This window comes from Microcoleus sp. Pol12B5 (assembly GCF_036701335.1).
In the GTDB taxonomy this organism is placed as follows: domain Bacteria; phylum Cyanobacteriota; class Cyanobacteriia; order Cyanobacteriales; family Microcoleaceae; genus Microcoleus.
The window spans coordinates 1-57671 of record NZ_JAUBQQ010000016.1 but is presented as its reverse complement, the minus strand read 5'-3'; the positions used below and the strand labels follow the sequence as shown (position 1 = coordinate 57671).

47 protein-coding genes, 1 tRNA gene and 1 pseudogene (1 of these 49 running past the window's edge) are annotated in these 57671 nt (G+C 45.2%); 29 read left to right on the top strand and 20 right to left on the bottom strand.

Annotated elements, in window-relative coordinates:
* The 5 genes from QUA24_RS10785 to QUA24_RS10765 all read left to right on the top strand — a co-directional run.
* Positions 1-370, top strand: the 3' portion of a protein-coding gene (locus QUA24_RS10785) for a class I SAM-dependent methyltransferase (RefSeq protein WP_333229503.1). 329 nt of this gene lie to the left of the window's left edge; 370 of the gene's 699 nt are visible here — the last part of the coding sequence; the start codon falls outside the window, past its left edge; its stop codon occupies positions 368-370.
* Positions 371-594: 224 nt separating this feature from the next.
* Entirely contained in the window at positions 595-1221 is a 627-nt protein-coding gene (locus QUA24_RS10780; protein ID WP_333229501.1) for a 7-carboxy-7-deazaguanine synthase QueE, read from the top strand.
* Between the two features lie 122 nt (positions 1222-1343).
* Positions 1344-1787 (top strand): retroviral-like aspartic protease family protein, encoded by a 444-nt coding sequence (locus QUA24_RS10775; RefSeq protein WP_333229499.1) that lies wholly within the window; start codon positions 1344-1346, stop codon positions 1785-1787.
* A 73-nt stretch (positions 1788-1860) separates the two neighbouring features.
* Positions 1861-4821, top strand: coding sequence for an excinuclease ABC subunit UvrA (uvrA, locus tag QUA24_RS10770; RefSeq protein ID WP_333229497.1), 2961 nt, complete (start codon positions 1861-1863; stop codon positions 4819-4821).
* Positions 4822-5003: 182 nt separating this feature from the next.
* Complete coding sequence (locus QUA24_RS10765) at positions 5004-5822, top strand: hypothetical protein (RefSeq protein WP_333229495.1); 819 nt, start codon at positions 5004-5006, stop codon at positions 5820-5822.
* Between the two features lie 282 nt (positions 5823-6104).
* Here QUA24_RS10765 and QUA24_RS10760 read toward each other — a convergent pair whose 3' ends face one another.
* Positions 6105-6599, bottom strand: a complete 495-nt coding sequence (locus QUA24_RS10760) for a GAF domain-containing protein (RefSeq protein ID WP_333162999.1) — start codon at positions 6597-6599, stop codon at positions 6105-6107.
* Positions 6600-6977: 378 nt separating this feature from the next.
* Here QUA24_RS10760 and QUA24_RS10755 point away from each other — a divergent pair, with 378 nt between their 5' ends.
* On the top strand, positions 6978-7850 hold the full coding sequence (locus QUA24_RS10755) for an alpha/beta hydrolase (RefSeq protein WP_333229493.1): 873 nt from the start codon (positions 6978-6980) through the stop codon (positions 7848-7850).
* Positions 7851-7945: 95 nt separating this feature from the next.
* Here the strand turns inward: QUA24_RS10755 and QUA24_RS10750 are convergent, their stop codons facing one another.
* A complete protein-coding gene (locus tag QUA24_RS10750) occupies positions 7946-8152 on the bottom strand; it encodes a hypothetical protein (RefSeq protein ID WP_445242601.1) in 207 nt (68 codons plus the stop codon).
* Between the two features lie 859 nt (positions 8153-9011).
* Here QUA24_RS10750 and QUA24_RS10745 point away from each other — a divergent pair.
* The 4 genes from QUA24_RS10745 to QUA24_RS10730 all read left to right on the top strand — a co-directional run bounded on the left by QUA24_RS10745 (position 9012) and on the right by QUA24_RS10730 (position 17774).
* Positions 9012-10241, top strand: coding sequence for an acyltransferase family protein (locus QUA24_RS10745; RefSeq protein WP_333229491.1), 1230 nt, complete (start codon positions 9012-9014; stop codon positions 10239-10241).
* 24 nt (positions 10242-10265) lie between these two features.
* Positions 10266-11708, top strand: a complete 1443-nt coding sequence (locus tag QUA24_RS10740; protein WP_333229489.1) for a hypothetical protein — start codon at positions 10266-10268, stop codon at positions 11706-11708.
* A 319-nt stretch (positions 11709-12027) separates the two neighbouring features.
* Positions 12028-12282 carry a hypothetical protein gene (locus QUA24_RS10735; RefSeq protein WP_333229487.1) on the top strand — a complete coding sequence of 85 codons (255 nt, stop codon included), beginning with the start codon at positions 12028-12030 and terminating at the stop codon, positions 12280-12282.
* Complete coding sequence (locus QUA24_RS10730) at positions 12282-17774, top strand: response regulator (RefSeq protein WP_333229484.1); 5493 nt, start codon at positions 12282-12284, stop codon at positions 17772-17774. Before QUA24_RS10735 ends, QUA24_RS10730 begins: the two co-directional genes overlap by 1 nt.
* A 193-nt stretch (positions 17775-17967) precedes the next feature.
* On the opposite strand, the gene QUA24_RS10725 is transcribed toward QUA24_RS10730, so the two are convergent.
* The 6 genes from QUA24_RS10725 to QUA24_RS10700 all read right to left on the bottom strand — a co-directional run bounded on the left by QUA24_RS10725 (position 17968) and on the right by QUA24_RS10700 (position 23702).
* Positions 17968-18675, bottom strand: coding sequence for an ABC transporter ATP-binding protein (locus QUA24_RS10725; RefSeq protein ID WP_333229482.1), 708 nt, complete (start codon positions 18673-18675; stop codon positions 17968-17970).
* Positions 18676-18736: 61 nt separating this feature from the next.
* A complete protein-coding gene (locus QUA24_RS10720) occupies positions 18737-19516 on the bottom strand; it encodes an ABC transporter ATP-binding protein (protein ID WP_333229479.1) in 780 nt (259 codons plus the stop codon).
* 96 nt (positions 19517-19612) lie between these two features.
* Complete coding sequence (locus tag QUA24_RS10715; RefSeq protein ID WP_333229477.1) at positions 19613-20173, bottom strand: hypothetical protein; 561 nt, start codon at positions 20171-20173, stop codon at positions 19613-19615.
* A gap of 11 nt (positions 20174-20184) precedes the next feature.
* Entirely contained in the window at positions 20185-20952 is a 768-nt protein-coding gene (locus QUA24_RS10710; RefSeq protein ID WP_333229475.1) for a hypothetical protein, read from the bottom strand.
* A gap of 205 nt (positions 20953-21157) precedes the next feature.
* Entirely contained in the window at positions 21158-22066 is a 909-nt protein-coding gene (locus tag QUA24_RS10705; protein ID WP_333229473.1) for a class I SAM-dependent methyltransferase, read from the bottom strand.
* Positions 22067-22139: 73 nt separating this feature from the next.
* Positions 22140-23702, bottom strand: a complete 1563-nt coding sequence (locus QUA24_RS10700; protein WP_333229471.1) for an ABC transporter permease subunit — start codon at positions 23700-23702, stop codon at positions 22140-22142.
* Positions 23703-23973: 271 nt separating this feature from the next.
* On the opposite strand from QUA24_RS10700, the gene QUA24_RS10695 reads away from it, so the two are divergent.
* Positions 23974-24546 (top strand): Uma2 family endonuclease, encoded by a 573-nt coding sequence (locus QUA24_RS10695; RefSeq protein WP_333210680.1) that lies wholly within the window; start codon positions 23974-23976, stop codon positions 24544-24546.
* 133 nt (positions 24547-24679) lie between these two features.
* Here the strand turns inward: QUA24_RS10695 and QUA24_RS10690 are convergent, their stop codons facing one another.
* The 3 genes from QUA24_RS10690 to QUA24_RS10680 form a co-directional block, all read right to left on the bottom strand.
* A complete protein-coding gene (locus tag QUA24_RS10690) occupies positions 24680-25783 on the bottom strand; it encodes a branched-chain amino acid ABC transporter permease (RefSeq protein WP_333229468.1) in 1104 nt (367 codons plus the stop codon).
* A gap of 190 nt (positions 25784-25973) precedes the next feature.
* Entirely contained in the window at positions 25974-27368 is a 1395-nt protein-coding gene (locus QUA24_RS10685; RefSeq protein WP_333229466.1) for a branched-chain amino acid ABC transporter substrate-binding protein, read from the bottom strand.
* A 505-nt stretch (positions 27369-27873) separates the two neighbouring features.
* On the bottom strand, positions 27874-28128 hold the full coding sequence (locus tag QUA24_RS10680; protein ID WP_333229464.1) for a hypothetical protein: 255 nt from the start codon (positions 28126-28128) through the stop codon (positions 27874-27876).
* A 165-nt stretch (positions 28129-28293) separates the two neighbouring features.
* On the opposite strand from QUA24_RS10680, the gene QUA24_RS10675 reads away from it, so the two are divergent.
* The 5 genes and pseudogenes from QUA24_RS10675 (at position 28294) to QUA24_RS10655 (ending at position 31270) form a co-directional block, all read left to right on the top strand.
* Positions 28294-28470: a nucleotidyltransferase domain-containing protein gene (locus tag QUA24_RS10675; protein ID WP_333229462.1), complete on the top strand. Its 177-nt coding sequence runs from the start codon at positions 28294-28296 to the stop codon at positions 28468-28470.
* Positions 28471-28506: 36 nt separating this feature from the next.
* Entirely contained in the window at positions 28507-28641 is a 135-nt protein-coding gene (locus tag QUA24_RS10670; RefSeq protein ID WP_333229460.1) for a hypothetical protein, read from the top strand.
* A complete protein-coding gene (locus QUA24_RS10665; RefSeq protein ID WP_333229458.1) occupies positions 28619-28975 on the top strand; it encodes a HepT-like ribonuclease domain-containing protein in 357 nt (118 codons plus the stop codon). The genes QUA24_RS10670 and QUA24_RS10665 overlap by 23 nt, the downstream gene beginning before the upstream one ends.
* 159 nt (positions 28976-29134) lie before the next feature.
* Positions 29135-30501: pseudogene (locus QUA24_RS10660) on the top strand (IS4 family transposase).
* Positions 30502-30823: 322 nt separating this feature from the next.
* The gene (locus tag QUA24_RS10655; RefSeq protein ID WP_333229456.1) at positions 30824-31270 is read left to right on the top strand and encodes a hypothetical protein; all 447 of its coding nucleotides are present in this window, start codon (positions 30824-30826) and stop codon (positions 31268-31270) included.
* Between the two features lie 228 nt (positions 31271-31498).
* Here the strand turns inward: QUA24_RS10655 and QUA24_RS10650 are convergent, their stop codons facing one another.
* Both QUA24_RS10650 and QUA24_RS10645 read right to left on the bottom strand, forming a co-directional pair.
* Positions 31499-32053 (bottom strand): cyclic nucleotide-binding domain-containing protein, encoded by a 555-nt coding sequence (locus tag QUA24_RS10650; protein ID WP_333229454.1) that lies wholly within the window; start codon positions 32051-32053, stop codon positions 31499-31501.
* Positions 32054-32386: 333 nt separating this feature from the next.
* Positions 32387-33370, bottom strand: a complete 984-nt coding sequence (locus QUA24_RS10645; protein ID WP_333229451.1) for a DUF1517 domain-containing protein — start codon at positions 33368-33370, stop codon at positions 32387-32389.
* A gap of 300 nt (positions 33371-33670) precedes the next feature.
* On the opposite strand from QUA24_RS10645, the gene hemB reads away from it, so the two are divergent.
* Together hemB and QUA24_RS10635 are read left to right on the top strand one after the other, a co-directional pair.
* On the top strand, positions 33671-34654 hold the full coding sequence (gene hemB, locus QUA24_RS10640) for a porphobilinogen synthase (protein ID WP_333068624.1): 984 nt from the start codon (positions 33671-33673) through the stop codon (positions 34652-34654).
* 513 nt (positions 34655-35167) lie between these two features.
* Positions 35168-35656 (top strand): GNAT family N-acetyltransferase, encoded by a 489-nt coding sequence (locus QUA24_RS10635; RefSeq protein WP_333229449.1) that lies wholly within the window; start codon positions 35168-35170, stop codon positions 35654-35656.
* Positions 35657-35848: 192 nt separating this feature from the next.
* Here the strand turns inward: QUA24_RS10635 and QUA24_RS10630 are convergent, their stop codons facing one another.
* The 6 genes from QUA24_RS10630 to QUA24_RS10605 form a co-directional block, all read right to left on the bottom strand.
* A complete protein-coding gene (locus tag QUA24_RS10630; protein WP_333229447.1) occupies positions 35849-36784 on the bottom strand; it encodes a HAMP domain-containing sensor histidine kinase in 936 nt (311 codons plus the stop codon).
* A gap of 25 nt (positions 36785-36809) precedes the next feature.
* Positions 36810-37403: an L-threonylcarbamoyladenylate synthase gene (locus QUA24_RS10625; protein WP_333229445.1), complete on the bottom strand. Its 594-nt coding sequence runs from the start codon at positions 37401-37403 to the stop codon at positions 36810-36812.
* A 53-nt stretch (positions 37404-37456) separates the two neighbouring features.
* Complete coding sequence (gene prmC / locus QUA24_RS10620) at positions 37457-38344, bottom strand: peptide chain release factor N(5)-glutamine methyltransferase (protein ID WP_333163033.1); 888 nt, start codon at positions 38342-38344, stop codon at positions 37457-37459.
* Between the two features lie 140 nt (positions 38345-38484).
* Complete coding sequence (locus QUA24_RS10615; protein ID WP_333163035.1) at positions 38485-39318, bottom strand: Tic22 family protein; 834 nt, start codon at positions 39316-39318, stop codon at positions 38485-38487.
* 152 nt (positions 39319-39470) lie between these two features.
* Positions 39471-39544: transfer RNA gene (locus QUA24_RS10610), tRNA-Pro, on the bottom strand.
* A gap of 326 nt (positions 39545-39870) precedes the next feature.
* Positions 39871-40422, bottom strand: a complete 552-nt coding sequence (locus QUA24_RS10605) for a GNAT family N-acetyltransferase (RefSeq protein WP_172187348.1) — start codon at positions 40420-40422, stop codon at positions 39871-39873.
* 508 nt (positions 40423-40930) lie between these two features.
* Between QUA24_RS10605 and QUA24_RS10600 the strand changes: the two genes are divergently transcribed.
* The 9 genes from QUA24_RS10600 to QUA24_RS10560 all read left to right on the top strand — a co-directional run bounded on the left by QUA24_RS10600 (position 40931) and on the right by QUA24_RS10560 (position 55019).
* The gene (locus tag QUA24_RS10600) at positions 40931-41656 is read left to right on the top strand and encodes a hypothetical protein (RefSeq protein WP_006631881.1); all 726 of its coding nucleotides are present in this window, start codon (positions 40931-40933) and stop codon (positions 41654-41656) included.
* A gap of 128 nt (positions 41657-41784) precedes the next feature.
* Complete coding sequence (locus tag QUA24_RS10595) at positions 41785-42654, top strand: alpha/beta hydrolase (protein ID WP_333229443.1); 870 nt, start codon at positions 41785-41787, stop codon at positions 42652-42654.
* A 189-nt stretch (positions 42655-42843) separates the two neighbouring features.
* Positions 42844-43989, top strand: coding sequence for a heat-inducible transcriptional repressor HrcA (hrcA, locus tag QUA24_RS10590; protein ID WP_445242602.1), 1146 nt, complete (start codon positions 42844-42846; stop codon positions 43987-43989).
* Between the two features lie 838 nt (positions 43990-44827).
* Entirely contained in the window at positions 44828-46420 is a 1593-nt protein-coding gene (gene metG / locus QUA24_RS10585; protein WP_333229438.1) for a methionine--tRNA ligase, read from the top strand.
* Between the two features lie 105 nt (positions 46421-46525).
* Complete coding sequence (locus QUA24_RS10580; RefSeq protein ID WP_006631885.1) at positions 46526-47131, top strand: LabA-like NYN domain-containing protein; 606 nt, start codon at positions 46526-46528, stop codon at positions 47129-47131.
* Between the two features lie 176 nt (positions 47132-47307).
* A complete protein-coding gene (lptC, locus tag QUA24_RS10575) occupies positions 47308-48504 on the top strand; it encodes an LPS export ABC transporter periplasmic protein LptC (RefSeq protein ID WP_333229436.1) in 1197 nt (398 codons plus the stop codon).
* Positions 48505-48589: 85 nt separating this feature from the next.
* Positions 48590-49165: a Uma2 family endonuclease gene (locus QUA24_RS10570; RefSeq protein WP_333229434.1), complete on the top strand. Its 576-nt coding sequence runs from the start codon at positions 48590-48592 to the stop codon at positions 49163-49165.
* A 1161-nt stretch (positions 49166-50326) separates the two neighbouring features.
* Positions 50327-53122, top strand: a complete 2796-nt coding sequence (locus tag QUA24_RS10565) for an ATP-binding protein (protein WP_333229432.1) — start codon at positions 50327-50329, stop codon at positions 53120-53122.
* A gap of 4 nt (positions 53123-53126) precedes the next feature.
* The gene (locus tag QUA24_RS10560) at positions 53127-55019 is read left to right on the top strand and encodes an EAL domain-containing protein (protein WP_333229430.1); all 1893 of its coding nucleotides are present in this window, start codon (positions 53127-53129) and stop codon (positions 55017-55019) included.
* A gap of 379 nt (positions 55020-55398) precedes the next feature.
* Here QUA24_RS10560 and ffh read toward each other — a convergent pair whose 3' ends face one another.
* Complete coding sequence (gene ffh, locus QUA24_RS10555; RefSeq protein WP_333210636.1) at positions 55399-56847, bottom strand: signal recognition particle protein; 1449 nt, start codon at positions 56845-56847, stop codon at positions 55399-55401.
* Between the two features lie 316 nt (positions 56848-57163).
* Between ffh and QUA24_RS27300 the strand changes: the two genes are divergently transcribed.
* Together QUA24_RS27300 and QUA24_RS10545 are read left to right on the top strand one after the other, a co-directional pair.
* Complete coding sequence (locus QUA24_RS27300; RefSeq protein ID WP_445242600.1) at positions 57164-57298, top strand: hypothetical protein; 135 nt, start codon at positions 57164-57166, stop codon at positions 57296-57298.
* Positions 57295-57522, top strand: a complete 228-nt coding sequence (locus QUA24_RS10545) for a type II toxin-antitoxin system HicB family antitoxin (RefSeq protein WP_190739090.1) — start codon at positions 57295-57297, stop codon at positions 57520-57522. The genes QUA24_RS27300 and QUA24_RS10545 overlap by 4 nt, the downstream gene beginning before the upstream one ends.
* The last annotated feature ends 149 nt before the right edge of the window (positions 57523-57671 follow it).

The following is a 57671-nucleotide window of genomic DNA, read 5'->3' as shown; positions in this document are numbered from 1 at the left end:
GGCTAATAAGATTTCTTTGCAGTTGGGCCCAGCAATAAATACTCTCGACAAACTAATAGCCGAGGGACAAGCTGGAACCTTTGATTTTGCCTTCATTGACGCCGATAAAGAAAATTATGAGGCTTATTTTGAGCGATCGCTGCAACTTGTACGCAATGGCGGTTTAATTGTAATTGACAATGTTCTGTGGTCTGGACGAGTTGCTGATCCTCAAGTACAAGACGAAAGCACCACCGCCATTCGTACTTTTAACGAGAAATTGCGTAACGATCCCAGAGTTAGTCTCAGTGTTGTCCCCATTGCTGACGGGCTGACTTTGGCATTGAAACGCCGCTGGGCTACTCTGATGGAACCTGAACAGGATAATTAAAGAGTTATTTGCGGTTTGTGGTGGATTTCTAAGGGACTCATACCACAGCTATGAAGAAACCGGATTGCTGAGTCAAGCTTCTGGGATAAAACGGATAATTTTTTTTCATAAACCCCGTTTATAGGTTCAGAACTGTTTTTATTTGCTGCAAACCGCGAAGAAATAACAATTTAAGAATATTATATCTAAACAACGTAATTAATTGATTTGAGGCGTAACTTCGGGTGTCTAATTTACAACTAAAATTACCAATTCACGAAACTTTTCAGTGTACTGTTCAAGGCGAAGGTTACTGGACGGGGACTTTAGTTGATTTTATCAGATTGGCCGGTTGCCCTGTGCGGTGTCCTTGGTGCGACACCGGTTATGCCAATGGGGGCAAAGGTTTGCCAGCGGTGCCGCAGTCGATCGCACAATTGCTCGCTCAATTGCAGTCTCCGAGGGTAGTCATTACTGGCGGCGAACCTTTCATTCACCGCGATTTGCCTGAGTTAGTTGAAGCTTTGTTAGAAGCTAACAAGCAGGTGAGTATTGAAACTTCGGGTGCTTGCTGGCAAGATGTTTCCCCACAAACTTGGATTACTCTTTCTCCGAAGGAACACGTCAATCCTAAATATCCGGTGCAAGAGATTTTTTGGACTAGGGCTAATGAAATTAAGTTGGTGGTTAGCACGGGCGAAGAAGTTGAATTTTATTACAAGCATTTGGAAAACAATGTGGATATTCCGGTTTTCTTGCAACCCGAATGGAACTCGAAAGATTCAGCAATTCCCATTATCTTAAAATTGCTCAAACAAAATCCTAGTTACAGGTTATCTTTGCAAACTCACAAGTTTATTGGCGTGCAATAAGTTGATTATTTTGACACAGATAGCAGCCGCTACTCGGAGCAAAGCAAAGAAAGTACATCGCCCTACTATTCGTATAAGTATGTGTTCAAATCAAAGCAGTAATTTATTGTATTATGAAAGTTATGCAAGCAGCTACTGAAAATCAAATGGGGAAAGTTATCACAACCCTAGTAATTACGAATCGGATCGATGAAGCTAAAGCAGAAGATGGTCTGATCCCAATTGAGCAAGTCAGGTCTGTTACTCTAGAAAATGTTTTGGTGGATACGGGCGCGACAACTTTATGTTTACCTAAAGATGTCATCGCCAGACTGGGTTTGAAAATTCTCAAGCAAGTAGTTGTGGAAACAGCCACGGGCATTAGTGAGGCGAGGATTTTTCGGGATGCTTCGATTTCTCTGTGCGGGCGCGAAGGGACTTTTGAGTGTTTGGAATTGCCAGATGGGAAAACTCCACTTTTAGGGGTGATTCCGATGGAAGCGCTGGGAATTGAAGTCGATTTGAAAAATCAAAGATTGAAAGTTTTGCCCGACGGGCCGACGGAAACTTATTTGACAATTCTTTGATATTCTTGAGTTTGGATGCCAGCTATTCGATCTGCAGCGCTAAGATGGTTAAGCACTGTTTTGCACTACTCTCATGTCCCAACGCGCCGAAACCTCAAACAGCCAGCCAAGTGCATCCCGCAACGGGCATAATTTGACGAATTCTCACTCTAACAACCAAAATACGATTCGGGTTCGCGGTGCGAGACAGCACAACCTGAAAAATATCGATCTGGAACTGCCGCGCGATCGCCTGATCGTTTTTACTGGTGTCTCCGGTTCTGGCAAGTCTTCCCTGGCTTTCGATACAATTTTTGCCGAGGGACAGCGCCGCTACGTCGAGTCTCTCAGCGCCTATGCGCGCCAGTTTTTGGGACAGTTGGACAAACCGGATGTGGACGCGATTGAGGGGTTGAGTCCGGCTATTTCGATCGACCAAAAGTCAACTTCTCATAACCCGCGATCGACTGTTGGCACTGTTACAGAAATTTACGATTATCTCAGATTGCTGTACGGCAGAGCTGGCGAACCACACTGTCCGATTTGCGATCGCTGCATTGCGCCGCAGACAATTGATGAAATGTGCGATCGAGTCATGGCACTTCCAGACGGCACTCGCTTTCACCTTCTGGCACCAGTTGTGCGCGGAAAAAAAGGCACTCACCGCAAATTATTGTCGAGTTTAGCTGCGGAAGGATTTATTCGCGTCAAAGTTAACGGAGAAATTTTAGAACTTTCGGAAAATATCGAATTAGATAAAAATCTAACGCACAATATCGAGATAGTTGTCGATCGGTTAATTAAAAAACCCGGTTTAGAAGAACGTTTAGTGGATTCTCTGGCAACTTGTTTGCGCCATTCAGAGGGAATTGCGATCGTTGAAGAGTTACCGAATGATGAAAATTCCGAACCACAGGCGCCGATCGTATTTTCCGAAAACTTTGCTTGTCCCGAACACGGCGCAGTAATGGAGGAACTTTCACCCAGGTTATTTTCGTTTAATTCACCCTACGGCGCGTGCCAAAATTGTCACGGTTTGGGGAGTTTGCGGACTTTTGCGCCGGAGTTGGTAGTTCCCGACGAGAAAGCGCCTCTTTATTGTGCGATCGCGCCTTGGTCAGACAAAGACAATTCCTATTATCTCTCTTTGCTTTGCAGTATTGCTGATACTTGCGGGTTTGATATCGACACTCCTTGGTATCGATTAAAGCCCGAACACCAGCGCGTGATTTTGTACGGGAATGAGTCCAAGCGCAGCGCAGAAAATAAAAAGCGCGACGGCAGCACTGATTTTAGGAGAGATTTTAATGGCGTGATTTCCATGTTGCAGCGCCAGTACGACGATACTGGTTCTGATTTGATCAAGCAGAAGTTGGAACAGTATCGGGTCGATCGCTCTTGCGAGGTTTGTCAGGGCAAACGCTTGAAACCCGAGGCGCTTTCGGTGCGGTTGGGACAGTACGGAATTGTAGATTTAACCAGTATTTCGATTCGCGAATGTCGCGAAAGAGTAAATAATTTGGGATTGAGCGATCGGCAATTCCAAATATCCGATTTAGCCCTGAGAGAAATCAAAGCAAGGCTGCAATTTTTGCTCGATGTTGGGTTAGATTACCTGACTTTAGACCGCGCAGCAATGACGCTTTCTGGTGGAGAAGCCCAGCGAATTCGGCTAGCGACTCAAATCGGTTCGGGTTTGACTGGTGTGCTCTACGTTTTGGACGAACCTAGCATCGGACTGCATCAAAGAGACAATTTTCGCCTGCTGCAAACCTTAACAAAATTGCGCGATTTAGGCAATACTTTGATTGTGGTAGAACACGATGAAGAAACGATGCGAGCGGCCGACCACATTATCGATATTGGACCCGGCGCCGGCGTTCACGGTGGCAAAATTATCTCGCAAGGAAGTTTAGAAAATTTACTGGCAGCCGAGGAATCTTTGACTGGTGCTTATTTGTCGGGAAAGCGAGTAATTGAAACCCCTAATGAAAGAAGAAAAGGCAACGGCAAAGCTCTCTCAATCATAAATGCAACGCGCAACAATTTAAAAAATATCGATGTCGAAATTCCCCTCGGAAAACTCGTCTGCGTGACGGGGGTTTCCGGTTCGGGAAAATCAACTTTAATCAATGAATTGCTGTACCCGTCACTGCAACACTATATCACCAAAAAAGTCCCTTTACCACCCGATATGGACGCCCTCAAAACTAAAGGGGAACGCTCTCTAGAGGATGTGGTTGATAAGGTAATTGTAATTGACCAATCTCCCATCGGTCGCACTCCGCGCTCTAATCCCGCTACTTACACGGGAGTCTTTGATGTGATTCGCGATTTGTTTGCCGAAAGCATTGAAGCGAAGACAAGAGGTTACAAAGCGGGGCAGTTTTCTTTTAACGTGAAAGGGGGAAGGTGCGAAGCTTGCGGTGGCCAAGGCGTGAACGTGATTTCGATGAATTTTCTGCCGGATGTTTACGTGCAGTGTGAGGTTTGCAAGGGTGCACGGTACAACCGAGAAACGCTGCAAGTTAAGTACAAAGGCAAGTCAATTTCTGATGTTTTGAACATGACCGTGGAGGAAGCTTTGGAGATGTTTAAAAATATTCCCAGGGCTGGCGTCAGACTGCAAACTTTGGTTGATGTTGGTTTGGGTTATATTCAGTTGGGACAGCCGGCGCCGACTCTTTCTGGGGGCGAAGCACAGCGGGTAAAATTGGCAACGGAACTGTCGCGCCGTGCTACTGGGAAGACGCTTTATTTAATCGATGAACCGACGACTGGTTTGTCGTTTTATGATGTTCACCATTTGTTAAATGTGCTGCAAAGATTGGTGGATAAGGGTAATTCAATTTTGGTAATCGAACACAATTTAGATGTGATTCGGTGCTGCGATTGGGCGATCGATTTAGGGCCTGAAGGGGGAGATAAGGGCGGCGAAATTATTGTGGCGGGGACGCCGGAGGATGTGGCGGCAAATCAGAGGTCTTATACTGGGAAATATTTGCAAGCGGTTTTGCAGCAGCATCCTTTAGGGGAGGCTGTAGCCGTTAGTTAATACTAACAGGAATTACGCAATTCTCATAATTAGTAAGGTGCGTCAGATATTTAAACCTTCAATAATCGTTTAAGAAACTCACCTGACGCACCCTACAATTAAAATACGTCGTATAATTGATAGAATATAGGTGCGAATCCTTCGCCCTTTCGGATATATTTACCAAATTGGGATAATCGTTCATGAATCGGAAATACTATTCTCATCGTACTGGCAAAAATCCTGAGGCGAGTCACCTCGATCTACCCAGGTTCGTTCAACTTTTCAAAACTTTATATCTTGATTTTCTAAAGAACGATTATTTTTATGCAAAGTATGGAGCTGTCCCAGACAAGCTAGGTGCTGACATAGAATCACAAATGTTCCTCGCCATCAGGAAATGTGATTTATTCCCAGTTGAGGAAAAATGTAATAATTATTCAGAGGATGACTTATTTGATGTCATCGAGTTTCTTTACGATTGTGTTTCTAAGCATACTCATGGATACAATAAATACCTCGATGAGTATGAAGATGATTATGACACCTCCGCTGGTAAGCAAGAATTTAGAGATAGAATTAATCACCTCTTGTGTGATTATAGAGAGGGATATGAACTTTCCGAAAATGGTGAAATTCTAGAACTTCCCGAGCAAGGATTGGAGGACTTAGTTCTTGCAGAACTGCATCCTTACGATGCTAAAAATGTTGAGCAGCGAGTTGAATCCGCAATTCTTAAATTTAGACGTTCTCGCTTATCTCTAGATGGAAAGTATGATGCAATTCGAGACTTATTTGCTGTTTTGGAGTTTCTGCGTGATCACATTAAGGAAGTAGGATTAAACCAAGCCGAGAGTGATTTATTTAATATAGCTAATAACTATTCAATACGACACCACAAGGATGGCCAAAAGCAGGATTATGACAAAGCCATTTGGTATAATTGGATGTTCTATTATTCTCTGGCAACGATACACGCTTGTGTAAGGCTAATTAAAAAGGATGAAAGCCAGTCACCATAAGCGCTAGGGGGAACAGTTTATGGCAGCGGACGAGCAAAAACCACGGGTGATGAATTCGACGTTATTTGTCGCCGCTGCATTTTACGGCTGATTGTCTCAATCCGTTATGACATCGGAAGCTGAATCAAGAGTTAGGAATTCCCGCTGAGATTCTCATCCAGCCCTAGGAGTCGCTACAAACCTCCGTCTAACAATAGAACACCATATTTTGGTTGGTTGGTAATTTTCGAGCGCACAGACAATGCACCCCAACTGTCATAAAGCGGGATTTGGGATGAAAGATTAACTATCTTGAATTGTCGGAGACATTGCCATATTTTGGGCTTCTCTTTGCATGAATTCAATGTCCGATCGCGACCAAGTGCGGGGCCCGTTGCACTGATGAGCAATTAACAGCCCCCACAGTCCTTTGTTCGTTAAAATTGGCACGACTAAATTGGCGCGAACTTTCAGGCTACGCAGAAAATCTCGGTGACATGGGTTAATTGGTTCTACTTCAATATCTGCAATTGCTTTAACTCTGCCCGCTTCGTACAAAGCAGCGTATTCGTCGTTAAAACACTCGTCTGGCCCTGTTGAACCCAAGATTGAGAGATCGATCGCACTCAACATCTCGTAAGTCACTCGACCTTGCCACTGTCTGTAAAAATAGTACAGTACGGCGCGATCGCTCTGCAAAACTTCTCGAATGTCGTAGAGGGATTTTTCAACTAATACATCGCGCTTTAGACGATCTGTCAAGCGGTTAACAATGTTTTGCAGCCGATCGCCAGACATGATATTAACTCCTTTAATTCCTAGTACACTTGCCCGATCTGAATTATTTAACTTGCACCCTCACAACACCTCAAATTATTGCGGATCGGGATTTTCGCGCGATCAAAAATGAGTAATTCTTGGCTTAACAGTTGTCGGGATGCGAGCAACATTATACTATTATTTTGACAGAGATAGCAATATTTTCGGGAAACGGGCGTTCGGCTTTTTTTTACGCACCCCTTTCGCGAAGAACCACGGGCGGGATGCCTGTTGCACAAAGGAAGAGAAAAGGAAGAGTTTACAAGTGCTGGGGAAATTGCTAGATATGCCTAAAGTTGGTTCCTCTCAAAGAGAGTAACTGCTAGGATATCTCGAAAGCTAGAGGAAGCATCAAATATGTCTGTGCTAGAAGCTGCTTGGAAACACGAATTTATCGCTACGAACGGCATCAAACTGCACTATGTCACTCAAGGTTCTGGGCCACTGATGCTGATGCTGCACGGATTTCCTGAATTTTGGTATTCTTGGCGACATCAAATCCCGGAATTTGCATCAGACTATAAAGTCGTCGCTGTAGATCTCAGGGGTTACAACGACAGCGACAAACCTCACGATAAATCTGCTTATGTGATGGCAGAGTTTGTGCAAGATGTCAAGGGCATTATTCAGGGTTTGGGATACGAAAGTTGCGTCTTAGTTAGCCACGACTGGGGAGGCGCGATCGCCTGGAATTTTGCTTATGCTTATCCCCAAATGGTGGATAAATTAATTGTGATGAATCTACCGCATCCGGCCAAGTTTGCTGAAGGGTTACGCACTCCCCAACAATTGCTGAGAAGTTGGTACATCTTTTTGTTTCAGTTGCCAGTTTTGCCGGAGTTGTTAATTCAGTTGGGCGACTATCAGGCAATTTCGGCTGCTTTGGAAGGTATGGCAGTTGACAAAAGCACCTTTAGCCCCTCAGATATCGAAGCTTACAAAGATGCGGCTGCCAAACGGGGTGCTCTGACTGCTACTATCAATTATTACCGCAATATTGCTCGCGGATTTCTCGATCGCCAGAATTGGAGCGTGCTGCAAGTTCCGACGCTGATGATTTGGGGAGAAAATGATGCCGCCCTCGGCAAAGAGTTAACCTATGGAACTGCAGATTACGTGCGGGATTTTCAGATTCATTACATTCCTAATTGCAGCCACTGGGTGCAGCAGGAACAGCCGCACTTAGTGAATCGGTACATGAGAGATTTTTTGGCAAGTAAGTTCATTTAATATCATATTCAGTTTGATCGGAATGCTACTGAGTCTGCGAGTAGGACGATCGCGATCCACTGAGAAAATTATTATTCCCATGCGAGCCGAGATATTCACCGACTGCTGATTCCCTCCGTCGTGCGCCCGCTCATTTCCCAGGGCTGAATGCGGTAAATTGCAATTACCTCCGCACGTCCCAGCGAGTCAATCCAGGTGCGATTGATGGCGGGTGAAAGTGTGGGGTTGTGTTCTTTGACCAATTGCATCGCGCGATCGATGTCTGGCTGTTCCGTGAGGCTTTCTGCTCGCCCGTTCACCACAACGCTGCGCCAGTGGGGGAATTTCGGTCTAATTATTGCGTTTGTGAGACGCCTGTTTTGTGGTTCTAAACAAGTAGAGAATTTCCGTAAAGATAATTTGGGTTAGTCTCAAATATAATCTACGATATTTTTTGTTGGAAAATTTGTATGATTCTGGAAATAAACCCTCGGCAATTGCTGAGGGTTTATTGTTTTTATTAAATGGGGAGCGTCTAATTAATTAATAAAAAAAATATTTTCTCTTAAAGTAATTTAAACAAACTTTCAGCCCAGATAAAGCCCAAACTAGCTTTATCTGCAACTTAGGCGTCCATGTTTTATTGTTACCAGCGAACAAAAGGCGATCGTCCCCTGGAATTCTCTGACACTAGATATAATCCCTCCTCAAAAAACATCGCCGCATAACCGCAGCGCGCAATTTAGGGATGGTTCACGCTGCAGTTATGTGGCAAATGCGATCGGCTTGACGCTGATGACCCGCCCCGCACGGTCTGGGGTGACTGCCAAGCCGGGTCTATAATTCCCTCAAACGCTGGAAATCTTCTAGCTCGTGAGTGCACACTGCCCTCATAGCGTATTGGTGCGATCGATCGGCTTTACCTCATCCTACCGGCTGGCGATCAGCAATAAACCTAGTGTATGCTTAATCACCTGTTAAAAGAATCAGATTTAACGATCGCAGCCTTCGATATTTCAAGGGTTTTAGGGTCTTCTTTTCCACCTTGACAGGGCTGGCGCTTATAACATAGAGTAGAATTTTTGCTGCAGTATCCTAAAAGCATTCGAGTACATCCTAGGCTGACCATCCTAACTGTCCTGACTGTTGCTATAAGTTTGAATTAAACGGAGATTTTTATTGATGAAGTATAATCGATTTCAAGAATTAGATATGATGAGAGGTTTTGCTGCCTGCTGGGTAGTGGCGGTTCATTTTTGGTACTTCAATTTCTTGCCTCCATTTTTTGGATACAGCAACTTTTTGGAGTATGCAAAAGTAGTAGGTCCAGCCTCGACAATTGCCAAGTTTTTTCCCCTGCCATTTAATAGTGCAGGCAATATAGTTTTTGATGTGCTGAATATATTTTTCTTGCTGGGATATCAGGGAGTTCATATTTTTTTCATTCTCAGTGGTTTTGGACTGGCTTATTCAAGAATTTTAAAGCCTGATGAAAGCTGGAGCATTTTTATGAGAAAAAAAATTTTCCGGCTCTACCCTACCTACTGGATACTTTTAGCTGTATCTGTGATAATCCCTAGGTTAAGAGCGGATTTATTTTATGGCTATTTTGATTGGTGGTCATTTTGGAGAAGTTGGGCAATTCTCGATAAAGCCATACCATTTTCTTGGTTTATGTTTCCACTAATTCAATTTTATTTGTGCTTTTTTTTGCTTTTTAAATATTTAAAAAAACATCCTATTAGACAGTTTATATTCACTTGTTTTGTTATTAAAGTTATCTATACCTTTTTAGTTTTAATATTAGGCTTTAACTTTAAGGTATTTTCGCCAATATTGGGCGATCTCAGTTATCCAGGCTATTTAGCAATTTCAAGGTTATTTGAGTTTTGTTTAGGAATGGCAATGGCCAAGGTTTATGCAAGTAATCCTACCATATTAATTAATTACCTAACTAAGCCCGTCACAATAGCCATAGCAATAATTTTTGAAATATTGGGTATTATGGGTTCCTTTGAATTTTCAAATCCAAAATTTCTAGGCATATATTTCCCTTTTGGACTGTGTTTTTATGATGCTTTCCTGGGATTGGGCATATTTGTAATTGTCTTTAATGTTTGTAGGAGTTTAATAAAACTTTCAGACTTAACAACGAGATTTTTAACATGGATTTCTAAAATTTCTTATGAACTATATTTAACGCAGTTTATAGGGTTAATTGTTATACCCAAATTTTTTACTGTGGTAGTGCGAGGTGAACCTTCACTTTTGACGGCTAGCCGTGCTATTTTACTTTATATATTAATTCTCCAAGTTTGTATAGTTAATGCTTGTTTATTACAACAGCTAACAAACTCGATCGCAAGTCGATTTAGATTAGCGATGGGTTCCTTTACCTCGGAAATAAAATAACCTAAATTAGTAGTTAATAGTCAAGTGTTATCAAAAACTAGAATTCTGAATTTGTTTCTCGGCCTTTTAATTGCCCTCAGCCTAGAGTTGTTCAGCGGAACGACAACTTTTGCTCAAAACATTGAAACAATTAAAATTTCCGGTACTGCTGCGGGTGTCAGCACTCGCTACATCGGTGCAGTCGAGGGCAATATCAATTTCGACATCAAAGATTTGCAAGATTTGGGAATTAATACCTACCGCATTTACGGCGGGATGTCCCGGTGGGAAGCTGAAGACGACGACGGTAAATACGGTTGGCCATCTATTGAAGAAATTAAGACAAATCGAAATATAATTAATTGGGCGCATTGGGATCGGATTATGACTAATCCGCCCCAGGGTAGCGATTATTGGTGGTCGGGACAACCCGGTACGGTTTGGCAAGGCAATGCCAGGACTATTTTTAATACTCTCAAACAAGCAAATATTCGCCCGGTTGTCAGCATTCGCAATGTTGATAATAGCTGGAATCCCAGTTGGGCGCTGCAACTAAATCCGCCGCGCACAGGAGAAGATTGGAACGAGTGGTGGGAACACGTTTTTGCTACGGTTTATTGGCTGAATGTTCGCAATGATTACCGCGTTGATGATTGGGAAATTCACAACGAACCGGACAATCGCGATCAGGGTTGGGGCGGGACTAGGGCTGACTATTTTGAATTGGTTAAGGTGGCAAAAGATGCGATCGACTTTGTTTATAAAACTTATTTGCCGGATCGCACTTACCGCATCCATGGCCCGAAAACCGTAGGGGGCAGCAATTGGCCGGCTAGTGCTTTGCAGGAAATACCGAATTATTTCGATACAGTCAATGTCCACAACTACGATGCAGATATTTCTAACTACACCCGCAAAGTGCGCGGCTGGATGAACGGTACTGTCCGCGCTAACTCGCAGCTTTGGGTAGGAGAATGGGGAACTTACGAAATTAGCTACGGCGATTTATCTTTAGCTTTAAATTTGATTAAGAATTTGATTCGAGGTTCTCAACCTGGGGATAATTATATTTACGGAAGTCACATATTCTGTTTGTACGACTGGGGCAAGCCCGCAGGGGCGGAAGGTTTGCTAGGTGACGGGGGAAAACGGCGCGCGGGCTACTATGCTTTGCGGATGGGAATTAGGGCTTTGCAGGGCGGGAAAGCTACCTTTTTTCCTATCACTAACAGTTCCGATTTAATGGCAGTTGCAACTCTTGATGCTAGCAAGAATGTTTACTTGCTGGTTGTCAATGACCGAGCAACATCTTACACTGTTAATGCTGATATTTCGGAGCTGATAAAAACTGGTAATGGCACGGTGCGGGAGTTCAGTTCTCAAACAATGGATGAGGTTGTTGGTAGCTTAAGGCTGAAGGCCGGCAATGCGAGTTTTGCACTGGCGGGGAACAGCGCTATTCTCATCAAGTTCGATCGCCAGAAGTGAAGCTCAAATCCTCTGGGCCATAATTGGGATAAGATAGAATTAGTTATGCTCAGAATTATTTATTTTCTGCCTGTTTGGTCCTCGAACCCTCGAACCCTCGAACCCTCGAACCATCGAACCCTCGAACCCTCGAACCCCTAATTGCACAGTTGCCATACCTAAGTCGTCCTGTTGTGATTCCCCTCCTGTCGCTGGTAAATTGGTAGGGTGCAGGTATCTTGCCTCAAACAGAATGCGAGCGAGAGTTCCGTTGAGGGGCAGAAAGTAGGGTGCAGTCCAGACAATCGCAGAAATTCTTGCTCGTAAACCCGCAGCAGTTATGCTAAGCGAGGAATTGCCCGCCAGCCTTCATGTCCGCCCTCTGGCAGATTGTATTGGTTCTGAAAGTCAGAAGCCGTCAATTATCAGGATATGGCACGTAATTAATTTTAAATGCCAAGATGCTGGAAGTATGGGTGAGTTGAATCGTACAGAAACTTTGAGCGCGCTTGGAAATATCGCGGGTAAAGCCTCTCAATCAACCTGCTGCTCGCGATCGGCTTTTTCCAACAAATATCACTTTTATGCCCCCTGATGTTTATTCCCTCCCTCAGTCAGGTCATCAACCGCAATCCCCTCACCGTCACCCCTGAGACGCCCGTAGAAAAGGCGATCGAGCTGATGAGTAGCACAGGAGCCAGTTACGTCCTCGTGGTAGAACCGCGCGGGCATTCTCAACTCGGACATCCCACCAACGGGACTTCCCCACAATCGCGGGAACAGTCGGGTTTCTACAACGGCAAACGGCCTGCGATACACGCAGGAGGCAATGGGCTGCGTCTCAACGGCTCAAAAGCTCCCTATCCGAGCAGCCAGACAGTGCTGGGGATTTTTACAACTCGAGATATCGTACAGCTAAATTCCATCGGCGCTGCTTTGAGGGGATTTGCGATCGAGCAAATCATGATCAGAAGCGTAACTGTAGCCCGAGAATCGGAAATTCCCGACTTTTTTGCCTTAGCAAATCTGCTGGAGAAAAATCAGATCAGCCATTTGCCGATTGTTAGCGAGGCTGAAGAACTTGTCGGTTTAATTAGCTCTCAAAGCTTGGTGCAAATGTTGCAGGGAATTGGGGAATCGACACCAAAAGCAACTAGCAGCACTTCCCCACCTGGGGCTTTCGCCTTCCCTCCGCCGCTGCCAATTGTGCATCAGAAATTAGAGCTGCCCGCAAGTTTAATTAAACTTTATCAAATCCCTCAAATAGCAGCTTCAAGAATAATTCACGCTCCTTCTAATTCTTCGGTTCGCTACTTGGCGCAACTGATGTTTAGACACCATGTTAGTTATGTATTAATCACTGAAACCCCCGATCAACACTCGACTGGTGCGGCTCACAATTCCAAATTTACAAATCCCAACCTTCACAAACTGGTTGGGGTGGTAAGTTCGCGGGATATCGTGCAGTTGCAGGCCCTGGGAAGAGACTCTAACAAAATTAAAGCCGGAGCAATTTGCAGCAGTTCGCCGCCGTTGGTGCGATCGCACTCTACCCTCGAAGCAGCCGTCGCGCTGCTGCAAAAACACTACTGCCAGTTGCCTTTATTAGTCATCAACGAAACAAATCACCCGATCGGGATTATTAATCCTAAAACTATCCTTTTACAAGCGCTGGATTCAAAATCTCTGCATTCTGGCTTAATTGCTTTGCAGCGCCAGCTAGAATCTAGCAACGCTCAATACAAAAAACTCTCAGCAGAAATACAGCGGACAGCAGCAAATAGCCACGAGATAGCTGAAATTTCTCACCACACTTTCGTAGAGCGGCCAAATCTCCCCCCTGCCGTCAACAATCAGGGGATTTGGGACTGGAATCTCGAAACAGATGAGTTTTTTTATTCGGCGCGGTGGCAAGAAATGCTGGGCTACCAAGAAGGGGAAATCTCGAATCGCCGATCGGAATGGTGGAGTCGCATCCACCGAGATGATATTGAATCGGTAAAGGCAGCTTTAGAAGAACACTTCGCCCAAAAGACACCGGATTTTGCAGCAAAATATCGGATGTACTGTAAAGACGGCAGCACAGTCTGGGTGCTGAACCGGGGTCAAGTTTTACGCAGCGCTACTGGCAAACCGCTGCGGGTAGTAGGAACTCATACAGATATTACTCTAAACAAGGAGTTTGAAGTCAAAAACCGCGAGCATGATCAAGAACAATTCCATCTATTTGACTCTTTAAAAGCAACAGTAATTTTCCACATAGATGCGGCGGGGGTTTGGAAATTTCTCAACCGCGCTTGGACGGAAATTACGAATTTTCCGGTTTCCGAAAGTTTACAAACTAATTTTTTAGATTGGGTGCATCCAGATGAGCGCGAGCAATGTGCAAATTTATTGGAGTCTTTGCTGTCCGGGAAGTCGGAATTTGAACGGCGAGAACTGCGATTTAAGTCCAAGTCGTTTGCTGGGAAAAACTCCTTGGGAATTCACAGTGATTCCGGCTTTGTTTCCGTTGAAATATTTGCCCAAGTCCGGCAGAATTCTCAAGGCGAAATAGCGGGAATTTTTGGGACTTTGCACGATGTCTGCAACCGCCTCGAAGGAGTTGAGGAACTGCGGGAAAGTGAGCGGGCAATTCGATCACTCTACGAGGTAATGGTGAGCTCGGAAGGCTCTTTTGACGATCGAACGATCCGGTTGCTGGCAATGGGTTGCAGTCAATTTGGGATGGATATCGGGCTGTTGGGCAGGGTTTTGGGCGATCGCTACGAAGTGATTGCGGCTTATGTACCGGAAGATTTTCCCTTTGGCTTTGCTAAAGGAGACGGTTTTGCTTTGAGCAGAACCTTTGAGCGAGAGGTTTTGCGATCGAGCGAACCTATTTCTGTCGAATCAGCTGGCACTACTCAGTGGCGCAACCACCCCGCTTACAGCGTCCGCAAGTTGGAGGCTTTTGTGGGGACGAGGGTAATGGTGCAAGGGCGAATTTTTGGCACTTTGAGCTTTACTTCCCGCACCACTAAATCTCCTTTTAAACCGCTGAATTTTGAAATTTTAAAGTTGATGGGCAATTACATCGGCGCAGAAATTGCCCGCGAAGAGCGAGAGCGAACTTTGCAACGTCAGTACCAGCGCGTTTTACTACTCAAACAAATTACTCAAAAAGTGCGATCGACCTTAGACACTCAAGAAATTTTCCAAACTACCGCCACCCAAATCGGCCGCGTATTTGGTGTCAATCGCTGTACAATTCATACCTATCTTTCCGAACCTTATCCCCACCTTCCTTGCGTTGCGGAATACTTGGAACCCGGTCACGAATCGGCTTTAGATTTAGAACTTTCTGTCACTTATAACCCGTACACCGAAAAACTCCTCGCTGAGGATATAGCCCTAGCATCTCCTGATGTGTTTGCCGATCCTTTGCTGGAATCTTCGGGGCCGATGTGCCGCCGCATCGGATTAAAATCTATGTTGGCTGTTCGCACTTCCTATCAAGGAGAACCGAATGGAATTATTACTTTGCACCAGTGCGATGCAACTCGCCAGTGGAATCCCGACGAAATTGAACTTTTAGAAGATGTGGCCGCGCAAGTTGGAATTACCTTAGCTCAAGCACAACTTTTAGAAACCGAAGTTCAGCGACAGCGACAGTTAGCAGAGCAAAATGAAGCTTTGGATCAAGCGCGACAAGCGGCGGAAGTTGCTAATAGAGCTAAGAGCGAATTTTTAGCGACTATGAGTCACGAAATCCGCACTCCGATGAATGCGGTAATCGGGATGACGGGCTTGCTGCTGGATATGGAACTAACTCCTGAACAGCGGGATTTTGTGGAGACAATTCGTACCAGTGGCGATGCTTTGCTGACTATTATTAACGATATTCTCGACTTTTCCAAGATTGAATCGGGAAAATTGGATTTGGAGCGCAGCCCCTTCGAGCTGCAAAACTGTATAGAAGAATCTCTAGAATTACTGGCTCCGAGAGCCTCAGAAAAAGGTTTAGAGCTGGCTTACTTTATTGATGATTCTGTGCCAAAAAATATTTTAGGAGATGTCACGAGACTGCGCCAAATTTTGGTAAATTTGCTGGGCAATGCAGTAAAGTTTACAGAATCTGGAGAAATTGTAGTGTGCTGTACGGCTAGGCAAATTGAACAGGTAGCTGCTAATACTTCACCAGATAAAATTAATATTCTAGCGCCACAACCGCTATTAATTAACCAGGGAGAGTTGGCACGTAGCAAACAATACGAGATTCAATTTGCTGTCCAAGATACGGGAATTGGCATTCCGCCAGACCGGATGGATCGCCTGTTTAAAGCTTTTTCGCAGGTGGATGCTTCGACAACGCGACATTACGGCGGGACGGGTTTGGGACTGGCTATCAGCCAGCGTTTGAGCGATATGATGGGCGGTACAATGTGGGTTGTCAGCCAGGTTACTCCGGGAAGTTCTAAGTCTCAACCGGGAGTTTCTGCGATCGGACAAAGTATCGCTGGAAGGTCGCCTGCAGAATTTACTCCGCCGTTGATATCTGGTTCGGGTTCGATTTTTTATTTCACGGTGACTGCTGAAGCGAATGACCTCCGGGCTGAGGAAAAAAGACCGGAATTTGCCGCTGGTAAGCACTTGTTAATTGTTGAGCATCATGCCATTAATCGGCAAGTTTTGATCCGTCAGGCAGAGTCTTGGGGAATGATACCCGTGGCTGTAACTTCGGGTGCTGAGGCTTTGGAAATCATCAAAGGAAACTCGCCGCTCGATTTAGCTATTTTGGCGATGAATCTACCAGATATGGACGGTGTGGCGTTGGCTGTAGAGATTCGGAAATTTGAGCTGAGCAATTTGTCCGGCGGCGACGGCCTAAATCCGAATGTCATCGTTAAAAACCCTCGCAAAATTGCCCTACCTTTGGTGCTGTTTACTTATTTAAGTAAGGCGGAAGTTTGGAAAAAACTTGAAACTACAGAGGTACATTTTTCTGCTTTTTTAACTAAGCCTTTAAAACAGTCACAGTTTTATAATGTGTTGCTGCAAGTTTTTGGATATGTTACTGGCAGAAGCGGCAGGGGAGAAGTTTCAAATGTGGTGACTGTGACTTCGGGATTGAAGTATTTTGAAAATTCTCAAGAACAGCACCGCGTGCAGCGGACGCCTGCTGTTTTGAGGCAGGTTGCGGCGAATTCTGCCGGACAGGATGCAACTAATTCTAGTCAGATTCGGATTTTGCTGGCTGAGGACAATGTGGTGAATCAAAAAGTCGCTACGCATTTACTCGACAGGATAGGATATCGGGCTGATATTGCGGCTAATGGGTTGGAGGCTTTGGAGGCGCTGAAGCGGCAATCTTACGATGTTGTGCTGATGGATGTGCAGATGCCGAACATGGATGGGTTGGAAGCGACGCGCCGCATTTGTCAGGAATGGCCTGCTAACAAGAAGCCGAGAATTATTGCGATGACTGCTAATGCGATGCAGGGCGATCGGGAAAAGTGTCTGGAAGCAGGTATGGACGATTATATTACTAAGCCGGTGCGCCGGGAAGAGTTAGCGATCGCCTTGAGCAAGTGTTCACCTCTGATTCGGGATGAATTGGATGCGGTTAATGAGGAAAAAAATCAAGATATTTCTGATCAAGTTGACAGTGAGGGGGCAGGATCTTCGAGCGTTCAACCGGGAGCAGATTCGCCGATAGATTTTCATATTTTGCAAAATCTCCGCGAGCTAGACGATGATGAAGACCCAGATTTTTTGGGGGAACTGATTAAGATATATTTGGAAGACGCACCGCAACATTTAGAAACTATTAAGGAGGCTATTTTTCTGGGCGATGCTGATAGTTTGAAGCTGGCTTCTCACACGCTGAAGTCGAGCAGCGCCAATTTAGGAGCCGTGTCTTTTTCTGCTGTTTGCAAGGAGTTGGAGTATATGGGCCGCGTGGCGGTTGAGTCTGGAGGGGAACAGGTTTTTGATGTGAGTACGGCGCGCGATCGCCTGTTGGAAGCCCAAGCGGAGTGGGAAAAGGTGCGGGCGGCTTTTGAGACGGAATTGGAAACGGGGAAGTTGCGATCGCAAATAGGGTAATTTATTATATCAATTCCGGTTGCACTCCTCCGGAATTGTTGAGTGTTGACTGTTGAGTGTTGACTGTTGAGTGTTGACTGTTTAAACAATACCGATGCAACCGGAAACGATATTATTTGTTATTGGTTGGTTTCTGGTTGTTAGTTGTCAGTTTCAATAACCAATGCCAATGCCCAATGCCCAATGCCCATATTTAACTTTCACCTAAATATGCTTGGCGAACAGTTTCATTTGACTGCAAATCGCTAGCAGTACCAGCGACTACAACCTGACCAGTTTGGATAACATAGCCGCGATGGGCTACACTTAAAGCCATACGGGCGTTTTGTTCCACCAGTAAAATAGTTGTTCCTTCAGCATTAATATCGCGGACGATCGCAAAAATTTGACTGACTAACATCGGTGCCAATCCCATACTCGGCTCGTCCAATAATAACAAGCGGGGGCGCGACATCAAAGCCCGCGCGATCGCCAACATTTGCTGTTCCCCGCCGCTGAGAGTTCCCCCTTTTTGACTAATTCTTTCTCGCAAACGAGGAAATAAATTTAATGCTTTTTCCATATCGGACTTGATACCGAGAGTATCGTTGCGGAGATAAGCACCCATTTCCAGGTTTTCTTGCACCGTCATTCGCGGAAAAATCAGCCGCCCTTCGGGACTTTGAGAAATCCCCAAACGGACGATCGCCTCTGTAGATAGTGCTTCTAAAGGCTTTCCCTCAAATAATACAGTGCCTTGGCGCGGGCGCAGCAGTCCTTGAATCGTGCGGAGAGTGGTCGTTTTCCCCGCCCCGTTGCTGCCGATTAATGTCACAACTTCTCCCTGCGAGACTGTTAGCGATACTCCTTTGAGAGCGTGGATATTTCCGTAGTAGGTGTGTATGTCTTTAATTTCCAACATAATTGCTCTTTGTGGGCTATATTTACCTAAATCTTAATCAAAATATGGAGATATTTACCCATTAACCATGTCCATCTTCTTCTTTTCCCAAATATGCCTCAATTACGCGAGGATCTGAGCGAACTTCGGCCGGAGTTCCTTCAGCAATTTTAGTACCGTACTCCATAACACTCACGCGATCACTAATTCCCATCACCACCTTCATATCATGTTCAATTAGCAAAATACTCAAATTCAACTCATCGCGAATTCGGTAAATAAAGCGAGTTAAATCAGCCGTTTCGTTCGGGTTCATCCCCGCCGTAGGTTCGTCCAAAAGCAGCACTTTAGGATCGGAAGCCAAAGCCCTCGCAATTTCCAATCTCCGCTGGTCGCCGTAGGAAAGGTTTTTTGCCAGCTCCGGCGCTTTAGCGGCACCTAAACCGACAAAATCAAGCATAGTGAGCGCTTTTATTTTAGCTTCCCGCTCCTCCAGATTCGCAGCGGGAGGGCGGAGGATTGCACCCAACAAACCTGTTTTTAATCGGCAGTGTCTACCTACTAAAACATTATCCAGCACAGTCATGTTGTTAAACAAGCGGATATTTTGGAAAGTTCTAGCAATGCCGAAAGTTGTCAGGCGATCCGGTGGCAAACCCGTGATATTCTTCTGTTCTAAAAGCAACTGACCGCCACTCGGTTTGTAAATACCTGTCAGCATATTAAAAAAAGTAGTTTTGCCCGCACCGTTGGGGCCGATCAAACTGGCGATCGAGCCTTTTTCCAATGTTAAACTAACCTGGTTGACCGCAGTCAAACCCCCGAATCGCATTGTAAGTTGCTGTGCTTCTAATAATGACATTTTGGTTGTGATTCCTAATATTAGTTAAGTTGTTGAAGAGTTGCCCCTTGAGTTTTAGGACAAAAACAGTGGAAAATTAAATGAGAGACAGTTCAGCTAAGGTTTAATATCTCTCCAGCGTCTAGCTTCAATGTGGTGCTGTTGTAGCAATCGGTTAAAGTCTTCGGTATCAGTTGCTGCAATGATTACGTCTATTCCTATTCTCTTAATAATGACGGCTTGAGCGGCTATGATTAAGTCTGCATCGTAGGCTACATAAGAATTATTGTGTGCAAAAGCCCATAACTCAGCCGCTTCTTGCATTACGTTGCCCTCTTCGCAAGTAACTGGAAAATATGCAACTCCTTTTTTTGTGATTAGCGCATCTAGCCTTTCAATAGCTTTAAGAGCTTTTTGTTTCTCTTCTAGTCCAGATTTGCGATCGCAGATTCGCCTGATATGCTCGCGCCTTGCTTCATAGTTTACGATTTCGGATATAGCTATAGAATATTCTTTATTTATTAGCGTCTCTAACCATTCATTACATTCAATTGCTTCTAGAATCGATTTTTTAACTTCGCTTTTAGCATTTTGAGCCAACCTAGTTTTGCTTTGCTCAACATCGGGATGTATGAGTTTTCCGACGACACCCGTATCTAAAAAAATTAACGTACTCATGAATTAGGTTGCTAGTTGTCTGATAGCTTTTCAAGCTCATTAATGTACTCTTCACGCCAGGAACGCAGAGTTTTAAGGAGTTCTTCTTTATCATCTGTTTTTAGTGCATTGTTGGCTTCTTCATAGAGTGATTTATACGAAAATTTTTTGCGGTCGTGCCTATCAATTTCCCACAAAATTGCTTTGGCTGCATTTCTTATGGCTATAGCTTGGCTGGTGATTTCATCTGCTGGTCTTTTCTTGGCATAATCTTCAAATGTTTTATAGCTGATTAGTGTGTGAGCTAGACCTTTGCCTAATTCGCGACCTCTTTTGGTAAAGAAGCTTAGATGATTTTCTGCAATATCTAATAAATTGATGAGTCCTGCGTAAAACAATCCTAGTTGCTTTACTTCGTTGTCTTCAACAGATGCAGCAAGCGTATAAAATTTGGCAGACATCATTGTTCTAGATATTTTAGCCCAAAGTTGTACATTTTCTATGCCATCAACAGCTTCCTTCGGGGCAAAGTCTTTGTACTTTGTCTTAAATGCTTCGACGCTACGTTCAAGTTCTTCTAAGCTTTTATGTCTCTTAGAAGAATTGCTTTCTGATTCAATATGGAGATAAAGCTCGTAGATTGACAGCAGTTCTCTAAGACCCTCCTCTGGTGCCAGAGCATCTTGAGATTGGAATGCTTTTTCTAAGGATTTTTGTATCGCTGCAAATTGTTCTCCAACTCCCTTAATTTCTTCGGTGTCATTGCTTTTTTCAATAATTTGTTTTGTCGCTAAAATCATAGCTTTGAATAATTGGAGTGATTCGACCTTGGCCAGACGATACAGAGGATGGCTAATCCTGCTGCCGTGACGACCAAGCTTGTTAAGTCCTAGTTTAGCCTGCCTGAGACATATTGGTAAATACTTTTGGAGGCATTCGGGTACAGCAAAGTGCGATCGTCTTTGCTTTGATAAGGTGCGCCAGCAGCCAATTGTGTCCGTTGAGTCAAATCTCTTGACTGACGCCCCCGACTACATTTTCTAACGTACAGACAAAATAGAACTTAAAAAGATTAGATTCGATCGAACGGCCAGGGCGATATTGTGCGTGTAAATCGGCAGTCGAAAAGTTTTCAATAACTTTGAGATTGAGTTCGTCAGCCAAAGTTGCAATCTTTTCAAACCCAGTAATCCACGGTGCATACATACTTTCGTATTTATCTATGTAATCATTGATATCTTGGTAGCCCGTTGTTCTCAAAATCACCTTTTCCGACATATAATCAAAGGACAATCGAAAATTCTCAACATAGTCGCGAATTTGTTCTAACACAAATATTACATCTTTTTTGTCAAGCAAGGTTGTGTTGCCTTCCCACAAAAAATATGTCGGTAGAGCGAAATCAAATTCACTCTGTTTGAGCAAGGAAATTAAACCTTCTTTTACGTAATCGCCGGGAATATAGCGAACATTGGCAGTAACTTTGTTTGCTTTGAGAGTTTCTTCTTTTAATTGAAGAGTCGCGCGGTGGTCTATTTCAAAATAAATCACTCTTTCTCCATTAATTCTAGCAGGGCGAGTATCCAAACCCGAACCTAAAATAACTACTTGCTTGCAACCTCCTAAAATTTGATTTGACAAAACATCATCAAAATATTTAGTCCGCAACTTAACCATTTCTTTAGCTGTGGGAGAGTTGTGAGCTATTTGATCAGCTATTTTTTTTGTTTCCTCATTTAGCCATATTTTTACTACATGATCAGTGTAAAGAGGAATTGCCTCTTCATTCTCTTCTGATCTAAATTCCGCAACGATAAAAGCACTACCAGTTACATTGTTCATGGCTAATCTTTCACCCTTACTAAGTAGTTGGTTACAAATAAACATTAGATGGGGAGGGGGGTTTACACTCATAAACTCCCTTCCATCCTAGATTTTTAGCTAAACCAATTTACAAAATACTATGTTTTTTGCCCTTACCTAGTTATTAACTTCTCGCATCTGCTAAAGACTCATTGCTCGCTTCACCATCAGAATGCAGTTCAGCTTGGTGTATTTTATCAGGAATCAGTCCCTCCGGCCGCACGAGCATCATGACAACAAGAGTTAGGCCAAATAGGAATAAGCGCATTTGAATCGGGTCTAAACTGGTTGCCAGAAAGTCTCGCAACTGGGGAATTGCAATCCTGGGGAGTACAAAAGTATTCAGAAAACCCTTGAGGACTTGGGCTAATTGTGGTAGATAAAGCCGATCGGCAGACATGATAATGATAGCGCCCAAAATCACCCCGGTCATGTTGCCCAAACCGCCTAAAATCACCATACACAGGATGATTACCGACACCGAGAAATCGAACACGCTGGGAAAAATTGCGCTGATATAGGCGGCGTAAAACGCGCCTGCAAAGCCCGAAAACGTCGCTCCCATCGCAAAAGCCGAAAGTTTGGTTTTGACCAGGTTAATCCCCATCGCACTAGCCGCTAACTCATCTTCGCGCATCGCATTCCACGCCCTGCCCAAACGGGAATCTCGCAGCCGCGAAATCATGAAGTAAGCGAAGACAACTAGCAGCAAAATTAGGTAGTACCAGGGAAAGTAGTTGCCGGTGCTGAAAGTGCCGATAATGGGAAGAGATGGACGCCCGATCGGGTTTATTCCCGCTTCGCCGCCGGTGAGGTTAAAAGGTCGATCACACCCAACCAGACACAGCACCAACTCAGGTTTACCCAACACAGCCGCAACAATCTTCGAGACTGGTTCGTCGATGCGAATCGCGGTTAAATTCCTAAAGACAACCGGGATAATTTCGCCAAAACCGAGGGTAACAATCGCCAAATAATCGCCCTTGAGCCGCAGTGTGGGAATACCCAGGATTACACCCGCGATCGCAGCTACACCGGCCGCGATCGGCAATACCACCCAAAAATTCCAAGCAATATTTAACTGCCCAGAAGATAGCAAAGCCGTTGTGTAAGCGCCGATCGCAAAAAATGCCGCATATCCCAAATCCAACAAACCCGCAAAACCCACAGTAATATTCAAACCCAGCGCCAACATAATAAAGATTTGAATCTGTACTACAGTAGCAATCCAGCCAGTCTGAGCCTGAATGTCGATAAACGGAAACAGAATTAGAATAAAAGCTAATGTCACCAGAGTTGCCAGCCGCTGGCGTTCCCCCTGCAAACCCTGCAAAGCACCCATTAACGTAGCTGTCAAAATTGCGATCGTCAAACTGCAAATTCCGTAGAGCAGAGTAGTCGGCAAAGCCACAGCAGATTGCCCCGAAAAAGGTCTAATCAAAACCCCTTCTACCACACTCGCAGCTAACAGCCAAACTCCCAATCCCAATCCCGCTAAACTGCCGATAATCGCACCCATTTTCGGGCTGTAAACCTTCTGCTCCCGACAGCTCATAAAGCCCGCCGCCGTACCCATCAGCCAGCCGATTACGGTGCCGCTCCAACCGCCGAATAACAAAACCGTCAAAGAGGCGATCGCCCCTAAAATACCGCTCGATTTAATTGCTTTAATTATCTTGTTTGACATAGGAAGAAGTTATTAGTCATTAGTCATTAGTTATTAGTCAGCAGTCAGTAGTTAGATGAAAGAATGCTAGGAATCGCAGTTATAAATGCGACTGACGCGGGTCGTGCCAAATTCGGTCTCAATGAATGCGATCGACTGCTTATCGTGGAAACGGTTGATCGGGCTAGCTACAGTTTAGAGTCTTTTGAGTTAGATTATTGCACCAAAAGTGACGAAACTTCAAATATACTGGAACTGTTACCCCAACACACTTCAAACGGGCGATCGCCATATGGTACAAGCACCTCAAAAAACTATCACCCTGGACGAGTTTTTGCAACTCCCAGAAACCAAACCGGCTAGCGAATACATCAAAGGTGCGATCGTACAAAAACCTATGCCACAAGGAAAACACAGCAAACTACAAGGCAGACTCGTAACAGTCACCAACGACATCGCAGAGAAACCGCAAATTGCCCTAGCCCTACCAGAACTTCGCTGCACCTTTGGCGGACGTTCTATTGTTCCCGATGTCGCCATTTTTGTTTGGAATCGCATTCCCCTAGACGCTGACGGCGAAATTGCCAATACATTTAATGCTTACCCAGACTGGACAATAGAAATTTTGTCCCCAGCCCAAAGCCAAACCAAAGTCACAAACAATATTTTGCACTGTTTGAATGCCGGTTGTCAGATGGGTTGGTTGCTCGATCCGGATGAAAAAAACATTTTAGCCTATCCCGCAAGGCAGCAGCCTATTTCCTTGCAAGAACCAACAGATATACTTCCGATGCCCAATTTTATGCCGGAAATGCAGTTGACTTTAGGCGAAGTTTTTGGCTGGCTCAAACCAGGGAATATTTAAAACGTAAAATAACCTAAAATGTAAAATGCGATCGCTTTTAGTTCCCCAATTTCTTAAAGAAGTCGGGGGTCTGGGTGCGATGTTTTTTTAGATATACTTAAATGTCTCTTGCCCTTATTTTAACCCTGCAACTTCAAACCTTCTCCTGAACATTCTCGCCCAACAAACCGCCCGGTCGAAAAGCCAAAATCACCACCAAAACCCCAAATACCCAAGCATTAGTCCAGCGACTCGACAAATACTGATCGCTCAAAGACGAAAGCAACCCAATCAAAACACCTCCCAACATCGCCCCGACAATATTGCCAATCCCCCCCAAAACCGCCGCCGTAAAAGCCCTCAAACCCGCCGTAAACCCCATCGTAAAAACAATAGTATTGTTGTACAAACCAACCAGAATCCCAGCCGAACCCGCCAAAGCTCCCCCAATCAAAAAAGTCAAAGCAATAATCTGATCTACATTAATCCCCATAATTTTAGCAGCATCGCGGCTTTGAGCCGTTGCCCGCATCGCCTTTCCCAGACGAGTGTACTGGACAAAAACATGAAGCAAAACCATCAATACCACAGCCACTACCAACACAATTAAATCTTTCGTAGTAAATACAATACTCGTTTGAATTCCCAAAAACTTTAGAATATCAACTCGCGGCAACAAATCGGGAAAGCTTTTCGGAGCCGCCGAATTAGAACCCATCACTGGAATAAAAGCTTTCAATCCTCCCCAAAACAGACCCATATTTTGGAAAATAAAAGAAACTCCAATTGCTGAAATTAAAGGAGCCAAACGGGGAGCATTTCGCAAAGGTCGATAAGCATACTTTTCGACAACAACATTCAGTCCAGCACAAAACACCGAACATACAATTAAAGCGACTAACATCACTGGTATAGCAATACCTAAAGGTGCGCCATCTTGAATCCCAAAAGCCCCGAATACGGTTAGGGAAGCAAAAGCACCCAACATATACAAATCGCCGTGAGCAAAATTGATTAACTCAATAATGCCATAAACCATAGTGTAACCCAAGGCAATAATTGCAATCAGCGCCCCGTTCACCAAACCCACTAACAATTGTTGAATCAAAACTTCAGGACTGCTGGCTATTTCTCCTAAAATTTTTGGCAAATCAAATCCTGCGATCGGGCCTAATAGCAAAACTATATAAACTACACCTAGATATAAGAGAATACTTTTCCAGTTCTTCATGTTTTTGAGTAATTGGGAATTGGGCATTGGGCATTAGGAACATTCACTCTACTCGTTTCTAGGCAGATATTAGAAACGCGGATTCGGAGGCTCTACCTCCAATTTTTCGGATCGGAAAGCCCAGCAGACCAAGAGTTACATTGGTTCCTAAGCAGAGCCTAGGAACCAGTTAAAATCACTACTGACAACAGTCAACTGACAACTGACAACTGACTAATTATTCCGTCTTGAGCGCATTCACGAACTCCCACTTGCCACCTTTAACAACATTTCCTGACATTGTAGTCAAGCTCGTGTCGCCGTTGGTGTCAAAACTCCAAGTGCCGAGTACCCCGTTAAAGTCTTTAGTTGCCAAGACAGCCTCGCGGATAGCAGCGCGGTCATTTTTGCAAACTTTATTAATTGCGCCGATCGCAACTTTAGCAGCTTCATAGGCGTAAGCTGCATAAGCTTCCGGTTCAGCATTATATTTTGCCTTGTAACTTGTGTACCACTTCGCACCTGCACCAGTCAATTCTTGAGGAGGCAAGCCACCAAAAGTAGCGTAAACTCCTTCGGCATCTTTACCTGCCGCGTCAATTAAAGCTTGCTCTTTAATGCCGTCGGGCCCCATGAACTTAACTGCATCAGGCGTCATTCCGACATTTCTCATGTCTTTAATTATTTGTCCCGCATTGCTTTGAGTAGTGCCTCCAAGGTAAATCATGTCGGGATTTAAAGCTTTGATTTTATTCATTAACGCCTTATAGTCGCTAGCTTTAATATCAATTCCCTCTCTTCCGAGGACTTGAATTCCCAACTTTTTAGAAGTTGCTTCAAAAACATCAGCGATGCCTTTACCGTAGAGTTCTTGGTCGTCGAGAATGTAGACTTTTTGCACGCCCAAAGATTTCGCCCAGTTGCCAGCTACAGCACCTTGAAGGTCGTCAGCGGGGACAACGCGGGTGAAATTACGAGTGCCAGCGGGATAATAAACGTTGGGTTCTTTGGCTTCGCCTTTTCCTGGTTTAGTCAGTCCCGGATAAGTGTTGGCCGGACTGATCATGACGATGTTAGCTTGGTTGAGCACGGGAATGGAAAGTTTGGCTGCACCGGAGTTATAGTGACCGATGACGGCAACTACCGAACCGTCAGCCACGGCTTTGTTGGAGTTGGACGTTACTTGGGCAGGGTCCCATTTGCCGGCGGCGGCGGTGGCGTCATCGTAAACTTCGTATTGGATTTGGATTTTGCCGTCGCAAGCTTTCGAGTTGGTTTCGGCGAGGGCTTGTTGGATACCGTTGACCATTGTTTGAGCTTGACCCAAGGCGCTGCCTGTCATCGGCAGCATGGAGACAATTTTGACAGTATTTGGGTCTCCAGGGTTGCTGACTGCGACGGGAGTGGCTGCGGGACTGGTTCCGGGACTGCCTCCGGGAGTTGTGGCGGTGGGTGCTTGAGGATTTTGACAGCTAGCGCACACAGAGGCTATTCCGGCGGCGAGCAGTAATTTCCGCAATCCTCCGACGCCGAGATTCTTTGTTGGGTTGGTTTTTGTGGATGTGGGACTTTTGCCCCCTGATTTTTCTGAAAAGTTCATAAGTTGGTTGGTTTGTTGCTGGCGTTTTTGCATATTTTTCACTCTAGTCAGTATGTAGTCAAGAGTTAGCACAAGTTTAAAAAATTTGTGTCAACTCTCAAAGATACACTGCTGCCGCCAGAAGGTCGGGACTTGGGCCATATCTGATATCAATGTCGGCGATATCCAAAGTTTAGACTTGAAAAAAGTCTTATTCGCCTGGTTCTGCGTGGTATTGTGCGATCGCAGTTTGGATTTCCTCGGCCGAGACGTTTGCTTGTTCTGATTTCGAGTAAATCAGGTGTAAAACAACCTGGTCGGTGATTCAACTTGATAAATCAAACGATAGCCACCGCTCTTACCAACTTGGGCATCACTGTTTTTAGCCCGGACTTTGTAAACGGTGTATGGGATGCCTGTAATCTGGTTTGCGATGAAGTTTCCTTGGATAATCTGATCGAGGACGGGCTTAACATCGGTTTGAATTTGGCGCTACTTTTTAGCGAGTCCTTTGAGGCGACGTTTGAAGAGTGCCGTGAATTTGAGTTGGACTGGCATCTCAGACATTGATGCCGTCCCAGAGCTCATCGATGGGGAAGGTTTGTCCCGCTTTGGCTTGGTGGAGGGAGACTTTCAGGTCAGCGAGGATTTTGTCGTTGGAGTCGGTGTCTGAGTCAAAATCCGAGTCGAAGTCTGGGGCGAGTGCGGTCTGTGTCCGACTGGTCAAAAATTCCAGGAATGTCAGGGTTTGCTCTAAAAGCGATTCAGGAGTCCGTTCGATCGCTTCTAGAAGGCGTTGTTTTATCGGCGACATAGGATGACCTCTCAATCTAGCTCCTCTCATCTTATAAGTAAGTCTAGTAAATTTTGTTTGCATCGAAAACTTAAATGTGTCTGGGATGCTCAAGTGTGGTAAATTAGCGGCTGCTATAGCAATGCTTGGATTCTCTGAATTTTGTAGTCTGAGGTTGACTCGCCCATGATTGAGTTACAAGCGGATTTACAATATGTAGTGAGCGATCGCCTAAAAGTTTCTTTAGATGCGATCGCGAAATTTTGCCAGCGCTGGAACATTGTCGAGTTTGCCCTGTTCGGCTCGGTGCTGCGGGATGATTTTCGCCCTGATAGCGATGTGGATGTATTAGTTACTTACTAGCGCTCGCACCGCCTCACGCTGTCTCATTTATTGAGTATGCAGGAAGAGATAGAGGATTTATTTCACCGTTCTCTAGATTTGGTGGAAAAAAAGCAGTTAAAAAATCCCTATCGGCGATCGAACATTTTGAAAACGCATCGAGTGATTTATGCCAGCGAACGATCGGGATAGTGCTTCACTTTGGGGCATGGAGCAAGCAATCCGTCGGATTCAACAGTTTACTACTGATGCTTCTTACGACACTTACCTGGAAAGTGTTTTTATGCAAAGTGCCGTAGAGCGGCAGTTGGGGATTTTGGGCGAAGCAGCTCGCAGAGTTTTGATCGAGTTTCAGCAGTTTCATCCCGAAATTGATTGGCGAAATGCGATTAACTTACGCAATATTTTACTTCACCGTTGTGACCAAGTGAGACCAGAAGTTATTTGGAATATTGTTACAAGTGTTTTGCCTGGTTTACGGGTGCAATTAGAGGCATTACTGCCACCGTTACCTGATGATACTTGATATCATGCCCGGTCAAATTCCTCCGCTTAGCGCTTGAGGGCGATCGATCCGGTTCGTAGTGAGGACTTTAGCCCAATGGCACTGAAAAAGTGAGCCCCAAAAAATCTGTAAGGCAATATCTACATAATTGCCTGACCAACCAAAATATCTCTCTCCATTATGGCAAATCGTGCGTGCATTCTTAAACAACAATTTTTGCCGAGCGTTGCCTCACCTTGGGAGAAGCTGCTGCCAGATTCGTTAGTCCAAGAGCTTCTAGCGAATAAGAAAATCACCTACGACCAAAGCATCTACACACCGATAGTCACATTGTGGGCGATGATATCTCAGGTACTCGCTCCCGACAAAAGTTTAAGTGGGGCCGTGAAGCGGATGAGTACGTGGCTCAGTGCCGCCGGAGTCCAGCCTCCTTCTTCTGATACCGGGGCATACAGTAAAGCTCGTCAGCGACTACCAGATAAACTCGTTCAACAGTTAGTACCCATAGTCGCAGAGGAAGAGAGAAAAGCAAGTTCCCATAGAACAAGAATGGTGTGGACGACGGGTGCGGGTACTAGATGGGACAACAGTGTTGATGAATCATACTGTTGCTAATCAAGCCGAGTATCCGCAACACAGCAATCAAAAAGCTGGGTGTGGATGAACCATCGCTAAAATAGTGGTACTCTTTTGATTGATCACGCTTGGCTGTGGTATCCGCTGGCATAGCTGACGCAGGCGAGCAGTGAGATTGTGCTCAGCCGTTTAATTTATGCAAATTTAGTCCCCGACGATGTGATATTGCCATAGCAAGCTTATGATAATTATGTCGATTTATTTGTGGTGAAACAGCCAGGAGCAGATGCTGTTTTCCGTAAAAATCATTTCCGTAAAACTGACTTAATGGCGGGGAAAAAAGTTGGGAATTGGCGCTCAAAAAGTCGTCGGGAATCAGCCCCAACATTGTCCCAACCCACATGACTTTGGAGGAATTCGAGGCATGGCCGTCTAGTTTCATCGTCCGGAAAGTATGGCGAATTAAGTGCCGTGGCTTCAGAGCTGAGCGTATCATTGTAGTGACAATATTGGTGGATACAAAACGGTACACTGTTAAAAAGTTGACTTGTTTATATGGGTTTCGTTGGTCGGCAGCAGTTAATTGACGCTATCTCAAAACCACGTTAAAAATGGAGATATTAACAGCTAAAACTCCGGTGATGGTGAGAAAAGAAATCTGGACATACTGATTAGCTTACACTTGATTACGTACCATTATGTGGCAGGCTGTATCTTTGTCAGAAAATACAGTTTTTCAACTCTCATTCCAATCAACCAGGCAGCAGTTGAATCTGTTATTGATGCTGTTGGCAACTACAGGAAAATGCCAACAGCGACAATGGCGTCAATTACTTTTGGAACAGGTGGCAACTAATTTACTTACGATTCGACCTGAGCGTTCTGAATCTAGTGTTTGGAAACCCAGGCAGAAACCGTATCCTCGAATGCAGGAACCTCGCTCTGTCTTGAAAGCTAAACGGAGGGAGTGATTAAGCCTTTTTCTGTGCCATTGGACTTTAGTCATGATAAAAATCTGAAGACCAAAGTCCTCACTACAAACCCCTTGATTAGAGGTAATTGACCTGAAAGGATATTATCTGTCTTTAGATAGATGTCAAAGAGTATAAAAATGTGAGTTTTTCAATAAAAAGAGAAATTTATCAGTCTTGAGGAAGACTCACTAAATGTATGGGAGATTGCAGCAATTTCTCGCAAACTATAACCAAAGATAGTTTGTTAATGAGTTAGCTTACACTTATTATTTAAACATAAGCCAAAGACCTTTTTGAAAAGATAACTCAGGAATAAATCATGACTAATCGCCAACCAATACCCCCCAAAAAAGAAGTTAGCAAATCAACACCGGCCGACGAACAAATCGAAGCCAATATGGAAGCCCCCCACTACGACAGGGGCATTACTCCTGCTGAGACAGCAGCGCGGCAAGAACGGGAAGGGGCTAACTTCATGCACGCAACCACCGAAGGGAAGCAGAAAAGTGCAAAAACTGATGACCAAACCGATGACGAAAGCATTCACACTACAGATGGTTATACAGTAGACAAAGAAGGTCTGGTTAACAATTACGCGGTCGAACCGGAAATGTACATCAACGAACCGGGCGATTTGAGAGCAAAAGAAGAAGCCGAAGCTGCAGAACGCGCTCGAATTCTCGCAGAAATCAAAGATAAAAAAGGCGAAGAAGGAAAACTGACAATGGATGCAGACACCCGCGGCAAAGGGCCGGGCATTATCTAGATTGTCTAGTTGGTAGTTTCATTTGGGCGCGCGAGGTTGCAACGGCAAAGCACAGGGGCGGGTTTTTATAGTTTCGGCAATTATAGATGATCGATATTTCCGGTACGACCCGCCCCTATTTCGTTCTGCACATCTGTTTTTTGAGTTGAGAAGTTACATCGTACATCTCTCAATGACCGTATCAATCGGCCAGTTTTCAGACCCAGCTTAAAAACGCCTTAAAATTCCTTAAGGTTTAACATTTTCCCTCAGCCAATTAAACTTAGCCTCAGCTAGCGCCAAATTTTCCAGGACGTTAGGGTTGATATCCTCTCGTTCAAATTCTGGTTGCTCTAATTCAATATTGCGACCGTATTCTATATGTCGGATCGTACCGCGCATCCTGTCTGCCAGACACAGTGAAATTCCATAATAAAACCGGGAAGCAAAGCCCATATCGTTTTGAAGTTTGATGACTAACTGCCGCCTAGGAATTGCTAGCAAGTGAGTTTCTTCGATCGCCTTTACCGTTGCCAAAGGAGGGCGAGCGTCAATGAAAGAGACTTCTCCCACCAGTTCTCCGCTGGCTATTTTAGCGAGTTCTCTAGTCCGCTCAGCCTCGATTAAAACACTCAAACTCCCATTCAAAACAATGTAGAGCGCATCTATCTGTCTCCCTTCATGGATCAAAATCCCGCCCGGCTCTAGAACTTCTTTTTTACCTTTATGGACGATCCAGTTGATATCGTCATTATTTAACTGGCTCAAAATAAAAAGTGCTTTTTTTCTGCTGCTGTCGGCCATAAGTTTTAGCTCTCGATCGCTGCTTGCTTATTTATATAAAATTTAGATGACGCGCGATCGCAACTTCTTCCGAAGCAGCCCTCGCTTAATACATTTTTTTTATCCTGCCTAACTTCTTCGCAAAACCCATATCGGGCAGGCTTTGCCCATAGCAGATGAATCACGCTGAAGCATGATCTCTCAATACTAGCATTTGTTAAACAATCTTTTTTAACTCGATCGACCTCCCCAACCTCCCGCGAAATTCCTGTCTCAAAAGCAATGGGGCTCACCCGCCCAGCTTGGCTGCAGGATGGGGCGCGGCAGATAATGCTCCGCGCCCAGTCTTGCTCACTAAATCGAGCGCAAATCAGGATAGCCCGCCAACATATCGTCAGCAGTCAGAGTGTCCCCGTTCGCTTGAGGAGTCCACAGCACCTCAACCGCCAGCAACTGCTCGCTCGATACTCCCCCAATCTGACGCAAAGCTTGGCGCAAATCTTCAGAGTTTTTCACTGCTGGCAATTGCAATTTGCCTTGAGTACCGACAATCACCGTCACCACAATAAATTCCCCAGGATCTGAATTCAAATCAGAAGCAACCAGCGCCCCATTTTCTTGCAAACCTGGCAGGATATTGCTGCTCCCTGCTTGCCGGAGCTGATTGTTATAATTTGAAAGCGTTTCTTCAGTAAATTTGCTGCGTTCTGCCAAAGAAAGTTGATTAAACTTAGCTTCGGCTGCCTCCAAGCGAGTTTGCACAGATTCAGCGCCCGCGTAAACCCAGTATTCAGGATGTCGCAGCAGCGCCAGAGTAGATTCTTGCAGCACTTGAGCACGACCTGCCGCTGTATCGGTATCCGCTTTTTGCGCTAAGGAGTCGAGTTCGGCTTGCAAACCGCGGGCCTCTGCTAGCAAACCAACTTGTAAGCGGGCGACAGATACGGTGGTAGTGGCGGCGCTGTTGCCGAGTTCGTCAGTTCCGCCCCCGGCGCGGCGGAAGCTTTGGACGAGGAAATTAGCGATCGAAATAAAAATCAAAATCGAGAACAGGCCACCAAACCCGCCCCCAAAGCCAAAAAACGGCAGCAAGAACGGGAAACCAAAGCCACCTCCGAAGCCGCCGCCCGGATAGTAGCCTCCTCCCGACGGTGCGTAAGTGCGACTAGGAGACGAGTAACTGCGCGCCGGAGCTCTAAAAGATCCGCCCCCGATGCGTCCTCCGCTGCGGGCAGCCAGAGCTCCATCAGCGTTACCGAGGGCTAGCGTCAGTACCAGACCGATCGCAAATAGTGATTTCAAAAGCGGTTTGATCTTTGAAATTAGTTGCTTGTACATAAGACCGTTACTATTCGATACATTTATAATTTACAGTCTATCCTCGCTTCTGGGCAGCCTGGTTATAGGTATGAAGCCAGCGAGATATCCGTACCAACCCATCCAACCATAGTTAGGCCTGAGTCTGCAAACGAGAAAACCTAGAAAGAACTGGCATTCCTGACTACGAACAATGGACATCGCGGGTTTTACAGAAGTTTACTTATGTAAAGGGCGATCGGCCAACAATAAGCTCTAGACTTTTAAAGAAACGCCGCGAGTCCTCAAAAACAAGGCTTTATCTACCGTAAAAAAAACATTATGTTTCCAACTCACCGCCCCCGCCGCCTCCGCAACCATCCCCAACTCCGCCGGATGGTACGCGAAAATATCCTGACAACCAGCGATTTAATTTACCCCCTATTTGCCGTACCGGGGGAAGCTTTTGCTAAAGAAGTCACATCAATGCCCGGAGTTTACCAGCTATCGGTAGACAAAATAGTAGAAGAAGCAAAAGAAGTCTACGACCTCGGCATTCCGGCTATTATTTTATTCGGCATTCCCGCAGATAAAGACACAGATGCTACAGGTGCTTGGCACGACTGTGGCATCGTCCAACAAGCGACGGAAGCAGTTAAAAAAGCCGTACCTGATTTAATCGTCATGGTCGATACTTGTCTGTGCGAATATACCAGTCACGGTCACTGCGGCTATTTGGAAGTCGGAGATTTAAGCGGCCGCGTCTTGAACGATCCGACACTAGAATTGCTGAAGAAAACCGCCGTTGCTCAAGCTAAAGCCGGTGCAGATATTATCGCACCTTCGGGAATGATGGACGGTTTTGTCGGCGCAATTCGCGAAGGATTGGACTCCGCTGGATTTGAAGATATTCCCATCATGTCTTACGCGGCCAAATACGCCTCAGCTTATTATGGCCCATTCCGGGATGCTGCCGATTCTGCTCCGCAATTTGGCGATCGACGCACCTATCAAATGGACCCCGGAAACGGCCGCGAAGCTCTTAAAGAAATTGCTCTAGACATTGCCGAAGGCGCAGATATGCTCATGGTTAAACCCGCTTTAGCTTACATGGACATCATCTGGCGCGTGAAAGAAGCAACTAATTTGCCAGTTGCTGCTTACAACGTTTCTGGGGAATATGCGATGGTAAAAGCCGCCGCCCTCAACGGTTGGATAGATGAAGAAAGAGTAGTGATGGAAACTTTGACAGGATTCAAGCGTGCTGGTACTGATTTGATTTTGACTTATCACGCCAAAGACGCCGCCCGCTGGCTGCAAAACTGATTCACTTGATTTGAGATTAGAGATTAAAGAATTGACTCCACAGCACAATCTTGGGGTGTTTTCGTGGAGTCAATACCTCTCTCGGTAGATGATTTTTGAGCAATTAGGCAACACACTAGCTATCACTTACGCTTACCGATAAACGACGCCTCGAAACCTGGTTTTTACAGTTTCGGTGGGCTGTAACGAAATAGACGTGAGAAAAAATCCGGTTTCTCTGTAGACAAACTTCAAACCCCCTAAAAAATCAGTCATTCCCCATCTAGAATCTGAAATCTAAAATCTAAAATCGTATGAGTTATAAGTTGGGAATTTTGACTCAAAGACTTTTTTACAGAATTTAGCCCAAAAAGTATTAATAATCACTGAAATTAGTTAGAAAATATGTATAACTAAAAATAGTTTTGTAAATGGGGAATTCAACCATTGATAGTTCCCAAGCAAAATTAACTTTCACTCCTGTAAAACAGTAAAAGTAACACAGTTTAGATACAACTTGAAGGCAGATTGAGCATGACATCAACGACTAGGGATTCCAGTCACATTCAATTTTGTATAGGTCGCGATCGCGCAGACATCGCACAGATCCAAGAACTATTTAAAGCCGCCGCCTTTTGGGCGAGGGAACGCAAGATAGAAGATTGGGAAATTGCGATCGCCAACAGCGAACCCGTTGTTACAGTTTGGGACGGCTCACGGGCGATCGGCTTTGCCAGAGCCACCTCAGATGGGATCTATCGAGCTACCATCTGGGATGTCGCCGTTCACCCGGATTACCAAGGTGCAGGACTCGGCCGTAAATTAGTGCAAACCGTCTTGAGTCACCCTCGGATGTGCCGAGTAGAGCGAGTTTACCTGATGACAACTTACAAACAAAGCTTCTACGAGCGCATCGGTTTTCAGAAAAACGCTAGCACCACCATGGTACTTGAAAATCAGCTTCTAGAAGAGAATCTCGAATTAGAAATTAGCAATGGCGAATTGCTAACTGCTAATTTTTAAATAATCACCCGATTGGCATCAAAATCTATAATATGTAGGGTGCGTAAGGGCGCACCTTACTCCCTATAAATAATTTCCTTCTTTCATCTTCCCTCTAACATCTTCCCCACCTCCGTTAAATCTGTTAAATCCTTAGTCCTCTTCCCCACCTCCGTTAAATCCCGTACATTGCGCGTGGCCGAACTTCCTTCATCACAAAGTTGCCAAAGGAATAGAACACTGAGTCCGGTTAAAATTGCACTCTTCGGACTCAGAAGGCACAGCCAAAACCTCCAACTTTCCGCTCATCAAACTTAAAAGAGTCTGATTCATCAATAACCTCATTCCAGAAGACACCTGAGAGTTATCGCTGCTCTTGGTAACATCACACTCCAAATCGTGCTTCAGCAAATCCCAAGACTCGCTCCAAGCACTCACTGAACGCTGATCGTCCACCCAAATTTGAACGTATCCAGATTCCGGCGAAACATGGGCAGACACAGATATACTCCCCTCTTCCATCTGAGCAACAGCAGTATCTACCAAATTAACTAAAACTTGCCTAAATCTCGGCAAATCTGCCAATACATAAATCCCCGGATCAGGCGGCAATATCTCCAAACGAATGCCGCGATTAGCAGCTTGCAAGTAAGTTAAATCATCAACCTCGTCAAAAACCTTAGCTAACTGAATCGGCTCAATATCCATCCTGTCAGTGCCGTGTTCAGTTTTAGCAACAGAGATAATTTCATCTATCAATTTCACCAGCTTGAGTGCGGCGACGTGAGCTTGCTCGACAAACTCTCGTTCCTCAGCAGGATCGTCGCACAAATCCGAAAGAATTAATTGCAGCGTACCAATCATAGTGCTCAGGGGTGATCGCAACTCGTGAGAAGTTCGAGCCAAAAAACCCGCCTTAAATTGGCTCATCTCCGATGCCATCTGATAAGCCAATTGAGTTTGCTTAAGTTGCTCGGAAAGAGCATCAAACTTCTCTAACTGAATTTCTTGAGGAGGTGGCGGCACTTTGGGTGCAGGTTCGGGCTGTTGCGAGCTTTTTTGCCGCCGGCGCCAAATCAAACTGCTTCCCAAACCCAGCCCCAGTCCCATACCTAAATATATAAAGTTGCTCCAGCCGATCGGCGCCATATTGCTTTGCCTTGGAGTTTAGCTTTTAGCATTCTAACTCGATCGCGCCTTGTCGCAATATTTCCCACTCGCTGCCCGTCCATTTAGCCACAGTCGAAGGCAAACTCGAAGCTGTTGTCGCTGTTGCTAATTCCGAAGGAACTAATGTCAAGACTTCAGGAAACTGAGCCTCAATTTCTGTCACCGATTCCAGAGGCGGCTGGCCGGATAAATTAGCGCTGGTAGTAGCCAAAGGGCCTGTCTGCTCTAGAATCTTGAGGGCAAGGGGAAAGTCAGGCACTCGTACTCCGATTGTAGTTCGATCAATGGGATTGAGAGCCGCCGGGACTTTGGCTGAAGCCGGCAGCACCAAAGTTAACGCCCCCGGCCAATAGGATTCGGCTACTTGCTGCCACAAGTTTAACTCTGCTGGACTTCCCTGCACGTAAGGCCACAAGGCCCTCGCCGATGCTGCCATCAAAATCAGCGGTTTGTCTTGACTGCGACGTTTAGCTGCAAAAATCAACTCCGAGCGATCGGGACGCGCAGCCAAAGCGGGTACAGTATCTGTAGGAAAACTGACGATATGATTGCCAGAAATTGCCCCCTGAACTAGGGCATCGATCGAAACTTGTGTCATGCCATTTTAGATTTTAGATTTTAGATTTTTGAAGTACGACATATTCTTGAAACCTAACGTCGATACGCTAAGGCAAACCGATCGATTCCTGCTAAATCGGAAAATATCTGAACTTCACCGTAACTCCCGTGACTTTGCAGCATATCAGCTACCGCCTCAGCTTGTCCCGCCATCATCTCCACCAACCAAACTCCCCCGGATTCTAAATAATCAGGAGCCGTTTCTACCAAATGCCGGATGCAATCTAACCCGTCAAAACCACCGTCTAAGGCCAGATGAGGTTCGTGCTTCAAAACTTCCGGTTCCAGAGTCAGCACCGTGCTGCTGGGAATGTAAGGGGGGTTAGACACCATGCCGCTGACTTGACCTTTGAGAAATGCTAACGGTTCCCACCACAAACCTTGATAAAAATTAACTCGCGATTCAAAGCCCAAATTCTCAGCATTCAGTCGAGCAACTGCCAAAGCTTCCGAACTGCAATCTACTGCATAAACCCTAGCATTTGTCAACGCAGAAGCCAAGCCGATCGCGATCGCCCCGCTGCCCGTTCCCAAATCTACCCAATTCGATTGGGGATTAACTGAATAGCTTTTCACAGCTTCTACAGTTAAATCGATCAGCAATTCCGTTTCAGGACGGGGAATTAGCACCGCCGGCGTTACTTTGAGCGAAAAATGCCGCCAATGTGCAACTCCCGTTAAATACTGCACCGGCACCCGTTCCTGTAAGCGCCGCTGCAACAATTGAGCAAGTTCAGATAAAGACAACTTTAATTCAATTTTTGGCAAATCTTTAAACGACTCCAAACGCAGAGCCAACCTATCCAAACCAGCCAGCTCTTGCAGCAGCCAGTCGATTTCTGCTAGGGGAATGTCATGGGTGATCGCCTCTGTTTTAGCTTGATTCACCCACTGCCAAAGCTCTAAACCAGAAACAAACATAATACTTTTTTGGAAGGGGTAATTGTTAATTGCTAACTGGTAATTAGTAATTAGTAAATAGTAGGTTGAGTCGAGAAACCCAACCTACTATTTCATGAGTAATAACTGATGACTGATGACTAATGACTGCTGACTAACTATTAGCGAGCCGGCCGAGCTGGAGCCGGAGCTGGAGCCGGCCGAGCTGGAGCCGGAGAAACCTGTGGATTTTGGCCCGCACCGGCAGGTTGGAGCGATCGCACAAATTCCAGCGACTCCCGCGACGGAATCAAAATCATTTGGGTCAAAAACGGGTCGTTCTCAGTACGCAAAGCTTCCAAAACGCTCTCCAAGTTCACCACCTCAATCTTAATTGTGGCAGTCACGTTCGGCTGCTGCTGCTTAAAACGATCGACCATGCCCTGTAAATCCTCCTTGTTAAAAAACAAGGGAATCACCTCTTGCTGGCCTCGCTGAATCGTCAAATAACCATTTTCTGCGCCGCCTCTGGCCAAAAACAGAGGTACACCGTTGAACTCATTAACTTGTTGACCAGTCTGCTGAAGTACAGTTTTAGCCGACTGCACCTGCTGCGGAGCCGGAACGAAAGCAAATTGTACTTCCTCCGGCTTGCCTTTATTTGCTTGAGTGATCTGATAAATTTCCCCCAGCGACACCGGCATCACGCGCACCGTGGCCGCCAACTGAGGATTTCTGGTTTTCAGTTGATCGACAAAAGCTTGAGCATCTTTCTGGCTGATGAAAATTCCCGCCACGGAAGCATTACCAGTTTGACCCTGACCCTGCTTGGGAACAGAAGCGACGAGGGGCGCACCCTGAGCGTCTGTAATCGTAAATACCGGCACTGATCGCAATTTTTCCAAAATTTGCGGCTCCGGCAGTGCCAGTGCAGACATCTTGCCAATTGGGGAGGGGCACAGCAGAGTGCTGCCGACAATTCCCAATATTGCGCCCAAACGAACTAATGATTTCATGTTTTTTCCATCAGGAGCGATCCTGAAACACATTAACGCAAAGACTGGCGACTTAACACGATCAGCAAAAACTGCCTCAATTTGTTTTCATTTTGACTAAATGTAAACATCAGAGACAGTTCTGCTTCAATCTATTATTTAACATTGTGCGATCGGGATGACAGGATTTGAACCTGCGACATCCTGCTCCCAAAGCAGGCGCGCTACCAAGCTGCGCTACATCCCGGTGTTATAGTTAGCTAACCTCTAACAATTAACGCACAAAACCGCTTGCTTGTCAAGCTTTATTAAATATTTAGTTCTCGATGCAGCTAAGGCGAAGTTTTTTTTAGGTTGTGCGGTTTGCTCCCACCCAAAAACCCATACCACTCCCTAGCTCCTATCGTGCTCTGCTCAAATCGACTGACAATACTTGCACAGCTTCATAACGGCCCTGATGCCGAGATACATCCACGCCTCACTGACCGCACCGCACAGGTGCATTCGGTGTTGACAGCGTCAATATTGTATTGTATATCCTCAACAAATCAACGCCGACCTGCACCTTGCTTGCTAATCTGGATACCAAAACATACCTTTAATCCCCTCTGGATCGGACATAAAGCCCAAATTGCGGTAAAAATCCACCACTTGAGGGTCAGCAAATAAGGTAATGTTGCTGATATCTTCACTGCGGAGTTTTTTAATGATGTATTTCATCAGCGCCTTGCCCATGCCTTTGCCCTGGTAGTCAGGATGAACTACCACATCCCAAAGCGTGGCATTAAAAGCATGGTCTGAAGTCGCTCTGGCGAAACCCACCAGCCGTCGCTGGCTGCCCCGCATCTCCCACATAGAGACGACTAGGAAGCTGTGCTGAATAGCTTTTTTGACTTTACGCAGGGGACGGCGGGACCAACCCACTGCATTACAAAGTTCTTCGAGTTCGTAGAGGTCAATGTCCCGATCGCAACTGAAAAAGATGCGAGCGTTGCCGCTGGCGGGTTTGCGAAACGTTGGGGAAAGCGGATCGCCTAACCCAACAGCCACATCTTCCTCAAAATCCGCTGTTTGGGGTACAGAGGCAGACTCAGAACTACTAAATAAGTTTTTCCAAAAACCCATGCAGGCGCGGTTAAGGTAGTAGAAGTTGGACGACGAGAAAGAGAACCAGACAGATAAACCCACTCCAATCGGCGTAGGATCAATTGCCGGTAGCCTCTTGAGGAACAGTTTACGGTACACTCATCTTACGCCGAAAACAGGGATTTGTCGTCCAACATTGAGTCTGCGCTTTTTTGATTCTGTCAAGTTTGGTAGAACTGTTCTGCTAGCCAGTGCCCGGACAACCCGCTTTTAAGGTAAAATTTGTTGCCGAACCAGGACAGGGGCATTTTGAGAAATGCTTCTTTTGAGTGCCGCCGAACGCGCCGGAACTTATACCCTTGGTGGAAAATACCACTGGAATGGCGCAACGGTGACATTCTCGTGATAAGTTCTCTGACAGATTTGACTTTTGCTTTTAGTGAGGAGACGGGCACAATTTAAGTCGAATCGTCGAATCGAAAATCCCATTGCCATAAGGCATGGAAGAGTCAATACCTATTATATTTCCCGCACCTTCTCCTCAATTATGGCTTCGGGTTTAAAACCATCTACACTAGAACTTCTCAAGCGCTTTAACCGAGCGTTTCCGCAGTTTTATGAGCAATTTGTCAGCAGTGAAATCCAACTGCAAAACCTCAAATTAGCTTACCAACTTTACAAAACTCGGCAAGCAGTCATCGAAATCCGAGCCGAAGGTAATAAAAGTGCGCTGCATTTTGCTTACCGGAACCAGTCTTTTCTACTGAGCGATATTTTTGGAGTGCTCGCGGCCTACGGACTGACAATTCACAGTCTGAGTCTGTACGGTCAAATTTACCCGCCCATGCTGGTATTTATCAAATTGGTAGTATCTCGCGGTGGCAAGGTACTGGCAGATAAAACAGCAGAAAATGTCTGTAGAGCCGTTCGAGAGGCATTGGCGGGACATTTTGAGGTTGAAGAGATGTTGGCGGTGGAATTTAATTTAGACGCGGGTTTGGAAGATGTGGCAACTGAATTCTACGTCGATCCGGTTTTCCACTTGCCAGCTTTGCTGATTGAAGCAGATAATCAACCTGGACTTTTTTACAAAGTTATGTATGCCATATGGCAAGAGGATTTGTTGGTAGTAAATGCTAATTTGTTGGTTTGGCGGGGGCGAACTCGCCTGATTCTCTACTTGTTGGGACCCAATGAAAGTTTAATTCCTGAGTATCTGGGGCAGAAAATCGCTGAGGGGGTGCGACAAAGATTGCTAGGCGAGCGATTTTAGGGATACCACTGACTAGGCGTGAACACCTGGTTTTTGGTCAAAACGTTAGTGTGGAGAAAGTTAAACCAAGCCGATCGCCCGATCGAACTACTGATACCTCTGTGTTGATTTCGGGATAGGATAAAATTATGGCAACCATCGACATCCTAGGGGTTCGGCACGCTTACGATTTGACGGCTCCGACTGCAACTTCGCCGGTTCTGGTATTTGTCCACGGCTGGCTGTTAAGCCGTCGCTACTGGCAACCTTTGACTGATCGCTTGGCACCAAACTATCAGTGCCTTACCTACGATTTGCGGGGGTTTGGCGACTCTCAATCGGGCTCCGGCGACGATCGCCCATGTTCCGAACCGCTAAATTCCTGCTACACTCCCGTAGCTTACGCTCGCGATTTGGAAATTTTACTCGAAAAACTCGATATATCTTCTGCTTGGTTAGTGGGACACTCTCTCGGCGGTACGATCGCTCTATGGGGAGCCAGCAAATTCTCCGAGCGCGTTAAAGGCGTTGTCTGCATCAATGCAGGGGGCGGCATCTATCTTAAGGAAGAATTCGAGCGGTTTCGAGCGGTCGGCAAGCAGCTAGTGACAATGCGTCCCGGCTGGCTACCTCGCTTGCCCTTAGCAGATTACGTGTTTGCCCGCGATTCTGTAGCCCGCTCGATCGGCAGATCCTGGGGACGGCAGCGCTTAATAGATTTCGTGGCAGCTCATCCAGAGGCAGCTTTGGGGGCTTTGTTGGATTCCACCACAGAAGCTGAGATTCACCTATTGCCACAAATTGTCTCCCAACTCAAACAACCTGTTTATTTTATTGCCGGTACTAAAGACAAAATTATGGAACCAAAATACGTGCTGCATTTGGCTAGCTTTCACTGGATGTTCCAAGGTTGTGGCGAGAATGTCCTTCAGCTTCCCGATTGTGGCCATTTGGCAATGGTGGAACAGCCGGATGCAGTGGCTAGTTATCTGCAAAATATTCTGAAAGAACATGATTAGAGGGCATGGGGCATGGGGCATGGGGCATTAAAACTTACAAATAACCAATAACCAATAACCAATAACAACTGACTTCTTCCTTAATCTAAAATCTGTTATGTTAAATAGATAAGTCTGCCCGATCGCCCTCTTCGGACAGACGTTTCAATTAAATAGTGGCTTTCAACTCTAAATTCTAATTCTGCTTAAATATCTGTGCGCGTTAACCTCACCGATCGGCAACAACACATCCTTTGGGCAACGGTTCGCCACTACATAGCTACAGCGGAACCCGTTGGCTCAAAAGCTTTGGCTGACGAATTCAACCTCAGCGTCAGCCCAGCTACAATTCGCAATGCGATGGGGACTCTTGAAAAAGCTGGACTGCTTTATCAGCCCCACACTTCGGCAGGACGAGTCCCCTCTGACTCCGGCTACCGAATTTACGTAGACCAGTTGATTCAGCCGTCTGATACGCTGGCCCGCAAGGTGGAACAGGTACTAGACCAACTCAATTGGTCGGATGGTCGCATGGACGCGGCACTCCGTGGCGCTGCTCAAATCCTGGCAACTATCAGCGGTTACATAGCAATGATCACCATACCGCAAACCAATATGGCTTGCTTGCGCCACTTGCAACTGGTGCAGCTAGAGCCGGGAAAGGTGATGCTGATCGTGGTGACGGATGCCTACGAAACTCAGTCGGTTTTGGTGCAGTTGCCGAGGGACGCAGAAGGTAACACGCCTGATGTCGAAATCGTCGATCGCGAATTGCAGATTTTGTCAAATTTTTTGAACACCAAGTTGCGGGGACGATCGCTCTCGGAACTCTCGGCTATAGACTGGAGCGAGTTAGACCGGGAATTTGAGCTGTACGCTGAGTGGATGGGAACCATGCTGACTGCTTTGAGCAGCCGCCAAAGCCATCCAACCTACACGCGGATTCTGATCGGCGGTTTGGCAGAAGCGCTGCGCTTGCCTGAGTTTTCGCAGTTACAGCAAGTTCAAACCCTGGTGCAATTGCTCGAACAAGAGCAGGAACTGCTTTGGCCTTTGATTTTTGAATCACCTGAGTTAGACACCCCCGGCAAGCGGGTAACTGTGCGTATTGGTTCGGAAAATTCCTTGGAACCAATTCGTGGCTGTACTCTGATTTCTTCGACTTACCGCCGGGGATCAGTTCCGGTGGGTAGTGTTGGGGTTTTGGGGCCGACGCGGATGGTTTACGAAAATGCGATCGCGGTGGTGGAAGCTGCGGCCGATTATTTGTCAGAAGCTATTGGCGGAAATCGAGTTAGTTTTCCTGATGGCGATCGAGGAGGGCGATCGGATCATCCCTTGTTAGATGCACCCTAATGTGATAGCCCCAAGCTTAACTGGCTTGGGGTTTTATTGTCTGTGGATGTACTCGCAACCTTTAAAAACCGGGTTTTGTGACAAAAAAACTAGGCTTTTATCCCACATTCCACACCCTGGGGTGTCATACAGTATAATTACGCAGAAAACTCTATCTGCCAAGTAACAAATTATTCATTTAAAAAGTTATTTACCCGTTAATTTACGGTATTTTAGTATGATTTATAGTTTTATTGCTGGATCAAAATAAGTAAAAACCGATAGTGACAGTTGAGGGTGCGGAATGTGGGTTTGATACTCTTTTTGAGGTAAGAAACTAAAGCTTCGCGCTTGACAAGAGAGTTTCGTAAACAACCCTGTTTCTGCGTCCATGAGCGGCTCGGAAAGTGGCAGGAGTTAGGGGCTATCGACTTTCCAGTGATCGCGAGAAAGAGATGGCGATGATGAGCGATCGGGCATTCACAGAAAGTGTTCGCGGAGTGTTAGTCGAATAGCAGGTTTAGCAGCCCAACCCATGAGTTTTGTTGCAAACCGGGTGGGCTGCTAAACCCGCTCTAGGGATAGCGGCTATGATTAATGAATAGATGAGGCGCGTACCCTGGGATCGTCGATTCCCAAGGCAGCAGAATGTCAAAATATTAAGACATTTTAGAGAGTTCGTCAAAAACAACTAAAAAAGATTAGTGTGGATAGGAAAGCAATATTTCTTTTGGGAATAGCCCGGGTTAGACAATTGCAAATAACTTGCAGGGAATTTAGCTTGATTGCCACTCCAAAAAAAAATTAACCGCTGAGTTAAGATCGAAACGAAATTTAGGGAATTTTCTTTTAGCATTCAATGAAATCGACTGATAAAACTAAGAATACCTTTGCGATAACAACGCCTCTGTATTATGTAAACGATTTACCTCACGTTGGCAGCGCTTATACGACTATGGCTGCGGATGCCCTAGCCCGATTTGAGCGGCTGCGGGGCAAATCTGTTTTGCTGGTTACGGGGACGGACGAACACGGGCAGAAAATTCAGCGGACAGCCGAGAGTTTAGGACGATCGCCCCAAGCTCACTGCGATTCAGTGGTTCCGGCGTTTGAGGCGCTGTGGGAGCAACTCGACATCCAGTACGATCGCTTCATCCGCACAACTTCGCGGCGCCACGAGTACATTGTCAAAGAATTTTTCCACCGCGTCTGGAACTCCGGCGACATCTACTTGAACCAGCAACAAGGCTGGTACTGCGTCTCCTGTGAAGAATTTAAGGATGAAAGGGAATTGTTGCCGGGAAATCGGTGTTCCGTCCACACCAGCAAGGAAGTTGAGTGGCGCGACGAGGAAAATTACTTTTTCCGTCTGTCGCGGTATCAAGACCAACTGCTGGCCTTGTACGCAGAACGTCCCGACTTCATCGCGCCGGAAAGCCGACGCAACGAAGTGCTCAGTTTCGTCAACTCTGGACTGCAAGACTTTTCGATTTCTAGAGTGAATCTGGCATGGGGTCTGCCAATGCCAGTTGACCCCAGTCACAGCATCTACGTCTGGTTTGACGCTTTGCTGGGATACGTCACCGCCTTGCTAGATCCGGACAGCGACCCGATCTTGGAGAATGCTTTATCTAAATGGTGGCCGGTTGACTTGCACTTGATCGGCAAAGATATTCTTCGCTTCCATGCAGTTTACTGGCCGGCTATGCTGATGTCAGCAAATCTGCAGATGCCGGGTCGCGTCTTCGCACACGGGTTTTTGACCAAAGACGGCAAAAAAATGGGGAAAACGGAGGGTAATACTTTAAACCCTGTCGAATTGGTCAACAAATACGGCGCTGATGCAGTGCGTTACTATTTCCTCAAAGAAATTGAGTTTGGAGAGGACGGCGATTTTAACGAAACTCGGTTTATCAATATATTGAATGCTGAGCTAGCAAATGATTTGGGAAATTTGCTTAACCGCACGTTAAACATGGCTCGCAAATATTGCGGTGCCTGCGTACCAAATGTGTTGGGAGAAAACATTAAGGGCGACAACCTTCTCAAGGCTATGAGCCTGGATTTGGGCGATCGAGTAGGAGATTTTTACGAGGAGTTGGCTTTTAGCAAGGCTTGCGAAGCGGTGCTTGCATTAGTTCGAGCCGGAAACAAGTTTATTGATGTGCAAGCACCTTGGAGTTTGTACAAGCAGGGACAGCTTGAAAGTGTCGAACAAGTGCTATATTCTGTTCTGGAATCTGTTAGACTAGCATCTTACCTTTTATCGCCGATTATTCCGAATATCAGCAATGCTATCTATCAGCAGCTAGGTTTTTCAATTGACTTTAACGATCGGGTTACAGTTAACAGTTTAGCGAATTTTGTAGCTCATGCTGCCTGGGGCGCTTTGCCGGCAAACCAAACTCTGGGGGAACCCCAACCTGTTTTTAAGCGGATCGAACTGCTGTAAACAGTACCTTCATAGTTGGCAGCCAGCGCTCTGGGTGTTATGACAGACTACGAATTAGCAGTTATTTCCTTACCAATCTTTCATAAAAATTGAGGCATAACAATCATGTTGAATAGAATAGAAAGCAATGACCTTTTTACGCCGGAACAGGTGCTAGAAAATCGGGGTCGAGTAGCAATTTTTATTGACGGCTCTAACCTTTTTTACGCGGCTTTGCAGTTAGGAATTGAGATTGATTACACTAAGCTGCTGTGCCGTTTAACTGCGGGTTCGCGGCTGCTGCGCTCTTTCTTCTACACGGGTGTCGATCGCACTAACGAGAAACAGCAGGGGTTTTTGCTGTGGATGCGCCGCAACGGCTACCGCGTGATTTCTAAGGATTTAGTACAGTTGCCAGATGGTTCTAAGAAGGCGAATTTGGATGTAGAAATCGCTGTGGATATGATGGCTTTAGTGGGGTCTTACGACACGGCGGTTCTGGTCAGCGGTGACGGCGATTTGGCTTATGCTGTAGACGCTGTGAGCTATCGCGGCGTGCGGGTTGAGGTGGTGAGTTTGCGATCAATGACGAGTGACAGTTTGATTAATGTAGCCGATCGCTATATCGATTTGGAAATGATTAAGGACGACATCCAAAAAACATCGCGCCCTAATTATGCTTACCGCCCTTTATCGGGTCTGAGCTTGATGGAGGAACACGACGACAGATAGGGATTTTGTAAGGGGTAATTGGTAAGGGTTAATAGGTGATGGTTAATGGGTTGAATTCTGGAGAATTAGAAGTTAAAAATTTAGACAAAGCATAAGACATTTTTAATTTTTAATTAAGTGTTTTTCACTACCAAATTATCAATTACAAATTAACGATTACCAATTCCCAATTCCCAATGATTAATCTCACATCCCCAAATCCCAATCTCAAATCCCCAAAATTGAGGCTGCTATTTTTAGTCGCACTGATTTTGGGGATTAACGCTTGTGCGGTTCCGCAAGAGACTCAAAAGAATAAATTAGCTGAGGATCTCCAAACTGCTCAAGAGTCAAACAGCACTTTAACTTTAAACAAAGTAACTCTAGAACAAGCAAACGAAAAGGGCGAGACGTTCTGGAAAGTAAACTCGCAAAATGCCGTTTACAGCAAAGACAAAAAGATAGTTAACGTTCAGAAACCTGTGGGCAAATTGTTTCAGGACGGCAAAGAAATTTACGACATTCAGGGAGAGACCGGGCAGGTATTTCAGGAAGGAAATCAGGTTTTTCTCAAAGGTAACATAGTCGCTACAGACCTAAAAAATGGAGTAGTTTTGCGCGGAAATGAGTTGGAGTGGCGGCCGAAAGAAGATGTTCTAGTTGTCCGTAACAATTTGACTGGAGAGAACAAACAGGTAACTGCTTCAGCGAAGGAAGCGCGGGTTTTCAGTAGGGCTAAGAGGATGGAGTTATTCGGATCTGTAGTGGCGAAGGTTAAAGATCCGGTTTTGCAATTGCGAACCGAGCACTTAGTGTGGTTTGTGGAGCAACAAAAGGTAAACAGCGACCAACCGACTCAAATTGACAGATACAAAGATAAAATAGTAACAGACAGCGGTTTTGCCGACCAAGTAGATGTAGACTTAAAAACCAAGATTGCGACCCTGACAAAAAATGCTCAATTGATGCCATCAGACCCGCCGCTGCAAATAGAAAGCAGTTTGATGAGTTGGAATTTTCCCGCGCAATCTGTGGTATCGCCTGGGCCTGTGAAGGTTTTTCACCGCGTGGAAAAGGTGACGATGACTGGGGATACGGGGCGGGGAGATTTAGAGAAAAAAATCTTTTATTTGAATGGGAATGTGGTAGGAATTGGGGAAAAACGTCAAGCTCAATTAAATACCGATCGCGTAACGTGGTATTTAACTAATCAGACTTTCGACGCCGAAGGAAATGTCGTTTACAAGCAACTAAATCCGGTGTTTAATTTAACTGGGCCGAGGGCGGCGGGAGAGTTGAAAAATCAAACTGTGATTGTCAAAGGCGACGGTGGCGGTGGCCAAGTGGTTACGGAATTTGTACCGGACGAGTACAAGGGAACTTTGGGACAGTAGATGGGATTGCAACCGCAGATGTTGGCAGATGAACGCAGAGGAACGCAGATATAATTAAGATTGGATTGAGTAAGGAGGGGTTGGGATGACGACAACTTTAGAAAAGTTAGAAGAGCTCGATGAACCTATCTTAATTGACGAGCTGAGTTGGAGAGAGTTTAAGGCTGTTGAACAGTTGCTCTCGCGTCAGGGGGTGAGGCTGTCGTTTTTAGATGGGGTATTTGAGATTAGACGTATACCTGGAAGAAAACACGAAACTGCCAAACAGCGGATTTCAACGCTGGTGGATCTCTATTTGGAATATGCAGGGATTGACTTTACGCCAACTGGTTCGGTGACGCTTGAAAGTGAAACTGGAAGGGTGAAGCCAGAAGCAGATTTGTCTTACGAATTGGGTTCTAACCGAGAACTTCCCGATTTGGCGGTAGAAGTGGTAGTGGTGGTGATTAGCGGCGGTATTAACAAGTTGGAAGCTTACAAACGCCTGGAAATTCCTGAAGTTTGGTTTTGGGAAAATGGCGCACTTCGTATGTATTCCTTGGGGGCTGATGGATATGCAGAGGTCGATCGCTCTCAAGTTCTGCCAGACTTAGATATTGTATTATTGACCGGGTGTATCCATATTGAAAATCACCTTCAGGCAATGCGGGAACTCAGGTAAGCTATTCAATAGAATTTGATTGTGCAATTAAGTTTGTAATAATGATTTCTGTCTTTTCTTAAAGCTGTTAGTTACTAAGAACAAAAGTTCCTTACTACAACACATCCCAACGAGCAGCATACACTGCAAGAGCGGAGCGAAGTCGATCGTCCGAGACAGTAGAAAGTAAAAATACTTGGCAGGGTGACAACGCCTGTTAAACCTTGATGGTAAAAGCATTAAAGCCCCTGAGTATCAAAAAAGATAGGGGATTATGGACAGGCTGATTGACTCATAAGATCCTCCAAGCTCGCCTTGAACCTGATTCAAGGGATCTTGCCACTCTCTTTTATTAACTCATATCAAATCCGTTAGCATCGGAATAGTAAATTCGAGTTCACTGTTGACTGTTGACTGTTGACTGTTCGCGGCGTCAACAATCAACATCATAAGGAGTGTAACCGGAAATGATATCACGCCCGCAAAGATCTTTTTGCTTGGTCAATCAACTCAAAACCTTGACGCAGCTTTGCTTTTAACCTGCTTGTCACCCCGTCAAAGTGTTGAGTTTAGGGTTGGTTTAGGCAGTATGCACGATAGACTATTAAGTTATTGTGCATCTAGGTTCCCATTTCCTCTATTTGAGAATCCTTGTGCCACGGGTCAGAGAGCCCCTTGAAAAAAAAGCGCAATTTAGCTGGCGTAAGCTTAAGACTTACGGATAGAACCCCCAAACCCTTTTTCCAAGAGGGCTTTCAAGTTCCCCCTTTTTTATGGCAGCACGGGGAAGCATGGTTTCAGACCCTATAGTTCGTAAGTCCTGACTATAATTGTATGCTTAGATCAATTAGTATTGAGGTCAAGACATACAAGTCAATGAAGGTGTACTCAATATCCATGAAATCGGCAGGTAGGCTCACACTACAACCCCAAGCAAAATATAGCACATTTGACATTTATGGAGATTCCGTCTCAAATGGGGAGCTGTTTTTTTTCATAAATTTGCAAACTGTATCAGTATTAGTCGCTTATTTCAGCCCGGTTATTCAACAATAAGATATCATTAAACCAATTGGCGTTCAAGAGAGACGAAATCAATAATTTCCCTATAGCTGACTTTAAATGACCAAGGGTGAGCAACTGTTGTTATTTAAATAATCCCAATACTAAAATGACTCCGCCATGACACTAATCGCAAGTGAGAATGAACTTGCAAAAAGCCCTCAAAAAATCCCGCTGCGCCTCGTCTTAGTCGTACCATTCGTCCTGCAAATCTTCGCCGCTGTGGGGCTGACAGGTTGGCTCTCGCTACGCAACGGCAAAACTGCCGTCAACAACGTTACTACCCAATTACGAACGGAGGTACTCGCCCGCATCAATCAACAACTAAACACTTACTTGGAAACGCCCCATTTGGTCAATGCCATCAGTGTCGATGCCATTCGCCGCTTTGGATTATGGAATCCAGACAATATGGCTTCTATGAGAAGCTACTTCTACTGGCAGCTCAAGCAATTTTCCACTGTTAGTTACATCAGTTTTGGAGGAGAAAAAAAAGAATATGCGGGTGCTGGATATAAGGATGATGGCAGTATTGTTATTGAAATAACCGATCGCTCTACTAATTTTCTCAATACGATCGTCAAGGTAAATAGAGATGGCAACCCGACTCAGTTTAAGGAAACCCACCCAGACTACGATCCCCGCATCCGACCATGGTATAAAGCTGCAAAAGTTGCAGGCAAACCCCAATGGAATAAAATTTATCAATATTATATTCAACCTAGCCTAGGAATCTCCGCTAGCCAACCTGTTTACGATAAAAATGGCATTTTTAGAGGCGTTGTAAGTACCGATCTATTTCTCTCAAAAATCAGCGACTTTCTCCAAGGTTTAAAAATTGGTAGATCTGGAAAGACTTTCATCATCGAACGCTCAGGATTGCTAGTGGCTTCTTCCACCGCCGAGAAGCCATTTATCAAAAGCAAAAATCGCCAAAAAACGCAACGATTAAAAGCGATTGCAAGCAGCGTACCCTTGATAAAGGGTACAGCGCAACATTTAATAGAACGCTTTGGTAACTTTACCGAAATTGACAGCAACCAGCAACTAGACTTCATGCTAGATGGTCAGCGGGAATTTGTGCAAGTATCCCCATTCCAAGATGGTAGAGGTCTTGATTGGCTGATTGTTGTAGTCGTTCCAGAAGCCGACTTTATGGAGGAAATCAATGCCAATACCCGTAGCACTATCCTACTCTGCGTTTTAGCGTTAGTGCTAGCGACGTTGTTAGGAATCCTCGCCTCCCGCTGGATTACCCATCCTATTTTTCTTTTGAGTAAAGCGAGTAGAGCGATCGCTAGCGGTCAATTAAACCAAAAAGTAGACATAAATGGGATAGATGAACTGGGAGTTCTCGCTCAATCTTTTAACCAAATGGCACAGCAATTGCGCGAGTCTTTTGCTGCTTTAGAAAAGACCAACTCAGAGCTAGAAAATCGAGTAGAAGAACGGACAAGTGAGCTAAAAGAGGCAAAAATTGCCGCTGATACTGCTAACCATGCCAAGAGCGAATTCCTCGCCAACATGAGCCATGAACTCCGCACACCCCTGAACGGAATTCTAGGATACTCTCAAATTATGGAACGCGATAAAACTACCACTCCTAAACAAAAAGATGCTATCCACATTATTCACCAGTGTGGTTCTCACTTACTCACGCTGATTAACGATATTTTAGATCTTTCTAAAATTGAAGCCCGTAAAATGGAACTTTACAGTTCAAATTTTAATTTTTCTTCTTTTTTGATCGGGGTTGTGGAAATGTGCCACATCCGAGCTGAACAAAAAGAAATTACATTTAGTTATCAAGTATTAAATCAACTTCCTAACGCTGTAAGTGCTGATGAAAAACGACTGCGCCAAGTTTTACTTAACCTTTTGGGCAATGCTATTAAATTTACCGAAAAAGGAGGTGTTATTTTTAAGGTAGGCGTAATAGGTACGGGGGAAGAATCTGACCAATCACAACTTACTAAAATTCGTTTCTATATCCAAGATACGGGAATTGGAATGGCACCAGAACAGTTAGAAAAAATATTTTTACCGTTTGAACAAGTCGGAAATAGCCAGCAAAAAGCAGAAGGCACTGGGTTAGGATTAGCGATCGCACAGAAAATTGTTCAAATGATGGGAAGCGAAATACACGTCGAAAGTATACTCGGTCAAGGTAGCATTTTTTACTTTGATTTAGAGTTGGCTCAATCATCTGAATTTATTGAGCAACCTTCGCTAAATACTTCTATTAATTTAACAGGCTTTAAAGGCGATAAAAATAAAATTTTGTTAGTAGACGATCGATTTGAAAATCGAGGTTTTATTAGAAGTTTTTTAGAACCACTAGGTTTTAACATTATGGAAGCTTGTAATGGACAAGAGGCTTTAAATAAAGCCATTAATTTTCAACCGGATCTGATTATCACAGACTTAGTGATGCCAGTAATGGATGGATTTGAAATGTCGCGGCGCTTCCGAAAATCATCAGAGTTTAAGGATGTAATATTGATAGCATCCAGCGCCAGCGTGTTTGAATTCGATCGGAAAAATAGCCACGAAGCAGGTTGTAACGAGTTCCTAGCAAAGCCTATCCAAGTAGAAGAATTGCTAGAAGTCTTAAAAAATTACTTACAAATAGAATGGATATACGACCACCCTGCGGATTTGGCTAACACACCGCAGGCAGATTTCACGGATTTATTAAACGTTCAGGGTGGTGAGCTTGTGATACCGCCATCAGCAGAGCTGGTAGCGCTGTTTAATGCAGCTCGGATCGGCGATATTGAAGTGGTTGAGCAGGAAGCCAATAGACTCAAGCAGATAGACGGCAACTATCTACCCTTTGCTAATAAAATCTTGCAATTTGCCAAAAATTTTGAAGAAAAAGAACTACTAGCTTTTGTAAAAAAACATTTGGGCTAATAAAATGGTTAACCAAAAAGACAATGTAATTTTAATTGTTGACGATAACCCGAATAACCTCAAACTTCTGTTCGATTTTTTGAAGGAGTCAGGCTTCAAGGTTTTAGTAGCTAAGGATGGGGAAAGTGCTATTGAGAAGTTACAAGAAGTTTCGCCAAATATCATATTGTTAGATGTGATGATGCCGGGGATGGATGGCTTTGAAACCTGCTACCGCTTAAAAGCATCGGTGGCAACGAAAGATATCCCTGTGATTTTTATGACAGCTCTTACCGATCGCGTGGATAAGGTTAAAGGTCTGTCAATGGGGGCAGTAGATTATATCACCAAACCCTTTCAGCAAGAGGAAGTCCTAGCCCGCGTGCAACTACACCTGAGACTGCGAAATTTGACCAAGACGCTGGAAGAGCAAAATGTGCTTCTCAAAGAGGAAATTGAAGCGCGAAAAGAGGCGGAAGCGGCTTTGCAGAAACTCACTTCTGAGTTAGAGGAACGGGTGGCTTCTCAAACGGCTGAACTTAGACAAGCCTGCAACGAGCTTGAACAGGCTCAAGTTCAGTTGTTGGAAAGAGAAGAAAAATTAGGACATGATGCTTTTCACGACGCGCTAACGGAGTTGCCTAACCGCGCTTGGTTTATGAATCGGCTGCAACAGGCGATCGACTTGTCGTACAGACGTGAAGATTATCTATATGCGGTGCTATTTATTGATCTAGATCGCTTTAAAGTAGTGAATGATAGTCTCGGGCATTTGGTTGGGGATGAATTACTAAAAAGCGTTGCTCGTCAACTGCAAGGTTGTTTACGCCACACAGATGCAGTTGCGCGGTTTGGAGGAGATGAATTTGTGATCTTGCTGGAAGATATTAAAGATATTGATGAACCAAATAGGGTGGCTGAACGCATCCAAAATCAATTAAGGCAGCCGTTTAATTTGAATGATTATGAAGTATTTACCGAGATCAGCATTGGAATTATCGTTAGCACAATGGGTTACGATCGCCCCGAAGACGTGCTCAGAGATGCGGATATAGCAATGTATTATGCTAAAGCTCAAGGCAGAGGGCGTTACGAAGTTTTCGATCCAGCGATGCAAACTGTTGCGATGACGCGCTTGCAGTTGGAAAACGACTTGAGAAGGGCGATCACGCTACAAGAATTTTGCGTTCACTACCAGCCAATTGTCTCGCTTTCTACGGGGCAACTGAGTGGCTTTGAAGCTTTGGTGCGCTGGCACCACCCATCTGGCACGATCTACCCGCCTGCCGAGTTTATCCCTGTGGCTGAAGAAACTGGTTTGATCAATGAACTGGGGTGGTGGGTTTTGCAGGAAGCTTGTCACCAGATCAGTATTTGGCAGCAACAGTTTCCCCAAACACCTCCCTTGGCGATTAATGTCAATCTTTCCCCCGTGCAGCTCAAGCAAGTAAACCTACTCAATCGAATTGAGGAGATTTTGCAGCAGACTGGCTTTCCAAGTTACTGTTTAAAATTAGAGATTACTGAAAGTTGCATTTTAGAAACAGTATCCAGGGAAGAAAAGATGTTGAAGCAGCTAAAAGCTCTAGGCATTCTGTTGTGTATCGATGACTTTGGCACGGGCTATTCTTCTTTAAGCCGCTTACACGAGTTTCCCATTGATACCTTAAAGATTGACCGGTCTTTTGTGAGCCGCATTGGCTCAGACAACAGTGGCGTAGAAATTATCCAGACAATTGTGACGCTGGCTCGCAGCCGAGGTATGGATATTGTGGCAGAAGGGATAGAAACGCCAACACAGCTACAGAAACTGCGAGAGTTGGGGTGTGAGTTGGGGCAAGGATATTTATTTTCTAAGCCTGTAGACAGCGAAAAGGCAACCGAACTATTAAGCATAAAAGTAGGGGTAGTAAGCTAGCCGGCCATCTAGTTTAGCCCCAATAAATTTTATGAATTTATTGTAGGAAAGCCGCAAAAGCCTACTCGCCTACTCTCCTTATACATTTCTCTCTAATCTCAAGCCGGGATTGGCCAATGCTAGGGCCTCGAATTGCTCGCTACTGACAAGAAGTCCGATCGCGTTTGGCAATTCTATAGATATGATTTCTGATTGAGTAGTTGTTTGTACCATATTTAATTACAGGCTTTTTTAGATTGAACTTAGTAACCAGAAAAGAGTTAAATAAGAACTATCGCGGGGGGTGGGGCGGGTTTACGAGATTATCGGTTTTAGGCAATTATTTTTGGTGGACCCGCCCTACAAATTTTTGACAATCGTGCAATAAATTTGATGCTTTCTACAACTGTCCGAAACCTTTTTTTGGCTTATCTTTTTTCTTTTTCTTCTTCTGCTGGGCTCCCATATAGCCACGGGAACCGGGCTGCATTCCGGGGCCGCCCATTCCGGGCATTCCGGGCATTCCGGGCAATCCTCCCATTCCTGTAAAGTTGCCTTGACTCATTTGCTGCATCATGGTACGCATTTTCTGGAAGTCGCTCACCAGCTTAGTTACGTCGTTTTCTGCGTAGCCTGCGCCTTTGCCGATGCGGCGGCGGCGGGATGGAGAACTTGCTAAAAGTTCGGGATTGCGGCGTTCTTCAACTGTCATCGAATTAATCATGGCTTCGGTGCGTTTTAGCTGCACTTCTCCCTGGCGCATTTGTTCATCTGAAAGTTTGTTCATCCCCGGAATCATTTTCATGATGCCGCCGAGGGAACCCATATTTTTGAGCAGTCTGGTTTGCTTGAGAAAGTCGGTAAAGTCAAACTTTGCCGTGAGCATTTTCTCTTGCATTTTCTCGGCGTCGGCGATGTCAAATTCTTCTTGCGCTCTTTCTACTAGCGTCAAGACATCGCCCATGCCGAGTATTCTCGATGCCATGCGATCGGGATAAAATGGTTGCAATGCTTCCACTTTTTCGCCGACGCCGACAAATTTAATCGGCGCGCCGGATATTTGCCGCACGGATAAGGCTGCACCGCCGCGGCTGTCACCGTCTAATTTGGTTAAGATTGCGCCGGTAATGCCGATTTGTTCGTGAAAGGTGCGGGTTAAATTGGCTGCTTCTTGGCCGGTCATGGCATCAACAACTAACAGCGTTTCGTGGGGTTGTACTGTTTGTTTGATGCGGCCCAATTCGGCCATCATGTCTTGGTCGATTTGCAGGCGGCCTGCGGTATCGACGATGATGGTATCGATGCCGATTTGTTTGCCGTGTTCGATGCCTTGGCGGGCAATTTCTACGGGGTCAATGTCTTTGCCTAATTCAAATACGGGTACGTCGATTTGTTTGCCGAGGGTCAGCAATTGGTCGATCGCAGCTGGTCGATAAATGTCGGTTGCGACTAGCAGTGCGGTACGATTTTGTTTGCGGAGGTGCAGCGCTAGTTTGGCGGTGGCGGTGGTTTTCCCGGTTCCTTGCAAACCTGCCATCAGGATCACTGTGGGCCCGGATTCGGCGGTGGCGAGGGGTACGTTGGTTTCCCCCATGACACGCACGAGTTCGTCGTGGACGATTTTGATGAATTGTTGGTCGGGACGGACGCCTGAAACGACTTCTGCGCCTTGTGCTTTTGCCGCTACCTCTGAGATGAAGTTTTTGACGACTTGGAGGTTGACATCGGCTTCCAGGAGGGCGCGGCGGACTTCTTTGAGCGCGTCTTGGATGTTGGACTCGGAGATTTTATTTTGTCCGCGCAGTTTTTTCCAGGTGGATTCGAGTCGATCGGCAAGGGCTTCAAACATAGGGCAATTTAGGCTAGTCAGTATTTTTAATTTTAGGCTAAATGGGAGTTTTTGGATTGGGGTTTTGCTGAAAGTTGAATGTTTTTATTTTCTAACCGCTGAGGAACGCGGATTGATGCTGAAACTAATTCAAATTCATCTAGTAGGGTACGTTTGGACAAACCCTACTTTCGGGAAGATGATTAAAGTATTTCCGTCACCTTGCGACAATTTTTATGTCTGCTTATGCCCAAAAAGATTCGAGAACTCAAAAGCCTGCTACTAAAAGCTGGGTTTACTTATCATTCGGCAAAAGGCAGCCCTACAAGATGGGTTCATGCTTGACTACTATCATGAACCAATTACCATTGCTGGAAATGATGGCGATGATGCGAAACTGTATTTAGAGAGAGAAGTTAATCGAAAAATTAGAATATTGAAAGCAATTGAAGAAGCTGAACCTGAATCATGAAATTACCTTATATAATTGTTATTCAATGGTCGGATGAAGATAATTGCTACCTAGTTCACTTACCTGATTTTCCATCTCAGCAGTTCCACACTCATGGAGATACCTACGAAGAAGCTTTGCAGAATGCAGTAGAGGTATTAGAGCTTTTAGTTGAAGAATATCAGGTAGATGGTAAATCTCTCCCAGAACCTAAAACTCTAGTAGAAAACTTGCTGTTTGCTTGATTATTGATTTGAAGCGATCGCCCTTTCCCAAAAAACAGGCGATCGCTCTTTTCTGTAGAATGGCGATTGTTTTTAAGTAGCTAGACAAAATTAATTACATAGTTTTCTCCAAATTCTTTCAGGATTTTTTCCACAGAGGTAACAAAAGT

Excerpts from the sequence above, each read along its gene's own strand:
- QUA24_RS10775 (WP_333229499.1), top strand. The coding sequence starts at position 1,344 with ATGCAAGCAGCTACTGAAAATCAAATGGGGAAAGTTATCACAACCCTA.
- uvrA (WP_333229497.1), top strand. The coding sequence starts at position 1,861 with ATGTCCCAACGCGCCGAAACCTCAAACAGCCAGCCAAGTGCATCCCGC.
- QUA24_RS10765 (WP_333229495.1), top strand. The coding sequence starts at position 5,004 with ATGAATCGGAAATACTATTCTCATCGTACTGGCAAAAATCCTGAGGCG.
- QUA24_RS10760 (WP_333162999.1), bottom strand. The coding sequence starts at position 6,599 with ATGTCTGGCGATCGGCTGCAAAACATTGTTAACCGCTTGACAGATCGT.
- QUA24_RS10755 (WP_333229493.1), top strand. The coding sequence starts at position 6,978 with ATGTCTGTGCTAGAAGCTGCTTGGAAACACGAATTTATCGCTACGAAC.
- QUA24_RS10745 (WP_333229491.1), top strand. The coding sequence starts at position 9,012 with ATGAAGTATAATCGATTTCAAGAATTAGATATGATGAGAGGTTTTGCT.
- QUA24_RS10735 (WP_333229487.1), top strand. The coding sequence starts at position 12,028 with ATGCTAAGCGAGGAATTGCCCGCCAGCCTTCATGTCCGCCCTCTGGCA.
- QUA24_RS10730 (WP_333229484.1), top strand. The coding sequence starts at position 12,282 with ATGTTTATTCCCTCCCTCAGTCAGGTCATCAACCGCAATCCCCTCACC.
- QUA24_RS10725 (WP_333229482.1), bottom strand. The coding sequence starts at position 18,675 with ATGTTGGAAATTAAAGACATACACACCTACTACGGAAATATCCACGCT.
- QUA24_RS10720 (WP_333229479.1), bottom strand. The coding sequence starts at position 19,516 with ATGTCATTATTAGAAGCACAGCAACTTACAATGCGATTCGGGGGTTTG.
- QUA24_RS10715 (WP_333229477.1), bottom strand. The coding sequence starts at position 20,173 with ATGAGTACGTTAATTTTTTTAGATACGGGTGTCGTCGGAAAACTCATA.
- QUA24_RS10710 (WP_333229475.1), bottom strand. The coding sequence starts at position 20,952 with ATGATTTTAGCGACAAAACAAATTATTGAAAAAAGCAATGACACCGAA.
- QUA24_RS10705 (WP_333229473.1), bottom strand. The coding sequence starts at position 22,066 with ATGAGTGTAAACCCCCCTCCCCATCTAATGTTTATTTGTAACCAACTA.
- QUA24_RS10700 (WP_333229471.1), bottom strand. The coding sequence starts at position 23,702 with ATGTCAAACAAGATAATTAAAGCAATTAAATCGAGCGGTATTTTAGGG.
- QUA24_RS10695 (WP_333210680.1), top strand. The coding sequence starts at position 23,974 with ATGGTACAAGCACCTCAAAAAACTATCACCCTGGACGAGTTTTTGCAA.
- QUA24_RS10690 (WP_333229468.1), bottom strand. The coding sequence starts at position 25,783 with ATGCCCAATTCCCAATTACTCAAAAACATGAAGAACTGGAAAAGTATT.
- QUA24_RS10685 (WP_333229466.1), bottom strand. The coding sequence starts at position 27,368 with ATGCAAAAACGCCAGCAACAAACCAACCAACTTATGAACTTTTCAGAA.
- QUA24_RS10680 (WP_333229464.1), bottom strand. The coding sequence starts at position 28,128 with ATGTCGCCGATAAAACAACGCCTTCTAGAAGCGATCGAACGGACTCCT.
- QUA24_RS10675 (WP_333229462.1), top strand. The coding sequence starts at position 28,294 with ATGATTGAGTTACAAGCGGATTTACAATATGTAGTGAGCGATCGCCTA.
- QUA24_RS10670 (WP_333229460.1), top strand. The coding sequence starts at position 28,507 with ATGCAGGAAGAGATAGAGGATTTATTTCACCGTTCTCTAGATTTGGTG.
- QUA24_RS10665 (WP_333229458.1), top strand. The coding sequence starts at position 28,619 with ATGCCAGCGAACGATCGGGATAGTGCTTCACTTTGGGGCATGGAGCAA.
- QUA24_RS10655 (WP_333229456.1), top strand. The coding sequence starts at position 30,824 with ATGACTAATCGCCAACCAATACCCCCCAAAAAAGAAGTTAGCAAATCA.
- QUA24_RS10650 (WP_333229454.1), bottom strand. The coding sequence starts at position 32,053 with ATGGCCGACAGCAGCAGAAAAAAAGCACTTTTTATTTTGAGCCAGTTA.
- QUA24_RS10645 (WP_333229451.1), bottom strand. The coding sequence starts at position 33,370 with ATGTACAAGCAACTAATTTCAAAGATCAAACCGCTTTTGAAATCACTA.
- hemB (WP_333068624.1), top strand. The coding sequence starts at position 33,671 with ATGTTTCCAACTCACCGCCCCCGCCGCCTCCGCAACCATCCCCAACTC.
- QUA24_RS10635 (WP_333229449.1), top strand. The coding sequence starts at position 35,168 with ATGACATCAACGACTAGGGATTCCAGTCACATTCAATTTTGTATAGGT.
- QUA24_RS10630 (WP_333229447.1), bottom strand. The coding sequence starts at position 36,784 with ATGGCGCCGATCGGCTGGAGCAACTTTATATATTTAGGTATGGGACTG.
- QUA24_RS10625 (WP_333229445.1), bottom strand. The coding sequence starts at position 37,403 with ATGACACAAGTTTCGATCGATGCCCTAGTTCAGGGGGCAATTTCTGGC.
- prmC (WP_333163033.1), bottom strand. The coding sequence starts at position 38,344 with ATGTTTGTTTCTGGTTTAGAGCTTTGGCAGTGGGTGAATCAAGCTAAA.
- QUA24_RS10615 (WP_333163035.1), bottom strand. The coding sequence starts at position 39,318 with ATGAAATCATTAGTTCGTTTGGGCGCAATATTGGGAATTGTCGGCAGC.
- QUA24_RS10605 (WP_172187348.1), bottom strand. The coding sequence starts at position 40,422 with ATGGGTTTTTGGAAAAACTTATTTAGTAGTTCTGAGTCTGCCTCTGTA.
- QUA24_RS10600 (WP_006631881.1), top strand. The coding sequence starts at position 40,931 with ATGGCTTCGGGTTTAAAACCATCTACACTAGAACTTCTCAAGCGCTTT.
- QUA24_RS10595 (WP_333229443.1), top strand. The coding sequence starts at position 41,785 with ATGGCAACCATCGACATCCTAGGGGTTCGGCACGCTTACGATTTGACG.
- metG (WP_333229438.1), top strand. The coding sequence starts at position 44,828 with ATGAAATCGACTGATAAAACTAAGAATACCTTTGCGATAACAACGCCT.
- QUA24_RS10580 (WP_006631885.1), top strand. The coding sequence starts at position 46,526 with ATGTTGAATAGAATAGAAAGCAATGACCTTTTTACGCCGGAACAGGTG.
- lptC (WP_333229436.1), top strand. The coding sequence starts at position 47,308 with ATGATTAATCTCACATCCCCAAATCCCAATCTCAAATCCCCAAAATTG.
- QUA24_RS10570 (WP_333229434.1), top strand. The coding sequence starts at position 48,590 with ATGACGACAACTTTAGAAAAGTTAGAAGAGCTCGATGAACCTATCTTA.
- QUA24_RS10565 (WP_333229432.1), top strand. The coding sequence starts at position 50,327 with ATGACACTAATCGCAAGTGAGAATGAACTTGCAAAAAGCCCTCAAAAA.
- QUA24_RS10560 (WP_333229430.1), top strand. The coding sequence starts at position 53,127 with ATGGTTAACCAAAAAGACAATGTAATTTTAATTGTTGACGATAACCCG.
- ffh (WP_333210636.1), bottom strand. The coding sequence starts at position 56,847 with ATGTTTGAAGCCCTTGCCGATCGACTCGAATCCACCTGGAAAAAACTG.
- QUA24_RS27300 (WP_445242600.1), top strand. The coding sequence starts at position 57,164 with ATGCTTGACTACTATCATGAACCAATTACCATTGCTGGAAATGATGGC.
- QUA24_RS10545 (WP_190739090.1), top strand. The coding sequence starts at position 57,295 with ATGAAATTACCTTATATAATTGTTATTCAATGGTCGGATGAAGATAAT.